This window comes from Streptomyces sp. NRRL F-2580 (genome assembly GCF_000720115.1).
Lineage (GTDB): Bacteria > Actinomycetota > Actinomycetes > Streptomycetales > Streptomycetaceae > Streptomyces.
In genome coordinates this window covers 1-57,671 of sequence record NZ_JOIR01000042.1, presented here as the reverse complement: position 1 = coordinate 57,671, position 57,671 = coordinate 1, and the positions used below count along the sequence as shown (strand labels likewise).

General features: G+C 67.9%; 40 protein-coding genes and 7 pseudogenes (1 of these 47 running past the window's edge). 23 read left to right on the top strand and 24 right to left on the bottom strand.

The features are described 5' to 3' along the window. Nucleotides 1-2,522, top strand: the 3' portion of a protein-coding gene (locus IF88_RS45905) for a TIR-like protein FxsC (protein WP_324617224.1). Its footprint begins 310 nt before the window's first position; only the last 2,522 of its 2,832 coding nucleotides appear in the window; its start codon lies beyond the left edge, outside the window; its stop codon occupies nucleotides 2,520-2,522. A 377-nt stretch (nucleotides 2,523-2,899) separates the two neighbouring features. Here IF88_RS45905 and IF88_RS0133435 read toward each other — a convergent pair whose 3' ends face one another. The 4 genes and pseudogenes from IF88_RS0133435 to IF88_RS0133425 form a co-directional block, all read right to left on the bottom strand. After that, nucleotides 2,900-4,183, bottom strand: a complete 1,284-nt coding sequence (locus IF88_RS0133435) for a UvrD-helicase domain-containing protein (RefSeq protein ID WP_030721180.1) — start codon at nucleotides 4,181-4,183, stop codon at nucleotides 2,900-2,902. 164 nt (nucleotides 4,184-4,347) lie between these two features. Continuing rightward, nucleotides 4,348-4,641, bottom strand: a complete 294-nt coding sequence (locus IF88_RS48575) for a hypothetical protein (RefSeq protein ID WP_234323790.1) — start codon at nucleotides 4,639-4,641, stop codon at nucleotides 4,348-4,350. A gap of 180 nt (nucleotides 4,642-4,821) precedes the next feature. Next, a pseudogene (locus IF88_RS49190) lies at nucleotides 4,822-5,208 on the bottom strand (DUF6083 domain-containing protein); the annotation flags it as partial. Between the two features lie 156 nt (nucleotides 5,209-5,364). Next, on the bottom strand, nucleotides 5,365-5,628 hold the full coding sequence (locus tag IF88_RS0133425; protein ID WP_030721173.1) for a helix-turn-helix transcriptional regulator: 264 nt from the start codon (nucleotides 5,626-5,628) through the stop codon (nucleotides 5,365-5,367). 178 nt (nucleotides 5,629-5,806) lie between these two features. Here IF88_RS0133425 and IF88_RS44530 point away from each other — a divergent pair, with 178 nt between their 5' ends. Then, nucleotides 5,807-6,883, top strand: a complete 1,077-nt coding sequence (locus tag IF88_RS44530) for a hypothetical protein (protein ID WP_199808173.1) — start codon at nucleotides 5,807-5,809, stop codon at nucleotides 6,881-6,883. Nucleotides 6,884-7,013: 130 nt separating this feature from the next. Here IF88_RS44530 and IF88_RS0133415 read toward each other — a convergent pair whose 3' ends face one another. The 5 genes from IF88_RS0133415 to tpg all read right to left on the bottom strand — a co-directional run bounded on the left by IF88_RS0133415 (nucleotide 7,014) and on the right by tpg (nucleotide 10,845). Further along, the gene (locus tag IF88_RS0133415) at nucleotides 7,014-7,352 is read right to left on the bottom strand and encodes a hypothetical protein (protein ID WP_030721168.1); all 339 of its coding nucleotides are present in this window, start codon (nucleotides 7,350-7,352) and stop codon (nucleotides 7,014-7,016) included. Continuing rightward, nucleotides 7,349-8,686 carry a hypothetical protein gene (locus IF88_RS0133410; RefSeq protein ID WP_030721165.1) on the bottom strand — a complete coding sequence of 446 codons (1,338 nt, stop codon included), beginning with the start codon at nucleotides 8,684-8,686 and terminating at the stop codon, nucleotides 7,349-7,351. The genes IF88_RS0133415 and IF88_RS0133410 overlap by 4 nt, the downstream gene beginning before the upstream one ends. A 6-nt stretch (nucleotides 8,687-8,692) precedes the next feature. Continuing rightward, complete coding sequence (locus tag IF88_RS48565) at nucleotides 8,693-9,148, bottom strand: hypothetical protein (protein WP_234323785.1); 456 nt, start codon at nucleotides 9,146-9,148, stop codon at nucleotides 8,693-8,695. A 118-nt stretch (nucleotides 9,149-9,266) separates the two neighbouring features. Continuing rightward, nucleotides 9,267-10,253 (bottom strand): hypothetical protein, encoded by a 987-nt coding sequence (locus IF88_RS0133400; RefSeq protein ID WP_030721162.1) that lies wholly within the window; start codon nucleotides 10,251-10,253, stop codon nucleotides 9,267-9,269. A 34-nt stretch (nucleotides 10,254-10,287) separates the two neighbouring features. Then, nucleotides 10,288-10,845: a telomere-protecting terminal protein Tpg gene (tpg, locus tag IF88_RS42535; RefSeq protein WP_051837996.1), complete on the bottom strand. Its 558-nt coding sequence runs from the start codon at nucleotides 10,843-10,845 to the stop codon at nucleotides 10,288-10,290. A 115-nt stretch (nucleotides 10,846-10,960) separates the two neighbouring features. On the opposite strand from tpg, the gene IF88_RS0133390 reads away from it, so the two are divergent. Beyond that, nucleotides 10,961-12,010, top strand: a complete 1,050-nt coding sequence (locus tag IF88_RS0133390) for a TniQ family protein (RefSeq protein WP_051837995.1) — start codon at nucleotides 10,961-10,963, stop codon at nucleotides 12,008-12,010. Here IF88_RS0133390 and tap read toward each other — a convergent pair. Further along, a complete protein-coding gene (gene tap / locus IF88_RS0133385; protein ID WP_420711023.1) occupies nucleotides 12,007-14,235 on the bottom strand; it encodes a telomere-associated protein Tap in 2,229 nt (742 codons plus the stop codon). The two genes, IF88_RS0133390 and tap, sit on opposite strands and share 4 nt — an antisense overlap. 134 nt (nucleotides 14,236-14,369) lie before the next feature. Next, entirely contained in the window at nucleotides 14,370-15,008 is a 639-nt protein-coding gene (locus IF88_RS0133380) for a hypothetical protein (protein ID WP_030721152.1), read from the bottom strand. Between the two features lie 573 nt (nucleotides 15,009-15,581). On the opposite strand from IF88_RS0133380, the gene IF88_RS0133375 reads away from it, so the two are divergent. The 9 genes from IF88_RS0133375 (at nucleotide 15,582) to IF88_RS0133330 (ending at nucleotide 32,939) form a co-directional block, all read left to right on the top strand. Beyond that, on the top strand, nucleotides 15,582-16,301 hold the full coding sequence (locus IF88_RS0133375) for a TnsA-like heteromeric transposase endonuclease subunit (RefSeq protein ID WP_158754730.1): 720 nt from the start codon (nucleotides 15,582-15,584) through the stop codon (nucleotides 16,299-16,301). A gap of 38 nt (nucleotides 16,302-16,339) precedes the next feature. After that, nucleotides 16,340-18,481 carry a Mu transposase C-terminal domain-containing protein gene (locus IF88_RS0133370; RefSeq protein WP_158754728.1) on the top strand — a complete coding sequence of 714 codons (2,142 nt, stop codon included), beginning with the start codon at nucleotides 16,340-16,342 and terminating at the stop codon, nucleotides 18,479-18,481. Between the two features lie 73 nt (nucleotides 18,482-18,554). Next, nucleotides 18,555-19,583, top strand: coding sequence for a TniB family NTP-binding protein (locus tag IF88_RS49185; RefSeq protein WP_078893300.1), 1,029 nt, complete (start codon nucleotides 18,555-18,557; stop codon nucleotides 19,581-19,583). A 295-nt stretch (nucleotides 19,584-19,878) separates the two neighbouring features. After that, nucleotides 19,879-21,465: a hypothetical protein gene (locus tag IF88_RS41250; protein ID WP_037807987.1), complete on the top strand. Its 1,587-nt coding sequence runs from the start codon at nucleotides 19,879-19,881 to the stop codon at nucleotides 21,463-21,465. Next, nucleotides 21,462-22,238: a hypothetical protein gene (locus tag IF88_RS0133355; protein WP_030721143.1), complete on the top strand. Its 777-nt coding sequence runs from the start codon at nucleotides 21,462-21,464 to the stop codon at nucleotides 22,236-22,238. Before IF88_RS41250 ends, IF88_RS0133355 begins: the two co-directional genes overlap by 4 nt. A 1-nt stretch (nucleotide 22,239) precedes the next feature. Continuing rightward, entirely contained in the window at nucleotides 22,240-26,877 is a 4,638-nt protein-coding gene (locus tag IF88_RS0133350; RefSeq protein WP_030721141.1) for a hypothetical protein, read from the top strand. Further along, nucleotides 26,874-27,956: a hypothetical protein gene (locus tag IF88_RS0133345; protein ID WP_030721137.1), complete on the top strand. Its 1,083-nt coding sequence runs from the start codon at nucleotides 26,874-26,876 to the stop codon at nucleotides 27,954-27,956. Before IF88_RS0133350 ends, IF88_RS0133345 begins: the two co-directional genes overlap by 4 nt. Nucleotides 27,957-28,635: 679 nt before the next feature. Further along, entirely contained in the window at nucleotides 28,636-29,664 is a 1,029-nt protein-coding gene (locus IF88_RS42530; RefSeq protein ID WP_158754724.1) for a hypothetical protein, read from the top strand. A gap of 107 nt (nucleotides 29,665-29,771) precedes the next feature. Further along, complete coding sequence (locus tag IF88_RS0133330) at nucleotides 29,772-32,939, top strand: DEAD/DEAH box helicase (RefSeq protein WP_234323784.1); 3,168 nt, start codon at nucleotides 29,772-29,774, stop codon at nucleotides 32,937-32,939. A gap of 78 nt (nucleotides 32,940-33,017) precedes the next feature. On the opposite strand, the gene IF88_RS0133325 is transcribed toward IF88_RS0133330, so the two are convergent. Next, on the bottom strand, nucleotides 33,018-34,172 hold the full coding sequence (locus IF88_RS0133325) for a hypothetical protein (protein WP_030721128.1): 1,155 nt from the start codon (nucleotides 34,170-34,172) through the stop codon (nucleotides 33,018-33,020). Nucleotides 34,173-34,305: 133 nt separating this feature from the next. Then, nucleotides 34,306-35,559: a hypothetical protein gene (locus IF88_RS0133320; RefSeq protein WP_158754722.1), complete on the bottom strand. Its 1,254-nt coding sequence runs from the start codon at nucleotides 35,557-35,559 to the stop codon at nucleotides 34,306-34,308. 425 nt (nucleotides 35,560-35,984) lie between these two features. On the opposite strand from IF88_RS0133320, the pseudogene IF88_RS48555 reads away from it, so the two are divergent. From IF88_RS48555 to IF88_RS0133305, 4 genes and pseudogenes are all read left to right on the top strand, one after another. After that, a pseudogene (locus tag IF88_RS48555) lies at nucleotides 35,985-36,416 on the top strand (helicase associated domain-containing protein); the annotation flags it as partial. Between the two features lie 9 nt (nucleotides 36,417-36,425). Next, a complete protein-coding gene (locus IF88_RS48550) occupies nucleotides 36,426-36,803 on the top strand; it encodes a helicase associated domain-containing protein (RefSeq protein WP_234323783.1) in 378 nt (125 codons plus the stop codon). 311 nt (nucleotides 36,804-37,114) lie between these two features. Further along, a complete protein-coding gene (locus IF88_RS0133310) occupies nucleotides 37,115-37,567 on the top strand; it encodes a hypothetical protein (RefSeq protein ID WP_030721118.1) in 453 nt (150 codons plus the stop codon). Between the two features lie 471 nt (nucleotides 37,568-38,038). Beyond that, nucleotides 38,039-38,494, top strand: coding sequence for a hypothetical protein (locus tag IF88_RS0133305; protein ID WP_030721115.1), 456 nt, complete (start codon nucleotides 38,039-38,041; stop codon nucleotides 38,492-38,494). 297 nt (nucleotides 38,495-38,791) lie between these two features. Here the strand turns inward: IF88_RS0133305 and IF88_RS0133300 are convergent, their stop codons facing one another. Further along, complete coding sequence (locus tag IF88_RS0133300) at nucleotides 38,792-39,394, bottom strand: Imm21 family immunity protein (protein WP_234323782.1); 603 nt, start codon at nucleotides 39,392-39,394, stop codon at nucleotides 38,792-38,794. Between the two features lie 1,011 nt (nucleotides 39,395-40,405). On the opposite strand from IF88_RS0133300, the gene IF88_RS0133295 reads away from it, so the two are divergent. Next, on the top strand, nucleotides 40,406-41,233 hold the full coding sequence (locus IF88_RS0133295) for a hypothetical protein (RefSeq protein WP_324617223.1): 828 nt from the start codon (nucleotides 40,406-40,408) through the stop codon (nucleotides 41,231-41,233). Between the two features lie 210 nt (nucleotides 41,234-41,443). On the opposite strand, the gene IF88_RS0133290 is transcribed toward IF88_RS0133295, so the two are convergent. Together IF88_RS0133290 and IF88_RS48545 are read right to left on the bottom strand one after the other, a co-directional pair. Next, nucleotides 41,444-41,710, bottom strand: coding sequence for a hypothetical protein (locus IF88_RS0133290; RefSeq protein ID WP_030721105.1), 267 nt, complete (start codon nucleotides 41,708-41,710; stop codon nucleotides 41,444-41,446). A 32-nt stretch (nucleotides 41,711-41,742) separates the two neighbouring features. Then, nucleotides 41,743-41,995, bottom strand: a pseudogene (locus IF88_RS48545) (transposase); the annotation flags it as partial. 1 nt (nucleotide 41,996) lies between these two features. Here IF88_RS48545 and IF88_RS0133285 point away from each other — a divergent pair. Further along, nucleotides 41,997-42,623 (top strand): annotated as a pseudogene (locus tag IF88_RS0133285) (site-specific integrase); the annotation flags it as partial. A 144-nt stretch (nucleotides 42,624-42,767) separates the two neighbouring features. Here IF88_RS0133285 and IF88_RS46900 read toward each other — a convergent pair. The 5 genes from IF88_RS46900 to IF88_RS0133270 form a co-directional block, all read right to left on the bottom strand. Then, a complete protein-coding gene (locus IF88_RS46900; RefSeq protein WP_158754720.1) occupies nucleotides 42,768-43,457 on the bottom strand; it encodes a hypothetical protein in 690 nt (229 codons plus the stop codon). Further along, complete coding sequence (locus tag IF88_RS41245; protein WP_158754718.1) at nucleotides 43,454-48,511, bottom strand: ricin-type beta-trefoil lectin domain protein; 5,058 nt, start codon at nucleotides 48,509-48,511, stop codon at nucleotides 43,454-43,456. The genes IF88_RS46900 and IF88_RS41245 overlap by 4 nt, the downstream gene beginning before the upstream one ends. Nucleotides 48,512-48,842: 331 nt before the next feature. Continuing rightward, nucleotides 48,843-49,715, bottom strand: a complete 873-nt coding sequence (locus IF88_RS42525) for a hypothetical protein (protein ID WP_051837983.1) — start codon at nucleotides 49,713-49,715, stop codon at nucleotides 48,843-48,845. A 113-nt stretch (nucleotides 49,716-49,828) separates the two neighbouring features. Next, nucleotides 49,829-50,971 (bottom strand): SMI1/KNR4 family protein, encoded by a 1,143-nt coding sequence (locus tag IF88_RS0133275; protein WP_234323781.1) that lies wholly within the window; start codon nucleotides 50,969-50,971, stop codon nucleotides 49,829-49,831. A gap of 335 nt (nucleotides 50,972-51,306) precedes the next feature. Further along, a complete protein-coding gene (locus IF88_RS0133270) occupies nucleotides 51,307-52,719 on the bottom strand; it encodes a PLP-dependent aminotransferase family protein (protein WP_037807983.1) in 1,413 nt (470 codons plus the stop codon). 93 nt (nucleotides 52,720-52,812) lie between these two features. Here IF88_RS0133270 and IF88_RS0133265 point away from each other — a divergent pair, with 93 nt between their 5' ends. Continuing rightward, nucleotides 52,813-53,139 (top strand): putative quinol monooxygenase, encoded by a 327-nt coding sequence (locus IF88_RS0133265; protein WP_030721095.1) that lies wholly within the window; start codon nucleotides 52,813-52,815, stop codon nucleotides 53,137-53,139. Nucleotides 53,140-53,412: 273 nt separating this feature from the next. Here the strand turns inward: IF88_RS0133265 and IF88_RS0133260 are convergent, their stop codons facing one another. Next, nucleotides 53,413-54,150 carry a hypothetical protein gene (locus IF88_RS0133260; RefSeq protein WP_234323780.1) on the bottom strand — a complete coding sequence of 246 codons (738 nt, stop codon included), beginning with the start codon at nucleotides 54,148-54,150 and terminating at the stop codon, nucleotides 53,413-53,415. Here IF88_RS0133260 and IF88_RS41240 point away from each other — a divergent pair. Together IF88_RS41240 and IF88_RS48535 are read left to right on the top strand one after the other, a co-directional pair. Beyond that, nucleotides 54,131-54,485 (top strand): annotated as a pseudogene (locus tag IF88_RS41240) (PRC-barrel domain containing protein). The gene IF88_RS0133260 and the pseudogene IF88_RS41240 sit on opposite strands and share 20 nt — an antisense overlap. Nucleotides 54,486-54,770: 285 nt before the next feature. Beyond that, nucleotides 54,771-54,866 (top strand): annotated as a pseudogene (locus IF88_RS48535) (XRE family transcriptional regulator); the annotation flags it as partial. A 542-nt stretch (nucleotides 54,867-55,408) separates the two neighbouring features. Here the strand turns inward: IF88_RS48535 and IF88_RS44520 are convergent. Both IF88_RS44520 and IF88_RS45885 read right to left on the bottom strand, forming a co-directional pair. Continuing rightward, nucleotides 55,409-55,585: a DUF3117 domain-containing protein gene (locus tag IF88_RS44520; RefSeq protein WP_078893303.1), complete on the bottom strand. Its 177-nt coding sequence runs from the start codon at nucleotides 55,583-55,585 to the stop codon at nucleotides 55,409-55,411. A gap of 45 nt (nucleotides 55,586-55,630) precedes the next feature. Next, a pseudogene (locus IF88_RS45885) lies at nucleotides 55,631-55,780 on the bottom strand (DUF3117 domain-containing protein); the annotation flags it as partial. Between the two features lie 879 nt (nucleotides 55,781-56,659). On the opposite strand from IF88_RS45885, the gene IF88_RS0133240 reads away from it, so the two are divergent. Together IF88_RS0133240 and IF88_RS45880 are read left to right on the top strand one after the other, a co-directional pair. Continuing rightward, complete coding sequence (locus IF88_RS0133240) at nucleotides 56,660-57,280, top strand: hypothetical protein (protein ID WP_030721092.1); 621 nt, start codon at nucleotides 56,660-56,662, stop codon at nucleotides 57,278-57,280. A 280-nt stretch (nucleotides 57,281-57,560) separates the two neighbouring features. Further along, nucleotides 57,561-57,671: transposase (locus IF88_RS45880; protein ID WP_037807981.1), on the top strand; the 111-nt coding region annotated here is incomplete at its 3' end.

Here is a 57,671-nt window from a genome sequence, read left to right as displayed (position 1 = left end):
TGCCCCGAGCCCGGGAGATCGCCCGCGCCCTGCGTCCGCTGCGACGGCCGTGGGCGTCGGGGCGCAGGCAGCAGCTGGACATCGGGGAGACGGTGTCCGGTTATGCACGTAGCGGAGAGCTCCTCCCCGCGTTCCGCCCGGCACCGGAGCGCTGGTTCGACCTGACCGTCGTCCTCGATCGGTCCCCGACCATGGCCGTGTGGGGGGATACCGTCGAGGAGTTGCTGAAGATCCTCGCCACGACGGGCGCCTTCCGGACGCTCCGGGTCCGGGAGGTGAACGCCTGGGAGGCGGAGCCCCGCGCTGGGAACATGGGGTCCAGGACTGCGCAGCAGCGGCGGCTGGTGCTCGTCTTCTCAGATTACGTATCGGGGGCCGGAGGCGAGGACGGGCTGTGGGATCGGATTCACGGCTGGGCCGGCTCCACCCCCACCGTGCTCGTGAACCCGCTGCCGCCGAAGATCTGGCGGCACACGGGACTCGATCTGCCGGCGGTCAAGGTCACGACCCCCGGGGCGCCCGGTGTACCCAACGCTCGCCTGCACTTCCTGGCGCCGCCGCTGATGGAGGAGGTGTTCGACCTCCCGGGCGACCGCCGGACCATCTGGATGCCGCTGCCGGTCGTCGGACTGACACCGCGCTCCTTCGCGCGCTGGGCCCGCACACTCATGCGCGGAGACCCCGAGGGATGCGAAGCGGTCCTGGTCCCGGCGCCGGGCGATGTGAACCGGACGCCGGCACCTCCGAACATGCCTTTGGATGCTGTCCAGCTGGTTGACGCCTTCCTGCACCGGGCGTCGGCGCCCGCAGTCCGGCTGGCCGTGCTCTGCTCCACGTACCCGCGGATGAGTGCGGGGGTGCTGCATCTGGTGCGACAGGAACTGGTCCCGGAGGCGAGCCCGGCCGACATGGCCGAAGTGGTCGTCGGCGGCCTGGTGTCGGTCGACGAAGGCGGGCTGGCGGCCAGCGGCCCGATCCTGACCTTCCGGGACGGTGTCCGCGAACGGCTGGCTCCCCGCCTAGGCGCACGCGACGCAATGCGCACGAGGGACACCGTGAGCCGGTTCATCGCAGAGCACGCCGACGCCGCGTCGCGCCTTCCGGCACTTGTCCCCGATGCGGACGGGGATGCGGAGGTCCCGTCCGGCGGCGCACCGTTCGCGGAGGTGTCCCCGCGGACCCTGCAGTCGCTGGGTCCGGCGGCCAACCCGGTGGCGGATCACGGTGACGAGCGACCGTACTTCTTCCTCAGCTACGCGCACACGCCGCGCTTCAGCGAAACCAGAGCAGACCCGGATATGTGGGTCCAGCGGCTCTTCCGTGACCTGTCCTCCCATGTCATGGCTCTGACCGACCTGCCGTCCGGATACCCGGTGGGGTTCATGGACCGGCAACTCCGCTCCGGGGAGGGCTGGTCGGACCGCCTTGGAGAGGTGCTGGCGACCTGCCGGACGTTCGTACCCCTCTATTCCCCGCGCTACTTCGCCAGTGAGACCTGCGGCAAGGAGTGGTTCGCCTTCGCCCAGCGGACTGCCTACCACCAGGCACGGAGCGCCTCGACGGTGAAGGCGATCGTTCCCGCCTCATGGGTTCCCGTGCCACCGCACCACCTCCCGTATGTTGCAAGGAGGTTGGACTTCGACCACAGCGTGTTCGGCGAGCGATACGCGACCGACGGACTCTACGGTCTGATCAAACTGCGCGGATACGCAGAGCAGTACGAGCGTGCGGTGTACGAACTGGCCAAGCAGATCGTCCGCGTAGCGGACACCGCGAACATCTCCGTCGGCCGCCGCGTCGACTACCGGGCGGCTCCGAGTGCCTTCGAAACTCTGACATTGTCCCCGGATCAGAGCAATCTGCGGATCGCCGTGGTAGCCCCCACCGTGCGCGACCTTCCTGAGGGTCGTGACGCCCGCTACTACGGCGACAACCCCGACGACTGGAATCCGTACTACTCCGATTCCAGGAGGCCACTGGCACACATGGCCACCGAGCTGGCGTTCCACCTGAATAACCAGGTGAACATGTCCACATTCGACGAGGAGCTCTCCAGGGCCGACAACCGTATGCCTCCGCGCGGGCCGTTGATCCTGCTCGTGGACCGGTGGGCACTAAAGGTGCCGGCCTTGCGGGACGGACTGGCGGCACTGGAGGCGGTGAACCCCGCGGGAATGAGCCTGGTCATCGCCTGGAGCCGCTACGACCGGCAGAGTCACGCCTCGGATGTCGAGCTGGCCTCCAGCATGAACCGCACGCTTCCGAATCTGATGAGTCGGACCTTGGGGAACTCCTCGGCCGCAGCACGGGGCGTGCTCGGCATGGAGGACTTTGGCGCGGTGATGCCGCAAGTCGTGGCCGCAACCTACCAGGACTACCTCAGGCACGCCGAGGCCTACCCGCCTACCAAGGCCTACCCGTCCGAAGACCCCAAGGAGCCCAGGCCCCGGCTGCGCGGGCCCATGCGAGCCATGCCGCCTTCACCCGAACCCCTTTTCCCGGACGAGCCCGAAGAACACTGACCCACGGCAGTCTGACGTCCGGGCGCGGACCGAGCCCGCCGACGGCAGGATTCCGTAGCATCTTCCGTCTGGCACGTACGGTGGGCGGGGTGGAGCACTGCGCGGGAGAGATCGAGGAGGCCGACGTCGTCGAGCCTCCGGCCAGCGCGGGTCGCTGGTCCAGGACCGGTTCCCCGATCCCGTCACCGCGGCGGAGCAGCTGCCTGACGGCCTGGCCCTCGATGGCGAACTCGTGGTGTGGGATCCGGAAGCGAGCCCTGCTGTCGTTCGAGACGCTGCAGTGCCGGTCCGCCACCCGTCTTCCGGACGATCCGCGCTGAGCGCGCTGTCGGGACAGACAGGAGGCTCGGTTGGCTGGCGGGGCGTTGAGGAGGATGTCACTCAGGGTTTCCGCCGGGATGGTCCCTGACCCATGCCAGGCCACCGAGGTCCAGACATGCTCTGGCGCGGGTCACCGCAACGTAGGCCAGGCGCGCCTCTGCATCGTCGATGGGGCCGTCGATCAGGTCGACGAAGGGCTGGAGGTCGGCGCCGGCCGGGTCGTAGGCGGCGTAGTCCTGGAGTTCGCCCCAGGAGGAGAAGAGGAGGAGTTCGGGATGACTCGTGAGACGGCCGTTCTTGAGGTCTCGGGCGGCGAGCGCGAGGCTGCGCAGGCTTTCCCCTCCGCCGGTGAGGGCGACGCGGCGGCCGGCCTGGAGGTGGGTGAGGACCTGGGTCATGGCGCCGATGTTGGTACGGCACAGGATGGCGTCGGGGGTCTCGACGGTGTCGAGCCGTGTGGGGATGGTTTCCGTGCCCTGGAGGCGGATGGGTGCGCCGGCGAGGGCGAGCCATCGGTTGGCTTCGCGGGCGAGGTGGGGGCCGAAGCGGAAGGACTGCGTCAGGGCCAGGGGGACACCGTCGAAGCGGGTCATGACGTCGGTGGCGCCGCGCCAGCCGTAGATGGCTTGGGCGGAGTCTCCGACCATGACGAGCTGGGCGTGTCCGCGCTGGGCGGTGAAGACCTGCTCGACGACAGGGTTGGTGTCCTGCGCCTCGTCCAGGAGGAGGAAGTCAGCGTCGATCTTTGGCTCGGACAGGGCCCACATCTTCAGGTAGTGGTCGTGTTCGAAGCGGACGACGCCCTGTTCGGGGCGCTGGAGGTCTTTCCAGGCTTTGCGGGCGAACGGGAGTACTGCGGCGGCGAGTTGTTTGTGGTGGTCGGCGTTGTCCAGGCCGCGCAGGTGCGGGATGTGCCGGCTGGTGATGGCCGGGTCTGCTGAGTAGCAGAAACGGGTGAGGGTCTTCAGAACGGTGTGGGAGAGGACTTTGACCGAGAGGTCATTGTCTCCGACACGGACAGGTTTGGTGATGCCGAGGGCTTGTCCGGTCTTCCAGCTGGGCTGGCGTGCGCTGCCCAGGCGGGACCGGTAGCGGTGGCCGACCGCGGCGTAGGCAAGGGAGTGTGCGGTCTTACACGTGACGTGGGCGGGGAACCGGCTGGCGGCGTCCAGGGCGATGGCCTTGTTGAAGGCGAGGTAGCGGCCGCGGCGTCTGGTTCCTGTGGCGAGCAGGGCCAGGGTGGTGGTCTTGCCGGTGCCCGCCCCTGCTTGGAGAGCGATGTGGTCGCCGGCGAGGAAGCGGTCGGCGGCGTGGGCCTGTTCGTCCGTGGGGTTGAGCACGTAGTCGCTCCATCGCGTGGGCAGGGGGCGGTTGGATGGGCTGTCGCAGCGTGGTGAGCCGCCGGATCAGTGCGGCGTCGAGAGCGCGGCACCGGCTGACCGGGATCCTCACCGCACGTCGTGGTCTTCTCCGCTGGCTGTGATGCACGGTCTTGGGGTGGCCTTCACGCTCGTCCTCGATGCCGGGCCTGGCCCACAGGCAGCCGGGTGGCGATGTACTGGCGGTGGAGCAGGGGATCGAAGATCTCCCACTCCCCCGGCGCCATGTCTGCGACTTCGGGAATCAGGGCGTGGGTGGGGCAGCGCTGGACGCGCCAGCGCTGCTGCTCGGCGTGGGCCAGATGCCCGAGGTCATAGACAGCGATCTCGACTGCGGGCAGCACCGGCGGGCGGCCCAGCAGGAGGGTGGTGAGCCTCCAGGTGCCGTGCGGCTTCCGCGGTGCGAGGACACGGTTCACGCAGCGGGTGCCTCTATGGGTCCGGGCCACGCACCGGATGTCCTCAATGGGCTGTGCAGCGAGGTAGCGGCTGCCGAGAAGGTCTACGACGGGCCTGGCGGGCCGGCACGGCGGCCTGGGCCGAGACCCGGCAGGGGCGTGTTCGTCAGGCGGCGTGAATCCGCCGTCGTCGAGAAGGCGCCGGGTCTGCAGGGCGAGGCGCTGGCGCAGCCTGACGAGGTGCCCTGTCAGTGGCCCGGGGGTATCGCGCGCTGGGCAGAGGGTGCGGTGGGCGATGCGGCACCAGGGGCTTCCGTCGCCCGCCGGGTAGGCGATCCCGCCGCCGATATGCCAGCGGTGGACTTCGGGGACGGCTGCGGTGGGCAGTTCGTGTGGGTGGAGGCAGACGGGCTGGTGTTCGATGCCTTGGTACCAGTGGACCTGATTGCCGCAGTCGGCACACGAGCCGCCCTGAGCCATTCGGAGCAGGCAGCTGGAGCTGTACGGGGCGCCACGCAGAGCACGGTGGCGGGGCTGGGGTGAGCTGCTGTTCTGGAGGCGGCCCGAGCGGGTGTGTGGGGAGCGCATGGCCGCGAAGATTCCAGCCGACACGCTGCGATCGTGGGGCCGCACCGCTGCTGTCGCCCGGTCGGCTCAACCATGGTGGACGCACATTCGGGCATCGCTTGTTCGTTCCCGCTGCGTCACCGGTTCGGGTGGTCTGCGGGTAGGAGCAGTTGGTGCCTAGCGGCTCTCGCCGCCGGGCGGTTCGTGGCCGTCGCAAAGTGCCGCGAAGAGGCCGCCGAGGGGGACGTCGAAGGCGTGGCCGAGGGCATGCCAGGTGGGCAGGGAGCCAGTGGTGCGACCCTGCTCGATTTCGATGAGGGTGCGCCTGGACAAGCCAGTCCGGCTGGCCAGTTCGTCGTAGCTCCAGCCGCGCTCGCCCCTCAGGCGCGCGAGTTCCTGGCGTAGCGCGTCGAGGTTCGGTTCGGGCGGCAAGATCGTCACTCCACCATCGGACGGTGCAGACACCTGCCCTGTCAGTGCAGACCTCTGCCCTATTTCCGCAGGTGACGCCGACCTCGCGCAGGGCAGGGGTCTGCACTACGGTGCGGCCGTCGCCCCCACTCCCCGGTGGCGGCCCGTCTACGGCTCAGGCCTGGCGGTCGATAAGGAAGGCCGGCCGATGAGGCTCTGGACGCCCCACCTGGCAGTGCGGCGCACGTGGACCGTGGAACTGCGACCGCAGCCCCGCGGCCCTCAACTCGCCTGCCCCCAGTGCGGTCCGGCTGCCGTACGCGTGCGTGGTGCGACAGCCCGCTCGGCCGCGCTGGCTCACCTGGCCGGGCACGCCAGACTCGACGCTCTGCCACGGCATCTGCGGACCTGCCAGTGCCACGAACGAGGCTGCCGCTGGCACCCCCGCCACCGCGGCTGCGGCGGCCCGGTCGTCCTGGTCCTGGCCCGCGAACGCGGCGGCCGCCTGTGGCGGCTGGCCGACGTCTGCACCAACTGCGCCGCTGCCACCCACGACGCCGCAGTCGTCCCCGAGACGCCGGCCGGCACCCCGCCCGTACGGAGCAGGCGGCGCCGCTCCCCCGCGCCCCCGGGTCTGGGCCCCCACGAGCGGATCCGCGACATGCTCTCGTACCTCGCGGCCGCCCTACCCCCGGCCACCGACCCGCAAGCCCGCCTGCTCGCCCTGCAATGCGCACTGCGCGCGGATCGACACGGGCACGTACGCATGCCCGACGGCCTCCTGCGCGGCATGCTCCTGGCCGGCCAAGCGACCGGGGCGTGGCAGGAACTGGTGGAGGCTCGCTGGCTACATCACACACGGGGCCCTTCGGGAGGCCACCAGGCACAGCTGCTGGACGCGACGGTCCTCACCCAGGCGCCAGGGCGGGCTCTGCGCGCACAGGCAGCCGGTCTGGCCCTGCGCACGGCCCACTCCCCCGCGACCCGCACGCAGTCGGCCAAAGTGAGGCTGACGGCGGTCGCACTGAACGCGTTTCTGCCTCCCGGCGCCGTCTGCGGAAGCGTCGACGTCGCGGACTTCGCCCGTATCTGCGCCCTGCCCGAGGACCGCCTCCGGGAGACCGTAGACATGCTCCGCGCCACCGGTCCGCTGTCTCGCTGGTCGCTGTATTTCTCGGCAGCAGAACTGCACTGGCGGCCGGCGCAGGCACCCCCGGGCTTCCGCCCGGGGGAATGGTCCAGCCATGAGAGGCAGGGATCGATGGCATCGAGCGCCCCTCACTGAGGACGAGGGGACCGGGGTCGTGGACACAGAGCGATCGCCCACACCCGAACGAACCTCGTGCCGGACCGCCTCCCCCTCTGCTCAGCCTCCGAGATCTTCGGCACACGACCAGGATCAACTTGTCCGGGCGTCAGAGCTCAGGCACGAGGAGGGTCAGGCGCAGGACCGCGGCAAGGGCCAGCAGTGCAGGCAAGGTGAACCACCACCTGCGCAGCCACTCGGCCTTCACGAACACCCAGGTGAGGAGTGCGATCACGACAGCAAGGGCCAGGGCCAGCCCTGCTGCGAAATTGGAGTGGGCGACGCTTTCGCTGTCCCAGGGGCCGGCGGGTTCCGCGGCATAGGCGAGGAGGAGGAGGTATCCGGTCGCCACGCTGCCCACGGTCAGGACGACGGCGCACACGGCAGCGCCTATCGGATGCGGGGCGCTTCTGGGGCGCTGCTGGGTCATGGTCCTCGTCTCGTTCACCGCAACGCTCTCCCCGCGTCGTCCAGATTGCCGTCGAACAGACGGCCGTATGCCTGCGCGCCGCTGCTTTCGTAGTAGGGGCCGCCGTTGTAACGGGCCGCGAGCTCCCACATCTGTTCGCGTGTCATGTCCTCCGGCCGCACGTCGGCGAAGCCGCTCTCGGCCTTGAGCTGGGCAAGGTACTCGGAGGCGATGAAGATGTTCTTCGCGGGGTCTCTCACGGCGGCCACCACAACCTCGCGTTGTGTCTCCGTGAGGTGCTGCGGGTCGTATCCCAGGACTTCGGCGGCGCGGCGGACCTGGATGGACAAGGGGCCCATCGAGGTTCGGTCGGGGTCTTCGCTGCCGGGGATGATGCTGCGTCCCGCACGGGCCAAGTCGTCCAGGACTCCCGGATCTCCTTCGACTTCCTGCCAGGCGATTCCAGCGACCATTTCGGGCGGAAGCCCGGACTCGGTCGCTGCAGCCTTGATGAGTTCGCTGTTGTGGGAGATGTAATCGCGTCGGCCCTCGTCGGACTTGGAGGGAAGCCAGTAGTTGTTTCCCTGCGCGTTTGGTAGCCCGTCGACGAGGTTCGAGATACGCATGAGGGTTTCGGAGACGACTACGTCGCTCCCCGTGCTGGGGATCGCATCGACTTTCGCCCCAGCCCCGGGCAGCCGCGCATAGGGGTTGTCGCTCGCCTGTCGCGCCTCGGTCCGCAACGGCCTGAGGCCTTTCAGGAACGCTCCAGGATCCGGGAGGGTTCCTTGGAACTCGGGTATGGATTTATACGCGGCCTTGATGTCCGCGATGCACTTCTCCCTCGCTTCGGACTCCACTCGGAGGGCATCGCCGTAGTGGTTCCTGGTCTGGTTGTAGAAGCTGTCGGCCTCCTCGCGGATCGCGTCGACGTCGACCGCCAGCTCGGCGAAGAAGTCGAGCACCCCGGTGGTGGCCCGCATGTCCTCCCACTGCCGCAGGGGCTCCGCAGAGCGCCACGTCGGGGTGGTCACGTCGCTCTCCCGTGCCATGACCTCGGAGAGCTTCTTCTCCGTGTATTTCCCGCTCCTGTAGTGCCACTTGGCGGTGGTGACGGCCTCGGCGTACAGGGTGAGGGCCGACCCGGCGGTACGGAATGCTCCCGCCAGGGCGTCTGCGATGGTCTTGGTTTCGCCGAGCCGCGCTACGTAGCGGTCGCGGGCATCGCTCTCCCACTCGACCTTGGCTGCCTTGCGGAAGGCGTCGTCGGCCGATTCGATGAGCGTGTGAAGGCGCCGGAACTCGGCCGCGTTACGGCCGATGAGCGCCGGGTTGACCTCTTCGAGGAACGCGACCTCTTTGCGGTATGCCACGACCGGTCACCGGCTCTCGGGCGAGAGATAGCGTCCGCAGTCGAGCATCCCGTTCATCTGCGCCTGCACACCCTGGTCGACGACGGTGTAGGCGTTGCCGGAGGAGTTGAGTTTTGTGGACAGCGCAGCGAGGAGCACGACCATGTCGTTGTACTGGTCCTGGGCGAAGCGGGCGAAGACCTCGACGTTCGATGCAACATCTGCGTGTGCGCGCGGCGGGCGGCAGACCGTCGCGTTCTCGCCGTCCATCCGTCCTTCATAGAGAAGGCCTGCAATCTCCATGAGCAGATGCGAACTTCCGTCGATGGATCCAGCATTGACCTGAAATCCATCGCCTTGAGCGGTCGGCACGCCAGGGTGGTCGCCACCGGATTCGGCAGTGTTCAACCGCATCTGCGGTAACTCCTGCCGGCGGGCGACGACGATGGCTTTCTGTTCGGCCCATTCCTCTGCAAACGACACAGCTTCCGCCCCCCTGCGGTCGCGGCGATGAGTGCGACATGCGCTTCGCGATCTCCATCCTGCCCGATGCGGCAACCGCTGCTCCACTCCGTTCGAACTCAAGGCCGGAACCAGCCCGTCAGACGCCGAACCCCCCTGCTTCGTCGGCGGCTGGACCTTCGGCGTTGATCTTCAGCAGACGGGAAGCGATCGCCCCCAGGTCCCGGCCGAACTCCCGGGCCAGGTCTTCAAGGGAGGCGCCTTGGGCGCACCGTTCGCTGAGGTGCTGTTCGTCGTCGGGGGTCCACGGCTTGTAGGCGTTGGGGTGGATTTGGCGCTTCTCTTCCACGGTGTAGGTCTTGGGGGGTTTGGGTTGCGGTGCGGTGCGCTGTTCGGGCACGAGGTCGGCGGGATAGGGGGCCAGCTTGAGGCTGTAGAGCTTCCAGCGGATGGACTTCTCGCTGCGTCCGAGGTCTTGGGCCAGCTCTCGGGGTGTCTTGCCTGCCTGGTATTGATGTTTCAGGTAGTCGTGTGTTTCAGACGTCCATGCCTCTCCGTGGCGGGTGGCTTTGACGGTCGAAGCGGGGACGTCTGGTGCAGCGCTTCGGCCTGGCGCGGTAGCGGGTACGGAGGCGATGAGGCGACCGATCTCGCCCAGGTCGCAGGAATCCAGCTCTCCGGTGAGTTCGCCTTGGACGATGCCGTCGAGGGTGCAGACGATGGCGGTGAGCTCCATGCGGCCCTCTCCGAGGAAGTCGGCGGAGAGGCTGTACCTGCGGGCTTCGCTGCGGAGTTCCAGTTTCACACTGGACTTCATCGTGAGCGCAGATGAGGCGCGGGTAGGTTCGACGCGGGGAGGAAGGTAGGCCGGGGAGAGAAGTTCGTGGACGTGCCAGGTGGCCAGAAAGCTACCGCCGCCATCGAGTCGGTAGCTGTCTTGGCTGGCTTCCAGGTCGCAGGCTGCGTACAGAACGTCGAGGCGTTGGCCGTCGAAGAGACCGGGAGCTTCTCCCGGTGGGGTGGGAGGGAGGGTGAGGGTGCCTCGGCCGGGCTGGGTCTCGTAGATCTCGGCGTGCCGGTCTCCGTGCCAGGTTCCGTGGGCGTCGCGGAAGGCGTAGATCAGCATGATTGAGGATGGTCCCTTCAGCGGGGCTGGCGTGTCAGTAGCGGAATTCGACGAAGTCGAGGTCGGTGATGGCCGCGGCGGCCTGGGTCTGGCGAGGTCCGAGGCGGCGGAAGAAGTAGGCGGCGCCGATGGCGTCGCCGAGGATGCGGCGCAGTTCGGTTTCCCCGGCGTCGCGGTGGCGGGCGGCGAAGAGGTCTGCAGCATGCTGCGGGAGCAGTTGGGGGGCGAGGAAGCGCAGCCGGCGGTCGTTCGAGGAGCCCCGTGCGGCACTGAACCCGAAACGGGCCCGGAAGCGCACGATGATCTGCGCGTTGTTGCGGACTAGAGTGTCGTGGAGGGCTTGGCGTTCCGTGAACTGCCAGATGCGGCGTACTTCCCTGTCGATCACCCGGCATGTCTCGTCGGTGAGGCTGGATGGTCCGGCGCCGGCAAAGGGCTCTTGGAGTTGTAGGCGGGCCGCGACCTGGTGCGTGCCGAGTTGGGCGGTGAGGTAGTCCAGGCGGTCGGTGTGGGACCGGGGCGGGTTCTTGGTCCAGTGCCGTTGGTCGGCGATGTCGAGGGCTTCGCCGATGGATTGCGTGAGGACGCTCATGCCGCCTCCTTGGCGGGCTCGTTGGAGTGGTCACTTCGACGTTCGATATCTCTTTGTGTCCGGTATGGAGTAGGAGGGTTCCGTGATGCGGTAGGAGTGCGGCACGGAGGTTGAAGTGGGCTCGTTGGGGGCGTTACCGCTGTCGGTGAGGCTGGTTGCGGGTGAGTCTGTGGCTTCGTTCGTTGGACGGCTTGCGGCGGCCAACGGGCTTCAGGCTGCGGACGTCGTGGGATATGTGGGCGGTGCTCGGCGGGAGATCGATCCGCGGGCGGTGGAGGTCCGGCTCGGCGAGGCAGCAATCGAGGATCTGTCCGTCTTGGCGGGGCGAACGGTGGATCAGTTGCGTCGGGCGCTGCCGACGGTGCGGCGGGCTGTGCGCGGCAGCGCGGTGCGCGTGGCGGTGTGGCCGCAAGGGCAAGGGGTGCTGCAGCAGTGCGAAATCTGCTGCCGGGCCGCGGGCGGCGGACCGCCGGCGTGGCTGGTGGCGGTCCAGGCGTTCGATGTGTGCCGCCGCCACGCCCGCTGGCTGGGCTGCGCGGGAAGCCGCTCGCAGGTGAGTTTGGCGGGGCTGCCCGAGGTGGTCCTGGCCCATGAGCGGCGTCGCCGCTTCGAGCGGCGGGTGGGTCCCTACGGGCAGGCTCTTTTGGCCGACGCATTTCAGGTGGCGGTGTACTGGTGGAGCTGTTTCCAGATGGCCTCCACGGACGGTTGGGCGCGGCGTGAAGCGGTGCTCGGTCTGACCCGGCGTCGTCTGTGGGCGGTACCAATCGTGGTGTACCCGGAGGTGGTGACGCTGGCGGAAGCAATGGCGGTACGCGAGAGGCAGCGATGCTACGGGAGAGGCTTTGACGGGCAGACGACCCGTTGGCACACGGGCCGGTGGAGCCGGTGGGTGGGTGAGCGACTGGGACTGTCGGAGGAATTGGCGGCCGGGGGCGAGCGCGCGCTGCATCTGTGGCTGATGGCGCATCGCAACAGCGTGCCGGTGGTGGCGCGCCTGACCGGTTCGCTTCCTCCGCCCGGTTACCGGGCACAGCAGATGCGGTCGTTGGTGCCGCACCGGCGCCTGGTGGAGGGCCCGTGGGAGCAGGTGTCGTGTCTGCCGTGGCGGCTGGGTGAGCCGATGACGAGTGTGACGTGGGAGGGGGAGGGTTTCCCTGCCTAGAACAGCCGCCAGGAGGTGTCGGGGTCGGGCTGGGTGGTGAGGTTCGCATCGCATGGCTGTGGGTCTTCTTCTGTGGGTTCCTCGAAGGCGGCGGCGGGGTCTTTGATCCAGCTGGCTGGGTTGAGTCCGGCCTGTGTCGCTCGGGCTGCCCATGCCATGGAGGCGGTGCCCTCGAGCTTCACGTGGCCGAAGCGGGCGCCGAAGGTGAAACTACGCAGCGTGCTCTCACTCGCCGGGTCTCCAGGGGGCAGAGGGTCGAAAGGGGTGGGCCGGGCGGCGGGGTAGACGACACAGTCGGTCAGGACGGCCAGTGGGTAGCGGCCAGTGGTGGCGGCCATGAGCTGCATTTTGCGGTGCAGTTCGGTCCGGGCTGCGGCGATGATCGCGGCGCGGATGTCGGGGCGCCAGGTCACTCTGCGCAGCGCCGGCCAGGGCTCGTAAGGGTCCCGTTCGAGGTCCGTGGGGCCTTCGGCGAGTTTCCCGATGCCTCCGTTGGCGGTGGCTTTGATCAGGCGCAGTAGATCCCAGTCCAGCGGGTTGCCCAGTACCAGAGCCTGGTCGCGGGCGTGGAAAAAGGCTTGGCCGGTGGCTGCGGGGTCAATGCCGAGACGGTGCAGCACCGTGCTGTAGGCCTGGCGCAGGCGGGCATTCCAGTCCTCCAGGTAGGGGCCGCTGGAGCCGCGTCTCAAGTAAGCCTTGATCGGTTTGATGGTGGCTCTGAGCTGTCGTTGGGCGTAGGCGAGGGTGGGCGTGGCATACCAGGCGGGGCCGGTGGGCGGGGCACCGGTGGGAGTGAAGGGGGAGGGCAGCCGGGGATCGGTCGCGATGTGGGAGAGGTCGGCGTACCAGCAGCCGGGGATGGAGGCGTCGAAGTCGGGCAGGTTTTCTGGTGTGGGGCTGACGGGGCCGTAGCCGACTCTGACGCGGCCTGCCGCATTGGTGAAGGCGAAGTTGGTGTCCAGTCCGACGACGTAGTCGAAGTCGTCGAGTTCTTGCGCAGTGGGGTCGCGGAACCAGTCGAAGGGCTCCTCGCACTGCACGTCGACCGGGTCCCATCCCCGGGCCACGGGATGGGCGGGCGGTGCTTCGGGGGGTGCCGGGGCGTGTGCTTCGGTCAGCGCTCCGCGCACGGGGGGAGCGAGGATGCGCTTGCTGGTGGCGACGTCGCCGGTCCATTGCTTGGGCGGACGCAGTGCTGTCATGAGCCGGCTTCCGCAGGTGGCTGTGGAACCCTGCGGGACGATGACTGTGTCCGCGTACCGGGCTAGAAGCCGGGTGAGGTGCTCAGGGGTGAGTGCGTCCAGTTCCCAGCCGGCGTCGGCGAGGGCTCCCCAGGGCTGCACGGCCAGGTGCACGGTGACGCGGCCGCGGGGGGCGGTGCGGGCCTGGAGGCGGCTCCAGGGGCCCATGCCGCGTCCGACGGGGTGCCATCCCGCGGTGTTAAGGGCGTGAAGGGCCGGATGGCTGGCTGGCAGCAGGCGGCCGATCGGGTCGTTGAGCGTCAGCGGAAGACCGACAACTGGGGTGGCCGCGCCGGTGAGGACGAGCAGAGGGTACTGGTGGTGTCCTCTGTTGTGCAGCCGTACGGCGCCCAGGCCCTCGGTGTGGGTCCAGACCAACAGTTCGGCCAGGGTTTGGGGGCAGTCGCTGGTGCGGTCCTTGCTGAGGTGGGCAAATAGCGCGCCGTCGCGGTAGTCGATCACGGCCACGGGACCTGCCGGGAAGTCCAGTCGTCGGGGCGGCAGTTGCAGGGGCGGGCACATCAAGGGGTCGGACTGGCCTGGGGTGAGGGGGCCGCTGGGGGTGCAGGTCGTGCCGCGGTGCAGCCACCGGCCGCCGGGTCTGCTGGTGGTGGGCAGTCCGCAGCGCTCGCACGCGCCGATTTCCTGTCCGCAGCCGTCGCACAGCACGTCCGGCTTTGCACTCGGTGTGTCGTGCACGGTGCGGCGCAGGGCCGCCCAGTCCGGCTCGTAGGTGGCGGGCAGGTGTTCACGGATGCGCTGGAGCAGGCGGGCGTAGGCGATGTCGTCGGCTGGGTCGGTTGCGGCCTGACCGGCTTCCCATGCCTCCATGTCCGGCACGTCCCTGTCGAGGGCGCTGGCGAACTCTTCCAGCGTGGCTCCCCATACTTCTCGCAGACGGCGTCGTTCATCCGGGGTAGGAAGGCCAGGCGGTCGGGGGCCACGGTTGATGAGAGCTTCGGCGGCTTGCAGGGCATCGCTCATGGGTGTGGGGCTTTCAGCACAGCGGGGGTGGCGGCGTACGCGCCGGCTGAGTCGCGGACTGCTGGCGCTGGCGAGTATCTCGGTGGTGCGGGTTTCGGTGGTCGATGCTGGTCTTCACCTTGGGGGGATGCTCGTCATGCCGCCACCTGCTGTGTCAGGTCGCAGGCCTGCTCGATAAGACCGATGCGGGCCTGTTCTTCCGCGTCGTTGTATCCCCTGATGCGGCTGGCTCGGACGAGGATGTTCACCACGGCACGGGCGAGACGGGCACCGGTCAAGGCCGGCGCGTCCTCCCACCTGCCTTCCTCGATCGGGTCCTGTTCGGCAAGCACGATGGAGGTGCAGTGGGAGCCGAGGCCGTCCAGGATCATCCCGGCTTCCCGGACCAACCGATCAGGTTGTTGACCTTGGGCGGCGGTTCGCAGCACCGCGACTGCGCCGTTGACGAGCAGAGTGTCGGGGTTGGGAAGCAACCGGTGCTCGTGGAGCCAGTCAACGCCGGCCCGTGCCTCTTGCGTGCGGTGCCTCGCCTCACACCACTGCCTGCGGGTCATGCCTTGCGGCGGGTTCAGGCGCAGCTTCTGGAAGTGAGCCAGCCTGGCGTAAGCCATCTCCAACACGGGCAGTGTTGCCGCCGCTTCCTCCAGCTCCGTTGCCTCAGAGGGCCGGTTGATACTGCGCATCAGGCCGGCGAGCCGGTACAGGTGCTCGGCCAGGTGCGGTGGCTCGGCGGGGTCATGCTCTGGGCTTGCGGCAAAGGGCAGGGTGGTCACGTCTGCTCTCCTCATGATGGCTGGGGAGGGGCCGGCAGCTGAGATGCAGCCGGTCTCTTGATGGTCGACGGACTGCGCATCCTCTGGCCAGGCAGGCTGGCCCGTACTGAGGCGTGTCTGGCACCAGGCATCAGGACCGGGAAGGCGCCGAAGCAGACACCCGGCGGCTTCGCTCGGACTGCCGCGCTGGTGCGCGGCCTTCATCACCCGGCAGGTGTCGCCAGTGCCGACTGGCACCACGTGCGGTGGCCGACTGTGGTGCTGGCCGTGCGGAATGCATGGTTGTCCCCCTCCCAGGAACGCAGACCGGGCATCCGCCTGGTCCGCGACTTCGCAGCGCAGGCTGCCCACCTCGAACAAGCCCTCGCACCTGCAGGTGAACGGTTCTGCGCCAGTGACCTGCATGAACACAGTGACGAATACACCCGTTCGAGGAACGCGGGCTGTTGATCGCATCGCTCGTTCTAGCGCGTTCGATCGAATTTGCTTCTCTGGTCGCGTGCCGCCCGTCAAGGTGTCCCCATTGCCCCGGCGATCCGGGGCGATGGTCCCCGTGTTCTCGTGGAGTGTGGTGTGGGTGATGTCGTGTGGGCGCAAGTGCGCTCCGGTGCCGGTCGACTGGTGGAGCGGCCGGTGGGTGAGCTGCGCCAGGTACGGCTGGAGCAGCATGATCCGGTGTGGCAGCCCGAGCGGTATCGGGGCAGGCGGGCGATCGCGACCTGGTGGCGGCTTGCCGATCAGGCTCGGCACGTCGGCTGCGGCACGCTCCGGGCCCGGGAGGCGGCGCTGTCACTGGAGTTCGATCCGCAGGTGGTGACGTTCGCGTCCTGGCCGGTGCGACTGACCTGGGCCGGCAGAGACCCGGGGTATGTACCGGACTTCTTTGTTCGGCTGGCTGACGGGCAGGCCATGCTGCTGGTGTGCCGGCCTGGTGACGGCACGGGTTCCCGCTGGGCACAGAGGCTGGAGTTGCTGGAAGCCGCGGGGCGTCAGGCCGACTGGCGGGTTCGTGTCTTCGGCGGTGCGGAGGATGCGGTGGTGGCCCGCAACCGGCAGCGGCTGTCACAGTGGCGGCATGCGCGTCTGCGGGATGCGGACACCGCGCGGATTCTGCACCAGGTCTTTGCCCGGCCGCAGCCCGTCACCGAGGGGGTCCGCGCCAGCTACCTGCCCGAACTGCCCACTGTGGCCCGTGCACTTCACCTGATCTGGTCCCGGGAACTACTCATCGACTGGACCAGGCCCTTCGTTCCCGCCCGTTCCCTGGTGTGGTCTCCGATGGGGGCGCCCTGATGGCGGTGCGTGCGCCGGCGCGGCCGGACAAGGTGGCCGTGGGCCAGGTCCTCTCCTGGCAGGGCAAGCCCTATCTGGTGGCAGCTCTGCAGGGCACCAGTGCTCACCTGATCAGTCAGGACGCCGACGGCGAGGACGCTGTCGTTTTGGTGGAGGCACTCCAGAACTCAGCCGGCTTCCGTGTGCTGTCACCGGGTACGGTCCCCGACTGCACCGTCACGGCCGGACAGGCGTCGGCTGTGGGCCGCGGCCTGGGCGGGGCGGGGCTGGTGGACGGGCTGTCGGACAAGGCCCGTGAGGATGTCGAGTTCTGGCTGGACCATGTGCTGGAGGTCCACACGGGGCTGCCCGGGTTCGCCGCTCCCGGCACCACGCCGCGCAGCTGCTACGACCCGCAGCACACCACTCTGCGGGAGCGGTACATGGTCAAGGCCGCTGAGCTGCGTGCGGCTCATCACCGGGTGTCGGCGGCGACGGTGGAGCGCAAGCGGCTGGCCTGGTTGGAGCAGGGCGTGTGGGGGCTGGTCGACAAGCGCCGGGTGCGTGGCCCGAGCCGGCAGGGCCGGGTCGACGAACGGGTGGTGCGGCTGCTGTGGCGGGTGCACGAGCGGCACAAGGACCGGTCCGTCGGCACGAGGTCGCGGCTGTTCGAGCTGCTGAGGAGAGCTTGCGTGCGAAAGTTCAAGGGGAAGGCGGAAAAGCTGATGCCGTCCAGGGCGACGTTCTACCGAATGCTGGATCGGCTCGGCATCCTCTGCGGCAGGGAGACCGGCCGCCGAGGGGGCGATGAGCTTCGTGCCGAGCCTCCGTTCACGCTGTCCATGCCCACAACGCTGGGCGAGCAGGTGCAGATCGACACCACCTCACTGGACCTGTTGGGTGTGGATGAGACCGGTCGGGCTGTCCCCCTGGAGCTGACTGCGGCGATCGAGGTGGCCAGCCGGAGCGTTCTTGCCGCAGTCATCCGGCCCAAGTCCAGTGGTGTCAAGACTGGCCGCTCCTCACGCCGTCACGGCGGCCGAGCCACCAAGGCGGTGGACGCCCTGCTGTTGCTGGCCGAGATGTGCACCCCGCAGCCGATGCGCCCGCACTGGTCTCTCAAGGCCCGAGCGGAGAATTCCGGCCTGCCCTATGCGACGTTGGTCGAGGCCGATCAGCGGATGCAGGGCGCGGCCGCCAGGCCGGTGATCATCCCGGAAATGATCGTCATGGACAACGGCAAAGTGTTCGCCGGGCAGGCGTTCACGGACGCCTGCGCCCAGCTGGGCATCTCGGTCCGTCCCGCCTGCTATAACTCCCCCACCCACAAAGCGATCATCGAACGGACCTTCGGGTCGATCAAATCGCTCTTCAGTCAGTTCCTGCCCGGCTACACCGGCAAAGACCTCCACCACCGCGGTAAGAAGGTCGCTGCTGAGCGGCTGTGGCGGATCGACCAGATCAACGACTTCCTGCAGCAGTGGATCGCCATCGGCTGGCAGCAGCGGCCGCACGACGAGCTCCGCAATCCGTTCCTGCCGTCGATGCCGCCCCGCACGCCGAACCAGATGTTCGCCGCTCATGTCGCCTCAAGCGGCTACGTTCCCGTCTGTCTCAGCGACGAGGACCGGCTGCGGCTGCTTCCCACCGTTTGGGTGAGGGTCACGGAGAAGGGCGTGCGGCTGAACAACCGCACCTACGACAGCCGAGCCCTGGGCCCCTACCGGCACGCCCGTTCCGGATGGCCTGGCAAGGGACAGCGCTGGCCCGTGCGCTTCCACCCGCACCAGCCGGAGAAGGTGTGGCTGGAAGACTTCCGCAACGGCACGTGGGCGGAGGCTGGCTTTGTCTACCAGCGGCTCATCGGCGACCCGTGGAGCGAGCACGTATGGGACCAGGCCACGGCCACCCACATCGGGCAAGGGGGCACCAGCCGAGACCAGAAGTCGATCGCCCGCGTCGTGCGCTCCCTGCTCGAACGCGCCGGTCGCGGCCCGGCCCGCGCCACCACCGCCCCGCCGACCGGGACCGACCGCGGGATGCCCGTAGGTCCCACTGCCGCCCAGGATCCCTACGCAGGTATCCCGGCTCCGGACTACGACAGCATCGCCAGCCTGCCCACCGGACCCGAGCGGCTCTCCCTGCCCCTGTCCTGGCCCCCGCGGCCCGTAGCCGGCCAGGGCCCGCCCACACCTCAGTGACGCCTCGTGCCTTTGCCAGCGGAGCTTGCTTTCGCGGCCCGCCGGCCCTACCTCGCTTCGTTCGGGACTGTCGATGGAACCTCGCCCACCTGATGCCGTGCCTGGCGCCTTCCTGCCGCCCACCACCCGGGACGGCTGGCGTGCCCGGATGCTCCACGAAGTGGAGCCACTCGATCTCGCCGACTACCCGCCAGCGACGGCTCCTCCTGCAGAAGATGACCCACGGCTGCGGTACCACGCCACGATGCGTACCGTTCCGACTCCCGCCATGAAGAAAGCCGCCGCTGTTGCGCGCCGGCTGTTGCTGGCCAGCAGCCCGCACAGTGAGGGCCCCCTCCATCTGGCGATCGACGGTCCGGGCGAGACGGGAATGACCACCGTCCTGCGCCAGATCGGCCGCAGCTACGAGGCCATCTTGAGCAGGCAGCTGGCGCCCAGCCCCCGGCGCGTCCCCGTCATCCACATCAACACACCGCTCGCGCCCGGCAGTAAACTCGACATGTCCATTCCCTTCGCCGAGTTCCTCGGCCACAGGCACACCAAGGAGCCCGAGACCAACCCGCGCAGCACCGACATGACCGGCCCCGTCTGCCATGTCATGAAGACGCTCGGAACACGCCTGGTCCTGGTCGACGGAATCGACCGCCTGGACAACACCGAAGTGAAGACGGCCTTCGACTACTTTGGCTACCTCTCCGACGAGTGCAACGTCTCCTTCGTCTACTGCGGCCCCGGCTCCCGCGACATCGCCAACGAAGCCCGCCGCGGCAAACGCCCCGGCCCATCCGACGGCGGCTCCGGCGGTATCCCCACCCTGGCCGTCCTTCCCCTCCCCTACAGCCCCGACGACTACGAGGTGTTCCACGAAGTCGTCAAAGCCTTCGACCAGAACCTCCGCCTCCACCAGCACGCGCCCGGAGACCTCCTCAACCTCGCCACACCACTGCACAAACGCACCGGTGGCTACATGAAGCCCCTCTCTCACCTTGTCTGCATGGCCGCGCAGGAAGCCATCGAGACGGGCGCCGAAGCCATCACCGAAGACCTCCTCGATAACCAGCTCGTCGGGCGCTTCACGGACGATCCGATCGCCTGGTCCTGACCCGCCCCCGCGCTGAACGCAGAGCCCGGAAGCGCCCTTGCATAAAGCCCTGAAGGCCATCGCCGTCTCAGGAATGCCAGCGGCCGGGGCTCGCGGCTGGCGTCTTGAGCGGCGCCTGACTGCCGCACGCATCATGCCTGCTCAGGAGGCAGGTGACGGCCGGAAGATCACCTGTGTGGGTGTCGGCCACCGTGATGAGAGCGTTACACCTTTTTCGCCCTGATTGTCATAGTCGGATGCTGCACTCTTCGCCACGACCGAAAAGCGTGCATGTAGCCGAGTAAGGGCGGTTCTTGTGTTGAATGACGATCTTGGTAGTGCGAATCGGCTCCTGGACAGTGAGGAGCGGCAGCTGCTGGCTGCTACTCCCGGGCACAGCGACACGGGCGGCTGGAAGGCGCTGGTGTCCGACGTCGGCTTCGTGAGGCGCAGTACGGTCCTGGCCCGATCGAGCCCTCTGCATCGTCTGGACCTGAGACAGGCGTGGCAACAGTTCCCTGCCGGTGTGTACGACCCGCGGACTCTTGCGCTGGCGGCGCTGGAGGCTGTGATGCACCAGCAGGGCCTGGAGCAGGAGGCGACCACGGAGGCCGTGGTGGAGTTCCTGATGGAGCTGGCCTGTGAAGCAGCACCCGGCCGGGACCGTTGCGAGCACGAGGCGGTGGCCCGTTTTGTGCTGCGGGAGCTGCTCAACGATCAGCACGGCGGGATGGATTTCGCCGTCGCCTACAGCGACTACCGGCAGGGGCACTGCCGGCAGGAGCTGGCGGTGCGACTGCTGAGCGAGGAGATCGGTCGGGACGGGCGGGCGGTGCTGCGGGCGAGTGTGTCGGCGATCAACCTCCTGCTGGCCGGGATGGACGTCGATGTGGAGGACCACCAGGCGGCGAAGGACGAAATCCTGCGCCGCCAGGTGCGCACAGGGAGGTGGGGACGGGCGGAGGAGAGCGCCGGGGAGAGCCTGAAGCTGTCACTGGCGTACGCGGAGCGGATCCGGGTGGTGCTGCGGGAGACCGAGCGTGATGTGCGGGCCGTGGACTGGGGGCGTCATGTGCCGGAGCTGCTGGATTCCTCGCGCGGCCACCTGCTGGAGCGGCAGCGTGCTGAGCAGGGGCTGATCGAGCTGTTGCGCACGGCACGCGACGGGATCAAGGAGAGCGATGTGCTGCTGACCTGCATGCGCATCCTGCAGCTGCTCCAACGAGCACATCACCGGCATTCGCAGCTGCTCAAGGAGGTGCTGGGGGCGCGGTCGACGTTCCTGCAGTCCCAGGCTCAGCAGCGATTCCGGCCGATCCCCCAGCTGTCGAGGGTCGCTCTGCAGGGCGATGTGCTGCTCCCGTTGCTGGAGCTGGACGCGGATGAGGCCGCTGAGGTGACGGAGGTGTTCACCGATGCGCTGAGCGGGCCGGTCGTGGCACGCCTGCCGCGACTGCGGGACTGGTGGAGCCTGCTGCTGGCGCCGGTACGGGAGAGCGGCGGGACGTTCGAGGACGGCGAGCTCGTGGAGCTGACGGACGACGATCTGATGGCTGACGCGGCGGGTCACAGTGATCTTGACTATGCCCTGGCACGCAGGGTGCTGGTACAGGCGTTGGCCGGGCCGGTGCGGTTGTCACAGCTGCTGACCGATGCTCTGCAGTTCGGCCCTGCGGTGGCCGACGTTCTCGCGCTCGCGGTGCTGGAGGCGTTCGCTCCGGATCCCGAGGGCGACGACGAGGGGACCGGCGTGCACGACCTGTCGGACCTGCTGGGCGAGCAGCTGGTGGTCCTGGACGACGGAGCGTGCTTCGACGACGGCCTCTACGGCGGCAGCGACCTTCTCGTCGTCCCGGCTCATGCCCTGATCGATGAGGGTCTGCTCGAGGAGGCTGCGGCATGAGCACGGTTACAGCTCTGGAGGATCTTCAGGACGCGGCGGAACTGGTGCGGTACGGGTGCCGGCCCAAGCTGCGTCCGCTGGCCGACGCACGCTACCGGGATCTGCTGCAGCGCTACCGGATGGACAGGGCCTTCCGGGACCGGGTCGAGGCGATCAGCCAGGGGCTGGGTGTGCAGGTGATCGCCGCCCACCCTCAGGAAGGTCTGGTCCTGCATACCCAGGACGGCGGACTGTTCACCTACCGGCTCAAGGACGATCTGAAGCGGTCGGCGGAGCAGCGCCTGGTTCTCGGGCTGGTGCACGTCGCGATCGCGGCTCGTGTGTATCCGACCGAGCACGACCTGGAGGATGAGACGGTCAAGCGCATCAGTGTCGGCGAGGTGGACGCCTTCCTGAGGCACCTGGTGGAGCAGCTGAGGGAGGCGTCGAAAGGGGAGGACGGGCTGCCGGTGCCTGAGCCAGCTGTCGATGCCGTGTGGCGGATGTATGACAGGCGGCCGCTGGCCAGACCGACCGCGGGAGGACGCGGGGTCACCCAGACGAGCACGCAGAGCGTGATCCGCGAAGCGCTGGACTGGCTGGTGCACCAGGGCATGGCGATGCCGGCGCCGGAGTTCGGCGCCGGGCACTACCGGCTGCTGCACAGGTTCCGGCTGCAGGTCGGTGAAGCGGCGGCGATGCCGGCGTTCGAGACCCTGCGCGACATCCGGCGCGCCCAGGACGCAGCCGCCGCTCCCAACACCGACACCGACACCGACACCGAGGAGATTTGACATGCACCGTCTGCGACGTCTGCGGCTGGTGAACGTCGGGCATGCGGCTGCGGGGTTCAAGTCGCTGGTCCTGGATCTGACGGGCGGTATGAGCCATGTGGATGGCAGGGTGATGCCGGCCGTCGACGTGATCTTGTGGTTGCGCAACGGTGGCGGCAAGTCGAGCCTGCTGTCGTTGATCTTCAGCCTCTTTCTGCCAGCGAAGGGCGACTTCATCGGTCATAAGAAGGGCAAGTCCCTGGCCGACTACGTGCCCGACCAGAAGGTTTCCCATGTGATCGCCGAGTGGGAGGACACCTCCCTGCCCCGCGGGGGCCCTGCTCTGGTCACCGGAGGGGTGTACCAGTGGCAGGACGGGCACCGGCCGGCTGACGTGGAGACCAGCTGGGAGCTGCTGGTGCGCCGCTGGTATGCCTTCCGGCCGCTGCCCGGGGTCTTCGACCTGGACTGCCTCCCGGTGCGCGCCGAGGGTGGGCAGCTGACGCAGAGCGTGTTCCTCAAGAAGCTGGCCGATGCGGGCAAGGCGCAGCGCGGGCTGCATCTGCGTATCGCCAAGGACCAGACCGAGTGGCGCGCGCTGCTGTCCGATCTCAGGCTCGACCCGGCTGTCCTGCGCATCCAGCGGGACATGAACCGGGAGGAGGGCGGGATCACGGAGCTGTTCCAGTTCTCCACCTGTGAGGACTTCGTCGACTTCCTCATCGACCTGGTCTGCGACCCGCGAGATCCCGCTGTGGTGCGCGCATCTTTGGAAGAGACGGCGGCCAAGCTGGCACGGCGTCCTGGCCGGGAGAGGGAGCAGAGTTTCCTTGCCGCGGCCCTACTGGCGCTGAAGCCTGTCACCGAGCACAGCGCCCTGATGGCCGTGCAGCAGGAGATGCTCACCCAGCAGGTGTCGGTGGCCCTGCGCGCGGCGGAACGCTTGTCAGGCCGGGCGCAGGCTCTGGGAAGCACGGCGACGGCGGCCGCTGCGCAGGCCGCCACGGAGCAGGCGGCGGAAGACGAGGCCAGGAAGCGTGCCGCGCAGGAGGAACGGCGCCTGACGGTGCTGACTGAGCTTGCCGCGCAGTGGGCCGCCGACGAAGCCGGCACTGAACTGGAACGGAGCGAGGAGAGGGCGGCCGACGCCCAGCTGGACCATCAGGCGTGGGCGCTGGTGGACACGGTGCTCGAACTCGATGCCCAGCGGCAGGAGCTCCAGCATCTCAGCAGGACCCTGGAGGTCCAGGACGTACGGCAGGCTCCGTTGCGCGCGTCGATGGAGGCCGCAGGAGCGGCGCTGCGGGACCGGCTGTCGGGTGCGGTCGGGGAGCTGACCGCTGAGGTGATCCAGGCTCGGCGGATGAGCGAGGAAGCAGTTGCCGAACGTCAGGCTGCGGAGGACGGCCATGCGCAGGCGGCGAAGGATCAGTGGCAGGCGAAGGATCAGTTGCGGCGTGCCTCTGAACGTCTGGCAGCAGCGGAAGAGGCTGCCGGGACCGCCCGCCACGACGGGCTCATCGGGTCCCAGGAGAATCCGGGCGATGCACTGACCCGCTACACGAACGAGCATGCTGCCATTGGCCAACGGCTGCAGGACTACCGCGCACGGCAAGCCGATTCGATGTCGCTCATCTCTGATCTGGCAGAACAGCAGGCGGCGTGCGCCGTGCAGCTCACGGCGGCCCAGGAGCGTCACAGCACGCAGTGGGACCGGTTGAGTTCTCTGCAGGCCGACAGGCGGGACCTCGCGTCCGACCGGCGCCTGCTGGAGCTGGCCTGCGCCGAGGCCAGGACGGTGCTGGAGCTGGACCAGGTGGCTGGGGACCTTCTGAATCTGCTGGCAGCGTCCGGGCAGCAGAGCGATGCCTTGATGCTGCAGGAGCAGGTGGATGCCGTCGACGACCGGCGTGCGGTGAAAGCCCTTCAGGATGTTGGCTTCCTGCCTGCTCCGGCAGAGGTCGAGCGGGCGGTGGAGCGTCTGCGGGCGCTGGGCGCTCCTGCCGTCTCGGGGCTGCAGTTCCTGCGGGAGGCGTTCCGTGCCGACGAGCACACAGCAGTGGTGGCCGCCGCGCCTCATCTGATCGGCGGTGTGGTGGTGTGCGGGCCGCTTCCTGACGGAGAGGACGTGGCCTCGCTCGCACAGCGCGCTGGTGTCGCCACGTCTGTGATCGCGGTGGGTGAGGACCACCAAGCCCGGCAGGCGATCGCGGCTGGCACCGCGGGCACGGTGGTGCTGCCCGTTCATCCAGGGCTGCTGAAGCCGGACGCCGCTGAGCGGGAGCAGATGCGGCTGGAACACCGGCTGGAGGGGCTGGAGGGACGTGTGCGGGAACTGGTCCGTCGGCGAGAGACGGACGCTGCGCTCGCACGCCGGCTCCAGGCTCACATGGACGATTTCGGCGCCGGTCCGCGGGAGGCTCTCGAGGCGGCCGTTGCCCGTCTGGAACACGAGGCTGACACGCTTTATGAGCAGCACCGCCGGCTGAAGGACCAGGCTCGATGTGCGCGTGAGGAAGCGGACACGCTCGGGCCGGAGATTGAAGCGCTCACCGCGCGGCTGGTGACGCTGACGGACCTTCTTCCCCGGGTGCGGGAGCTGGCAAAGGCGCATGAGCATGTGATGCCTGCCTGCCGGGCGGAGATGGAACAGGCGGGTCGGGCGCTGCCCGTACACGAAGGGGATATGCGCCGGTACGCGGAGGCCCGCGAGGAGGCCGAAGCCCGGCAGGGCATGGCTCGTGACCTGCTGCGGCGGCTTGAAGAGCGTCAGCGGCGCCACACCTCAGAGATCAAGCGGCTCGATGCCGACCTGCCCGCCGGCTGTGGTCATGCGCTGAGTGCGGACGAGTTGGCCGCGGCCGCGCTGGAGACGCTGCGCAGCCGTTTCGAGCAGGCGCGGCGGGACTGGGAAGGTGAGATCGGGGACGCCACGCTGCGGGCGCGGGCCGAGGGCTGCGCCAAGCGGATCGCAGAACTCACCCGCACTCTGGGCGGCAAGTCCGGGGAAATCTGCGCCAAGGCTGAGCAGCTCGCGCGTTCCACCCACGCGGGCGATGTGGAAGAACGCTCAAGGAAGCAGATCGAAGCCGAGACGGCCAAGGAGGCAGCGATCGAGCATCGGGGCGTTGCCAGAGAGGAGAAGCGCAAGGCCGACGCGGCCCGGCATGCGGCATCGGCCGTGGTGGAGGCACTCGACCCGCCCTTCGACCCGTGTTCCGACCAGGCGGGCCCGTTCCAGGAGGCTGCCAGCGCCTTCAAGGCCCAGGCGGAGGTCCAGAGGTCTGTCGACAGAGCGCACGCGGCGGCGCAGGAACACCAGCTGAAGGTGCGAGACCTGCATATCGCCGCCGAGAAGGCGAAGAGCGCAGCTCACCGGGTGGCCCGGTGTGCGCAAGGGGTGAAGGACGCGGCCGGACGTCACCGTGGCACGGTGCAGGATGCGGCGCCGGACAATGCTGGTGCTGCGCGGCTCGACGCCCTGCTGTTCGGTCTGGTGCAGGAGTTGCAGATCGGTGCGCCGATGCTTTCGCCCGAACAGGCCGAGACGCTGGAGGAGGCGGTTATCGGTGCGGTCGACGCGGCGGCGGAAGCCTACGACGGCGCGCGCAGGAAGCTGGAGAAGTCGGTGCGCAGGGTGCAGAGTCTGGTGCAGGACCAGAGGTACCGGGATGTGGTCGAAGGCCAGCTGCTGGAGCGGCTGCTGAGCGATCTGAGCCATCCCGCGCGGCTGGCGGAGCTGATCGAGGAGATCGATCTGCGGGAGAAGGTCGTTCTCGGTGAGCTGGCCGAGCTCGCTGACGACCAGCTGATGGTCGTGCGGACCTGTCTGGCGCTGGTGAAAACGGTGCTGGACGACGTGCAGCAGGTGGCCCGCCATTCCAGACTGCCGCAGGGGCTGGGAAGCTGGTCGGGACAGCAGTTCCTCAGCCTGGAGATCCGCCACCTGCCCGACGACGAGGTCCTTTCCCGCAGACTGTCGACTGAGATCGACCGCATGACCGCTGCCGTCACCACAAGCACTGCGGCCAAGGCCACAGCCTTGCCGGACGCCATGACGCTGACCAAGGAACTGGTCCTGGCCGCTCTCGGCGGACGCGGCAACGTCGTCGCGAAGATCATCAAGCCGACGCAGTCCCTCGACGTCGTGCAGCGTAACTCGGTCACGCAGATCCAGAAGTTCAGCGGCGGCGAACTGCTCACGGTGTCGGTCCTGCTGTACTGCACCCTGGCCCGGCTGCGCGCGGCCAAGCAGGGCCGCAAGGCGTCGGGGGGCGTGGGCACCCTAGTGCTGGACAACCCGTTCGGGAAGGCGAACTACGCGCCGTTCATCGGTCTGCAGCGCAAGGTCGCCGCAGCTCATGGCATTCAGCTCGTCTACACCACGGGGTCCAACGACCTGCCCGCCCTGGAACGGTTCCCTCTCATCATCCGTCTGCGCAACGGCATCGATGCCCGTACCCGCTCGCAGTACGTGCAGATCGCCGACCGCTACGGGGACGCCGTCAGCCGCGGCATGCAGCAGGCCTACCACGACGGCATCACCTCCGCGCGCCTGCACCGCCACAGCGCCCAGGACACCGAACAGGAAGACACCGGCCCGGTCATCCCGCACCAGAGCGGTGAGACCGAAACCGGCGACACGGAGGGCGACCAGTGACACCGGCCGAGCACATGACCGCCTTCCTCGCCCACCAGGCAGTGAAGCGGGTCGGGTTCGATCTGCTGGCCCAGGCCGCCGACGCAGGCGACTCCAGCCTGCCCACCTCTCCGCTACGGCGCCGGATCCTCGCCGGCGCCGCAGCGCAGCTCGCCGGCTTGGGCACCGTCCGGCTGCCCGCCGCCGGCGGGCGGGGCTGGGACCACAGCGCCGAGCCCCCACTCCCCTTGTGGGTAGACCGGCTCACCCCACTCCGGGCCCGTACCCAACGGCCGGGCCCCCGGGCCTGGGTCGAGCCCCTCTCCTTCGCCACACATCTCCCACTGAGCCAGGCAGACCTCGAACTCCTCTCCCCCATCAACGACCACCTCCGCGACCACCCCGACGCCAAACCCGTCCCGATCCCCGAGCGCTCCTACGAGCTGTACGGCGACGAGAAACGACTCGCCCGCATCACCTCCCACCGCCTCGTCACCGCAGGCCTACTGAGCATCAGCGGCCACCTGCGGGCATTCCCCTCCCCCGCACCGCTGGCGACGTACGAACTCGGACCCGCGCCCTGGATGCTGATCGTCGAAAACAGCGCGGCCTTCACCAGCCTGCGCCGCGTCCTCAACCGCTGGCCCAGACGCGACGAGGTGGGCTGGCTCGCCTACGGCGGAGGCGATCACCTCGTCGCCTCCCTCACCACCTGCCTGGATGCCTTCGAAGAACGCGACCACTACATCGAGGATCTGCTGCTGTACACCGACCTCGACCTCGATGGCCTCGAATGCGCACAGCTGACGGCCGAGCGCGCCCGCGAGGTAGGCCTGCCACCGCTCGTGCCCGCCGTCGGCCTCTACGACAGGCTTCTGACACGACGACCGCGTGCTGTTCCCTGCACCTGCGCAGCACGCGTCTGGGCCGCAGCCTCCTGGCTTCCTGAGCCTCTCGCCGCTCAGGCCGCCCACCTCCTGCTGCGTGACGAGGTCCTGCGGCAAGAGGCCTTGCCGGGGCCCGAGCTAGGTGTCCTGCTGCACAGCCATCAGTCGCTGTTGCCACAACTGCTGGGGCGCGCTCGCGACGAAGCAGGCTGAGGTTCTGAGCCTGTGTCCGCTAGCTGCGTCGGCCAGTGCGCGGGTTCCGCTCCCCCTGTACGGGTGCTGGGGCTACACGGGCGAAACCAGCATTGTTGGTGAACAGGTGATGCGAAGGACACAAGTCAGCTAGCGTTGCTTTTGGATCCGGGTTGTCGATCGCATCGACGACACCAGCCACTTGGCCTTCTTTCGCGCTGTCCGGGGATGCGGCTGCACCGCGCCTACCAGCAGCCTTCCTTCGTCTGCGGTCGGCCCGTGGTCGGCTGCGCACCCCCGGAGAACTCCGATGACGGCTTCATCTGTGGACTCCATCCCCCGCGACTTCTTCTGCGAGCACACCCTCAACAAGAGTCGAGTACTTGTTCTACTCGCGCATCAGGACGGGCCCCCGTCTCTGCAGGCTGTACTGACGTGCCGCGACGCAGGGCTGGCGCAGCAGGCAGCGCGACTTCTGACCGCCGCTGCCGCCAACGGGGCACTCACTGCCCGCGAATCGGCCACGGCGCACCGGGTCGGCGAAGAGCTTCCTCATGCCCCGGCCGCCTCATTCCAGCAGGCCCTCGAGCGATCCCATTCAGGAGCATGGCCGAGCAGTTCTCACGCCCTTTCCACGTGGTCCGCAAGTGGCATCTCAGTCGACCGCGGCTCGGAAGGCGCGCCCGAGGCAGCGCTCCCTGTGTCCGCGATCCGCTCGCCGAAGGATGCCCGCCTCGCGGACCTACCCGGTCCGGTCGTGCGGGTCGTCCAGCTGCGAGAGTTCCACATCTACGACCAGGACCGAATGCTGGCAGCAGCACAAGCCGGCGGCTGGGAGCCCATGGCGGACGATGAGCTGGAGGTCGACGACCCCAAAGATCTCGTGGGTGCGGCGATGTTCGCCGCGGAGACGACGGGCGCGCTGCCCGGCATGGACTGGCTCACCGACGCCCAGGAAGGCAAGCTGCTGCTGCCCTCACGAGGTGACGAGGTCGCTGACTGGTCCACCGAGTCCATCCGCGTCAATTTCGGCACCGGCTGGCGTCTCAGTCAAACCGCGAGCACGTACAGCGCTCCGCCTCAGCCCGAGCCGCCGCATCCGGACTTCGCAGCGCTCTTCCCTCTTCCCGCTGCCTGCGAATGCGAGGAAGAGGACTGCACGAAGTGCGACTGGTGCCTCACGCCACGCACTGCCGACCTGCTGTGCAGCGCGCTGATGTGGATGGCGGAATCAGCCTATGACGATGCCGCCGAGCTGAAGGACCGCCCCGTGACACAGGATGATGACGGCACTTGGGGCGTCTTCTCCCGCCTGCCGCAGGTGACATGGAACCAAGACATGCAGTGGCGTCGCGCCCTGGCCCGTGCGTGTGACGACCTGGCCGGCGACCTCAAGCGTGGCAAGTGGCCTCAGCCCACCTGCGCAGCCGAAGAGATGATCCTCCACCTCGCCATCGACGATGCGCCCGATCTCCTGGGGACAAGCGACGAAGACCCGACGCACGTGGCATTGCCGACACACCGCGACGACCACGACTTCAGCGCCTGCTCGGAGTTCTTCTTCCAAGACCACGATGTCCTGTGGCTGTACAACAGCCGCTACAACGAAAGCCACGACGGGGCGAACGGCGGCGAGTCACTTGTTCCCGGCGCCTTGCAGCCTGGCACCTGGTTCGAGGACTTCCTCAACGTACCTCCGCGTGCCGCCGATCGCGGATACCGCCGCTGACCCTGCCCCGCCGCTCCCTGGTATCCCGGTGAGCGGCGGGCAGCGGCTCCCGTGCCCAGGCTGGTCGGTCAGCCGGGGACCTTCGTTCCTGTAGCAGAAGGCTGCCCATGAACATGAAAACTCCCCCTGTGTGGGCCCGTGATCGCAGATTCGAGTCGAACAAGGTCCGTCAACTACTGGTTCCTGCTGGTGATCTTGAGGCTCTCGAGCAGGACGGAACGCTGCAGGTGTCGAGCGTTTTTGGCTCCTGGCCAGCCTGTCATGTCGGGCAGGAGACGGACACGCTGACAGCGGTATTGCCAGCGGGAGATGGTGACGTTGTCTGGCGCGGGAGCCTGCAGGCGCATGCCCCGGGGACGGTCGTCGAGTCCTACAGGGGTGCCATCGGTTTCCGCCACCAAGACGAGCCGTACAGTTTGCGTCGCCCGCAGGTCGGTGCGCTGCATGCGGTCATGGGGCACTGGGCGTCGGGGCTGGGGGAACCGGGCATCGTGGTGATGCCTACCGGAACAGGCAAGACGGAGACGATGCTCGCTCTGCTTGTCGCCGCCCGGCCTGAACGGCTGCTGGTGCTGGTGCCTAGTGCGGCCCTGAGGGATCAGATCGCGGGGAAGTTCGAGACGCTCGGGATCCTGCAGCAGGAGCGGATCGTGGCCGCCAGCGCGCTGCGGCCGAGCGTGGGCCGGCTCGAGCGTGGTTTCAAGGACCCGGCCGAGGCGGAGCGGTTCGCTCGGGCATGCAATGTCGTCGTGACCACCCCCAACATCCTGAACCGGTCCACGCCGCAGGTGAGGGCCGCGCTGCTGGGTTCGTTCTCGCATCTGATCGTGGACGAGGCCCATCACGCTCCTGCTGTCACCTGGGCAAGCGTCATCGACGAGTTCTCCGACCGGCAGGTGCTGCTGTTCACTGCCACGCCCTTCCGGGAAGACGGGCGCAGGCTTCCCGGACGGATCATCTTCCGGTTCCCGTTGCGCGAGGCCCAGCGGGACGGCTACTTCCGGCGGATCACCTACCGGGCCGTTCTCGGACTGCAGGATGTCGACGAAGAGCTGGCCGCACACGCAGTCGAGCAGCTGCGGGGCGACCGGGACGCGGGTTTCGATCATCTGCTTATGGCCCGCGCTGGGAACATTCCCTCTGCCGAGGAGATCGTGAAGATCTACCGGCGGCTCGCCCCCGAGTTCGCTCCCACTGTGGTGCACCAGGACATTGGTGTGGCCCGTCGCAAGGCGGCCGTGGCTGCGCTCAAGGACCGCACCTGCCGCATCATCGTCTGCGTCGACATGCTCGGCGAGGGCTTCGACGAGCCCGCGCTGAAGATCGCAGCCATGCACACGGCACGCAAGAGCCTCGGTCCGATGATTCAGTTCATCGGCCGGTTCACCCGCACCGCAGACGGGCTGGGCGAGGCCACCGTGTTCGTCGCCCAGGAGCCCCACAACGGCACATCGCCACTGCGCCAGCTGCTTCGGGAGGACGCCGACTGGAACCTGCTGCTACGCGATTTGACCGACCACGCGACCGTCACCGCTGAGGAGAACGAAGCCTTCGACGCCACGTTCGACGGCGCTCCGGAAGAGGTCGCCGTCAGCGTGCTGGAACCGAAGATGAGTGCCATCGCATACCGTGCGGCCACCTCTGAGTGGACTCCAGAGGCAGCACTCACCCTGTTCCGTGGCAGCGAACGTGTCCTTGACGACGCCATCGCCCTGGGCGGCGAGAACCTCCCCGTCGCATGGTTTGTCGTTGAGCGTCGTACGCCGGTGCGCTGGGGTGCCCCTCAGGAACTGGAGCAGGTCGTCTACGAGTTGGTCGTGCTGTACTTCGATACCACGCGACGGGTGCTGTATATCCACGGCTCGGAGAAGTCGAGCGTGTACAAGGATCTCGCTGAGGCGGTCCTCGGCGAGGGCTATGAACTCATCAACGGAGCCCGTACGTACCGGGTTCTCGCCGGCGTGGACCGTCTTGTCCCCACGAACGTCGGGCTGAAGGACTCCCGGACCTATTTCACTCGTTTCTCGATGCACGTGGGAAGCGACGTTTCGAAAGGGTTCGACACTGCCCAGGAGCACAAGAGCCAGACCCATATCGCCGCGTCCGGCTTCGACAACGGTGAGAGTGTTTCGATCAGTGCTGCGGCCTCGGGTCGGTTCTGGTCCCCCACCACCGCGCCGAGCCTGAAGGCGTGGACGGACTGGTGCAACCGACAGGGCACGAAGCTCCTCGACAGCACGATCAATCTGGAGAGGGTCTTCGACGGGTTCATCATCCCCCAGGACCTGACCGAGCGGCCGCCCCATGTCCTGCTGGGGGTGCAGTGGCCTTGGCAGGTCTACACGGGTGCACGGGACAGGCTTATGGTCACCTACGACCAGCGAAGCTACCCGATCACGGACATCGACTTCGAGGTGGACGACTACGCCCCTGCGGGCCCGTTCCTCTTCTCTTTGACGACTAAGGACTGGCGTGTGCCCTACCAGGCCTCCTACGAGGACAAGGGGCTCGTCTACCGTCCGCGCGAGCAGGACGCCGTTGTCGCCTCGAGAGGCCCGAACGCGAAGCCGAAGCCGCTGGAGGAATGGCTGAACGCAAACAAGCCCGACCTGTTTCTCGAGGGTGACCGTCTCATCGACGACAACGGCAAGCTCATCAACCCCAGCTACGAGCGCCGCCCTTTCGACCCAAATCTGCTGACAGCACTGGACTGGGCCGGAGTGGACTTCACCAAAGAGTCCCAGCGCGCTGAGCGACTCGTCGACTCAATCCAGTACTATGTTTCGGCCCACCTGCAGGCCACCGATACGTTCGACGTTCTCATAGACGACGACGGCTCGGGAGAGGCAGCGGATCTCGTCGGTCTCACGGTCGACGGAACGTACCTAGACGTGACGCTCGTACACTGCAAGTACTCGAAACAGAACGCAGGCAAGCGGGTGAAAGACCTGTACGAGGTATGCGGCCAGGCCATGCGGGGCGCCAAGTGGCGGCGAGGAGCAGTGCAGCAGCTCTTGGCGCATCTGCACGACCGCGCCGGGAAGTACACCCGGCGCAACAACGGAGTCTCCCCATACGACGTGGGAGATGCCACGAAGCTGTTCGCGATCCGCGAGCAGGCCCACATGCTGAACCCCCGCTTCCACACGGTCATCGCCCAACCCGGCCTCCAAGCGGGCCGGGCCACCGATGACCAGCTGCTCCTCCTTGCCGGTGTGGACAAGTACGTTCGGGACACCACCGCCGGCGACTTCACTGTCTACTGCAGCCAGTAGCGCAGACAGCGCGGCCGCAGGACGCCCCGGGCTGCTGCGCGGCTCGGACCGGCTGCAGTCGGGTGACCGCTGGCCGCCTCAGCCGACGTCCCGTGCCTCGGGATAGGCGACCCGGCCCGGATCGTCGTGTGACAGCAGCCCCGCCGGGTCGATCAGGGGCACCACTGCCTCGAAGAGGTCGTCGCCGGCCGGGTTCGCCTGGCCATCGTGGCGCTCGGCCACGGCGTATCCGGCTCCTGAGACCAGGTCCGCAAGCTGAAGCGAGGGGTGCTCCTTGGAGCTCCCCCGCAAAAGTTCACCCAGATGGATTCCATGAGAGAGGTAGCGGAACTCGGGATGCGAGCGGCCGCGTGCTTCGTCCTCGATGAGGTCCAGGTTGGTGTCGGTCATGGAGCGTTGGTCGTCGAGGAGGAAGTTGACCCGCCCCAGCTTCCTGGACCAGTTTCCGATGATCGCAGCGGTCGCAGGGATCAGCGGTTCGAGCGCTAGTCCAAGGACCGCGTCAGGTCCGTGGGCGTCGTGCAGGTACTCCTCTGCCTCTTTCTTCGTCGTTCGCAGGGCGGCCAGGGCGTTGGTGACCTTGCGCCGGGTGGAGCGCGTCCACGCTTCCTCGACGACGTTGTGGAAGTCGTCGACCGTGACGTTCCGGTCGTGGTTCTTCGCCGCCGCGAAGGCGACGGTGGTGGACAGTAGGCGCCCGAACAATTCCGGTCCCAGAGCGCGAGGGCCTTCCGCAAAGAGGCCGCGTGCCATCTGACGGGCCCGGTCGGTGTTGCGGATGTCGCGCCCCTGCTTGGTTTCCTTTTCTTCGACGAAGAGGTCGATCAGCTTGCCCACGATGAAGTAGTGCTTGTCGATCAGGTACACCGATGACCGGTCGTTCAGCACGCCGCCGGGTGCGAGCATCTCAGCCAGCACGGATCGGCGCGGGCCGTTGCGTGGCCCTGTGAATGCCTTGGAGAACTTCACCTCGGCTGCCTGCAGGCGCGTCGCCGTGCGTATCTCCTCGACGATCGGTGCCGCCTCGTCGTCGCTGATGGCGACCGTTCCGATGGACAGGTACCGGCTGCGGGGCCGGCCGTAGAGCTGGTCACCGTCCCAGCCTGATTCGTCCAAGGCCACCCACCGTCCGGGGTCCTCGGTCTTGGTGGTCGGATCCGCTCGGTTGCGGCGAGCGAAGTTCGGTCCTAGCAGACCGGTGCCGTGGTTCGGCTGGCGGGAGGAATCGTTCACTGCGAAATCGTCTGACAGGTCGTCCGGCGTTGGCAACGGAGTTCGGTCGTCTCTGATCGGCGGACCCTGCTCCAGTCGCCATGGTGCCGCGCTGCGGTCGCAAGCGCGGTCCCCGGCCCCGTGCGGGTTGGTTTCAAGCCTGCTCGGCTGAGAGCCAGAAGGGATCCCACTGGCGGTGCAGTGGTCTGGTGAAGGTGGTGAATCGTAGCCCGCGGGGGCCGTCGATGCCGGCTTGGGGGAGGTCGATGATCCAGTCCAGGGCGTCGTCTGTCAGGAAGTCCGGGTCATCGAGGTCAGCGAGGAAAGGCTCGACGCCGCGCTGATCGTAGGGAGCGGGGAGGGGAAGACCGGCGGCAACGGCATCGACGACGATGTGGCGGCAGATGCTGTGCCAGCGTCCCTGGCCCCACCAGGAGTCTGTGTAGCTGGTGGAGCCTGCGATCGTCATCAGGATGAGGGTGGTGTAGGGGCCCAGGAGTTCGTGATCCGTGTCCCGCCAGCGGTGGAGTTCAGCTGTGACGGTGTCTGCGATCTCTGCCCAGCCGCTACCGAAAAGGGAGCGGATGGTGGTGCCGTCCGGCAGGGCCCATTGCGGGTTCATGAGGGCACCCTCGACACCGTCCCAGTCGATGCCCTCTTCGGGGTCCACATGCTGCCGGACGATGCGGGTGACGGCGATGTTGGTACGCGCCATCAGCACGTCTGTGTCCAGGTGGTGGTCCTCTACGGCGGTGTTGTTGCGCCAGCACCAGGCGGCGATACCCAGCGCGGCGGCGTCCGGGACGACGTCGGGTGCGACATCCCGGCCGACCATGCCCACCACCATCTCCAGGAAGGTGCTCAGCCAGCGGTTCTCGCTGACTTCCCGCAAGACGTCGGGCAGCGGAATTTGGCGGTACTCGGATGCCGGCGTGAAGATGCGCTGAATCCGCCGCAGCGCGAAGTCCTCCTGGGCATGCTGCGGGGTGGAGTCAGCGACGCGGACGTGGGTGGCGTCGAGCAGACCCGCCTGACCGGCGGCTTGCTTCACGGCTCTCACCGCCGCAGGGTCTGAGGCCGCGACATCGATCTCCAACTGGTCTTCCAGCAAAGAGTAGGAGTCGGGGTAATCCCCTGTGACGTCGTCGAACGGCCGCAAGGCCAGCACTCCCTCGTGCGGCCGGTACTCGGCCGAAACGCATCCGTCACCGCGCCAGAGATCGGCGTACAGCAGCGCGCCCACCTCGAGGTCGAACTCGTTGTCCCACGCTTCTGGAAGCTCGAAGCCCGCCCATTCCAGGGGTCGCAGCAGTTCGTGAAGCCGATCCACGATGTCGGTCCATTCCCGCTCGGACGGGACGCTCTTCGGTGGATTCGTTACGGCGTGAGCAGCCGTTGGTGACGTCATGGGCTCAGCGTAGGCCCGGTGACTGACAGCGCTGGGCGTCTCGGGCGTTCAGCCCACTGCGGAGGGCCTGCTCAGAAGGAGGACACCCCGCTCGACAGGATCGCCGGGTGCGGCACTCTCCACTCCTCGATCTCGGCGAACGCAATTACGGCGTCGCTGGCGTGCCAGCGAGCGACCCTGAAGGGCAGGACACCGCGTCAGTTCTCGCCGTGTCCGCGCACGGACGTTAGCTCTTCACCCCAAGTCCGGCTTGCACACTCCGGGGACTCTCATGACATCTGCGGCATTCTCAACCAACATGCAAGATGGCAGGCCAGATAGGTTCCTCGCAGAGGAAGACATCTGCCACACCGCTCAGTGCATCTGCAGCGCCCCAGGCCAGAGACACAAGACCGCCTCACCATCAGTGAGAACTCACAGCCGAGCTGGAGAAGCTCGGGATCGTCTGGGACACCGCCGACGCCAGCTTCGAGACCAACCTCGGCGCAGCGCGGGCCTACTACGCCCTCCATGGAACCCTCGCGGCTCCACGGGGCGCCACCATCCTCGACATCGCGATCGGGCAGTGGCTCACGAACATCCGCCGCCCCGCCGGACTCGGCAAAGACCCCGACCGGGCCCGCCGGCGGGCCGCCGCGCTCGCCGCCATCGACCCCAACTGGAACCCGGGGACACTGGGATGGACAGTCGACTGGCAACGCCACTACGCCTACCTCACCCAGCTCCTGGAGAGCGGTGCGCGGCTGACCGCGGTCGTGCCGGGAGTGACCCGGCACGGCGACGACATCGGACGCTGGCTCGCTTCGCAACGCCGGAACTGGGACCAGCTCAACGAAGAACAGCAACGCCGACTCGCCACACTCGGCGTGAAGAAGGCCCCACGCGCCCGCAGAGCGGCGGCGAAGACGGCCACGGCCACCGGGCCGCGCGCAGGCGGCGAAGCCTTCCAGAAGGGCCTCCAAGCCCTCGCGCAGTACATCGCGCGGGAAGGCGCCCTGCCGGGCCGCGCCGTCGTCGAGCGGCTGCCCGACGGCACCGAACACCGCACCGGGATCTGGATCGGCAATCAGAAAGCCCGCCGCGACAGGCTCGACGCCACCCAGCTCGCAGCACTCGCCGAGCTGGGCGTCGACTGGGCGAGGAGGGTTGGGAGCGGCCCGGTGGTACTGCTGCCCCCAGAGCGCTCTGGGCACCGGGCCTCACCCACGCACGCCCTATCGGCGCGGGCTGGGCCCCGGCCCTAGCCCCGTGTCCGGGGTTGAGGGCCGTCCGGGTGCGCTGTGACGAGACGGACACGTCGCCGGGGGTTCATCTGCGGGCCCGGTGTCGGGCGGACTACTCCGGCTGCCGGTCCCGGCCTCGGCCTTCCGCAGCCCGTGCGCGCGAACCTCGCGCGAGTCCGTCTGGCCGCGGCTAACCCCGCCCTCCAGCTAACGCGCACCGGGCCAGCATCCGGTAGGCTGCATCCTGAACACGTTCAAGAAATAGCGGCCGGGGGCACGTGAGTACTTCGGAGAAGCGGCCGTTGATGCCTTTGCGCATCCGAGCCTTCAGGGTGGCGGAGAACGCAATCCTGGCCTTCGCGGGAGGACTCGTCCTGTGGGTCGCGTGGCTGGCCCTGTCCATCGTCTGGACCGTCGGAGGGGTCCTCCTGGCGGTGTTCCAGGATGACTACGGAGTGCCCTGCAAGGACGCCTTCGCCTACCTGCCGGCCCTAATCCCCGATGGAGCGACGAACCTGCGGTGCCGGTCGCACGGAGTGGACGAAACGTTCCAGGTCACCTTCCGCATGCCACAGGCCGACCTCGACGCCTGGGTGGCCGAGTCCTTCCCCGACCGCAAGCCGCCGGACGAGAATCCATTCCTCCTCGGCCCCTGCAAAGCCGACCTCTGCGTGGGCGTGATGCGAGACCGTCTGGACCGCTCCAACGAGGGCGCCACGGACATCGCGCTGACGGCACGCCACGCCGATGACGGCACCACCCTGGTCTCCTTCGACGCCAGCTAGGCCATGAAGTGGGCAACGTGGCCTCTCACCGTGCCGACTCCCCTGAACCTTCTGCAATCCCTCGACGATCAGCCCGCCGAAGAGCCGATCTACGCAGCCTAGCCCTCACGGCCGGCTCCGAGATCACCCACCCGGGCGTCCCCACAATCACGCAGAAGCAAGGCCAGGCAGACCCAAACGCCCCCGGGCTGTGGCAGCCCTCGCGGCGTTGGGCGTCGACTGGGCGCAGTAGGAGGTCGGGGGCGGCCCGGTGGTACTGCTGCCCCCAGAGCGCTCTGGGCACCGGGCCTCACCCACGCACGCCCTATCGGCGCGGGCTGGCCCCGACCCTGGCCCGGTGTCCGGGGCCAGAAAGATCATCAGACAAGCAACCTTGGCGGGCGGAACCTCCTCTCCCTGTGCAGCACCCCGGACTTCAACAGCTTTGCGGGGGCACAGTCCCGCGGTGGCTGTTACGAGAAGGAGCACCTAGTGCGTACCGACCGGCGGCGGATCCTCTGTTGGTTCATGGGCGTGACAACGCTGTTCCTGGCGTTGATGGTCGCCCTCCTCATCTATCTGGGCAACGACCGGGAGGACCGGCTCGCGATCGCTGATGTGGCGGGGGTCTGGCAAGGCTCGGACGGCGGGCGCTTGACGGTTCGGGCGGACGGTTCTGCGGACCTGGAACGGATCACGCGGCCCGGACCGGACTGCGGGCAATCCACCGACGCGGCAGGTCGTTCCTACACTGGGCCGGCGACATGGGTCTTCGATACCTACCCCGACGAGAGGCCGGGGATCAGGTTCGACTATCAGGGGCCCGCTACCGCCAAGCCGTGCAAGCTCTACCTCGTGGTCTTCTCGCTGGAGGACGGCGCAAAAGGGTTCCTCCCCCAAGACCCATCCGACGTGAGTTACGTACGCTCGCCCGGCCAGCAGAACTGAACCAAGCCATCACTTTGCATCAGAAGGCCCGCCGCGGCCGACTCGACCAGGCGCAGCTCGACCTCCTCGCGGGTCTCGGGGCGGAGTGGTTGTAGCCGGTCGTGCCAGTCCACTCACGGGGTAACTCGTGAGTACCTGATCCATATCCCCCGTGGCGCTCCTCTGCCGACGTGGTCCGGGTCCACGTAGCGTTAGGCCAGGGGATCAAATGAACTTCGACGAGAACGAACCGCAGTCTCGGTCAGGGGCCGGTGCTGGCAGCGCGATGTTCGACTCCTCGTGTTCTGACGGTGGGAGTCAAGGAGTAGTTGTCGGCTGAGCATCGGCCGGGAGGAGTTGGACTATGCCAACCCAAGGGAAATCACCGGTCTTGTGGAACGCACGGACTTCGAATCGCCCTGCGGGCACCGGAACTGGGGCTTCGGCCGGTTTGCCTCTGCCGTCGGGGTAGGGCACGCCGAGATCCTCGCCTGCCTCGGCCGAGTCCATGAGAACAGCTGGGCCGTCGGTATCCCAGACTCCGCACTTCTCCCACGGCGTCGCCGGGTCGCTCAGGACGGCCTCGGCGGCGGCGAGCAACTCCGCGTCGGAGTCGGCGGCGAGCCACCGCAGGAAGATCCTCTGCTCGGGCAGGTAGCAGGTGGTGGCGGGCTCGTCGCCCAGCACCAGCACGGACGCAGTGCGGGTGTCGCCCAGGCCGATCACTTCGGCGTACTCCTCAACCGCGCAGGCCCGGTCGTAGTCGTCCGGCTGGTCGGTGCCGCCGACGATCACACCGCCCTCGGTGCAGCCGCCCCACTGGTGCAGGGCAGACACCGGGACGACGATCAGCGGCCCACCCATGGACGGCACCCAGGCCAGACCAAGCCTGTGGCGGATAGCGTTGTCGCTGTTACTCATGCGCGTAGTCTGCCGCTGCCCAGTGACAGGCCAAGCTACTGGACGGCTGCGAAGGTGCCACGGGTGTGACCGCGGTCAGTCGCGTGTGTGTTCGCGGGAGGGCGGCTGGCTGGCCCGGCGGGACTGTCGGCGGGTGATTCTGGTGGTCGGCATGAGAATGACACGGCGTTTCGTCATCCACGTCAGCAACAGGTGAGCAGTCACTGTCAGTGGCAACCCCCAGGTCGTTGAGCCTGCGCCACTGACACTCAGATGACGATGGTCAACTGACACTTCCCCGCAGACCATCACCACCGAAACGGATGAGCACCGGCCTCCCAAGCGACCCATCCCAGTCTCCACGAACTGCCCGGCTGCGAGCCCCCAGATGGCACGCCCAGCCATGTACGTGCTCTGAGAGGAGTCCAGCGATGAAGCGACCGGACACTGTGTTCCGGGCAGGCGTGTGACGCATCGGAATCGAGGGCCTCGGGGTCGCTGGAAATGGGTCCGTCGCGGTCTCCGCAGGCCCCCGGCTGCCCCCTACAGCGGCGCGCGATCCCCTGGGCCGACGTCCTCCAAGCAGGCGCCCACCCGCCCGTCCACGCCCTCGACGAATACGGCCTGACCTGGCATTTTCCCTAGATCCGCCTAGGCTGGAGGCTCTGCTGGAGACACCATTGGGGGGACTGAATGAGTGACGCCGACAACCCGTACGACGCCAGCCACATCCAGGTACTGGAGGGGTTGGAAGCCGTTCGGAAGCGGCCCGGGATGTACGTTGGCTCGACCAGCCAGCGCGGCTTGCACCAGATGGTGTTCGATGTCGTCGGCCGGGCGGTGAACGAAGTCCTGGCCGGCCGTGCCAGCGCTGTCGACGTCACCCTCACGTCCGACGGTGGCGTACGTGTCGCCGACGACGGGCCGGGTGTCCCCGTTGAGGCCGCAGGAGACGCAGGCGGTCCCGGCCTTGAAGCCCTACTGACCCAAATGCACCCGGGGGCGGAGCCAGGCGGTCGCCAGGCTGTGGCCATGAGCCTCTTCGGCGTCGGGCCCTGCGTCACCAACGCCCTGTCGAGCCGCCTGACAGCCGAGGTGCGGCGCAAGGGGGTCCACTGGGTCCAGGAGTACGCGCGCGGCGTCGCGCTCACCCCACCCACAAGTGCAGGACCGACGACCAGAGGCGGGACCACCATCGCCTTCTGGCCCGACACCGACATCTTCGAGACGGCGGAGTGCTCGTTCGCCGTGCTGGCGGAGCACTTCAGGGAACTGGCCTTCCTCAACCGGGGCCTGGACATCTCGCTGACCGACGAACGCCCCCCGGGCGGGTCCCGATCAGTGCGGTGCCGGTTCCCGGGCGGGGCTCGGGACTTCGTCGTCTTCCTCGACGCGCAGGCGGGAGCATCGGTTCACCCGGACGTCATCGGCTTCGAGCGGGAGCACCCGCGGATTGCCGGGACGGTCGAGGTGGCCCTGAGGTGGCGTGTCTCCCACGGGGAGCGGCTCCAGAGCTACGCCAACAGCGAGCTCACACCCTACGGCGGCACGCACATGGCAGGGTTCCGCGACGGGGTGGCGGCCGCGGTCAACGCGCACGTGAGGGAGCGGCGGCTCCTGGCGGAGGCAGCCCCCGATCTCAGCGTCGACCAGATCGGCGACGGTCTGACGGCGGTCGTGTCGGTGAAGCTGGACCGGCCCGAGTTCTCGGGCTCCACGCGCGGCGTGCTGGGCGGATCCGCAGTGCGCAACAGCGTCGCCGAGGCCGTACGGGAACACCTTGGCACATGGCTGGAAAGGCACCCAGAGCAGGCCGCAGCCATCGTCGGCCGGATCATCCAGGGCGCCGGCCAGGACTAGGCAGCCGCGAACCGCCCCTGCCGGTTCCTGGGAAGGGAGTCGGCAGGGGCGGTCGGGGTGGAGTGCATCCGACGGCCAGCTATCGCGTCGCCCGTCCGGTCGACGCGCCAACTACCCTGCGGGCCACCAACAGCCACACCAAGGCCAACTACAGCGCTCCTTACACCAGGCGCGCGGTCGAGGTTCAGGAACAGGTACTCACCTTGCCGTTTAACCTCGGCACGAGATGAGTCGGGCGAGCGCCTCTGTGGGCCGGCAGAGCCATCCAAGAAGTGGGCTCATGACCACGAACCAGTGGACGCTGATTCGGCCCTGCTCCTTGTCCAGGATCGCTGGGGCCTCATCCCGGTAGACGTAGCGGAGGTATCGGCGGCGGATGGGTGCTCCGGCTATCAGCAGCACTGGTGAGGTGAGAAGGATGGCTGCCGGGACCAGGGCTCTCGCCGCGGTGAGCTTCGCCTTCTCCTCGTATCGCATGCGCTCAGTGTGCTGATCCTCAATGCCGCTTGTCAGCCTGTTCTGCGGGGTTTGGTGCCGACGCTGTGGTGGGCGGGCCGGGCATACGCCTCGCCGGTGGCGAGGACGCGTCCGACGTCGTAGCGGGTAGCGGGCCGCCAATTCTTTGAGCCGGGCGGCCTGCCGGGGCCGGGGCGGGTGGGTTTTGGTGCACCGGCTGGCGTGCCGGTCTTCGCGCGCAGGTTCCTGAACCCGCGGCGGACCCGGGCAGGGGTGAGTGTTCGGTTCCGCTGGCCTCTCCCACGGGCTGCAAGCGGCCCACGCCGACCGGCTCCACGCGCTGTACGAACTCGCCCTGCGCACCGGCCTCCGCAAAGGCGAACTCCTCGGCCTCCACTGGGAAGACCTCGACCTTGGCTCAGGCACCGCCAGTATCCGCCGCTCGCTCCAGCGCACCCGAACCGGCGGCCTGACCGTCCTTCCCACCAAGACCCGAGCATCCGAACGCCGCATCGCCCTGCCGACCGAGTGCGTCCACTCACTGCGTAGCCACCAGGCTCGACAGGACGAAGAGCGCAACACGGCCGGGGTGTCTTGGAGGGGCAGCGGTCTGGTATTCACCACTCCGGAAGGTGGCCCCTTGGACCCGGCCAACATGACCCGCCGCTTCGCGGCATTCCTCAGCCGTGCAGGGCTGCGCCGCATCCGCTTCCACGATCTACGGCACTCGACGGCGACCTTGCTGCTGGAGCAGGGCGTCGACCTCGTCGTTATCAAAGAACTCCTCGGCCACGCCCACATCGGCGTCACCGCCGGCGTCTACGCCCACGTAAGGCTCCGCCTCCAACGTCAGGCCATCGACACCCTCAACGACGCCCTCGGTCGGCCCGACGACCACCCTGACGACCCACCGGCCACAGCAGCCGTCCGCTGACGTTGCCGTCACCGTTGCCGTCAAAACCGAAGATGCCCCCTCTTCGAATGGGCTGAAGAGGGGGCATCTTCGGTTTCAAACTTTGCCCAGAATCGCAAAGCTGCAATATTCAGACTTCACGAATCGCCGATCAGGCGAATTTATTCAGGGCGCACCTTCGTTACCGACTGCTGCTTCTCGAATCTTGCTCAGTTTGTGTTTGATGACCTGACGATTGACGATCGCAGATAGCGAGCCGCTATCACGCACCTTGGAAGCGAGACCATCAAGCCACGCCTCCGAGCTCACCCAGTCGAGCGGCAGTCTCGCCTTCGGCCAGACATTCGCGAGCTCGCTGGCTAGGTTCAGCCCTTCTGCAACCAGATCAGATCTCTCAGCCGCGGCAGAAATAAGGACGCTGTCCTCTATTTCCATGACGGCTGGTGGGAGTCCCGATTCTTGCCGAGCGATAGAGGCGGAATGGTATTCCTTGACGATCTGTTCCAGCGACGGAGGGCTCCCGACAGGGAGCCTGCTCTGCTCAGCCAATGTGCGCGCCGCATCCTGGAACTCGACCCCATGCCGCGAGAAGAGAATGCGTTCCGGCTGACCTGAGGTTCGCTCAAGGCGCTGCCCCAACATCAGAGAGATCACCGGAAACTCCCTGGTCAGCGCATGAACGTGCACAGTTGGGGTGTATCCGTCCCCAGACGTTGACCGGTCGAGGCAGATTCCCTGGACAACCGGACCGATTCGGCGCAGGAGATGCATCGGACGCCAGGCATCGAAGCCCGGGAACTCTGCAACCCAGTCCGATGTCACACGGCGCGGCGTAGCCACGTCTGACTTGGTCACGGATTCACCTCGATTGTGAGCCACGCCCCTGGAACTTGATTGGCGTTTAGATTTGCCTGCCGCTGACCGATACCTCTACCAGGATGCACAAGGAACTTGTAGTCGTAGATGATGCCAGCTGCTGGATCATATACGTCTGGGCGGGCACTTCCCGCAGTCCCATGTGGCACTACAACCCCATTCAGGTAGCTCTGCTCTGCAACCAGTCCACGAGAGCCGTAGATTCCCTGGTAGCGATTCAGCAACGTCTCGGCATATTTATGCTTCTTGGTGCCCGCGACTGCGCCACTGCCACCAACCTTGGCCTCAGCTCGCGTTGCGATGGACTGAATGAGGTCCAGGTTGGACGGATTGGTAGAACCGTTGCATGCGCAAGGCGTGCCGTTGGGTGCTACCCCGCCACCGCAATTGTGAACCAGGACCGGAGTGGCCCCCGCCAGCACATAGTACGTGTGAAGGTCGGCGATGGTGAGGTTGTGGACGGTCGAGCGTGGGGTCGTCCAACGCTTGACAGCCTTGACCTGAACGTGCGCTCCGGTGCTGGTGCGGAGCCACTCGCCAGGCTGGAGGTCGGTGGCGTCTTTCCACTTGGCGGCGCCGATAACCCAGAACGGGTGCTTGTCGGTGGCAGTTATGTTCTCGGCGGGTGTTTCGGGGTTCCCGTCAGAGTCAACGCTGACCTCGACGAGGTTCTTGGCTCCCTCCCCGAGGATGATGGCCGTCGCTTCCTTGGCTGCGGTTTCCCCGGTCTCGGGATTGGTTGCCAGGACCATGTCCCCGGGTTGCAGGTCCTCGATCGCCTTGGTTGTACCGTCGGCCATCAGGACGAGTGTTCCGGTAGCGAAGCTGTTGACGAGGCACTTGATGCGGGAGGCAAGGGCTTTCGCGGCGGGTATTGCGCCCTCTTCTGCAACCCTTGCCGCCGCGTGTGCCGCTAGGCCACCGACTGCACCACCAACCACGGCTCCCGCAGCACCCCAGATCGCCCCTTCGGTCATGTCTGTGAGGACGCCCATAGTGCTGTGGTCCGCGTCTTCGTTCATCCAGTTTGCTGCTGCGGCGCCTGCGGCTCCGGCGAGTGCTCCGCAGCCGACGGCCAGGGCGAATCCTGCTCCGCCGGTTGCGACGCCTGTCGCGGTTGCTGTGGCTATGCAGGCGGTTCCGACGACGACTTCGGTGGTGAACGAGACGATAAATACCTTGTTTTCGTTCCAGAACTTCTTAGTGCTCTTTACCGTCTTGTTCCAGTTGCACTTCGAGAAGATGCCGCAGTCTTTGCCTTTGTTCTTGGGGCCTCCCCCGTTGCCCTTGGGCCTGCCGTCGCCGTATCCGCGGACGTACCTTTCGGCGGCTTCAACGACGTTCTCCGGGGCGGACTGGAAGCCGCCGTCGTTGTCTCCTGCGAAGTACTTGAGGCCGCTCGGGTCGGCGTTGGAGATGGGGTTGCCGTTGGAGTAGGTGTACCCGTTCATCTGGAGCGGGTCGGTGATGTCGATGACGGGGTCGACGGAGATGAAGCGGCCCGTGGTGGGCTCGTACTCGCGGGCGCCGATGTGGGTCAGGCCCGTGGTGTTGTCGTCGTTCCCGGTTCCGAGGAAGGTGCGGCTGCCGGGCCAGTTGCCGGGCTGGGTGCCGCGGGGGTTGCCGTAGGGGTCGGACTTGCGGCGGGTGACCGTCTGCCCGGTTGCCTGTTCGACGCTGGTGGTGGCGGTGTTGTGGTGGTCGCTGAGTTGGACGGAGAGGCTGTGGCCTGTCGTCTTGCCGTTGGTGCGGCGGACGGTGGTGGGGGCGCCGGGGTTGCTGTAGTAGCGGACGGCGTCCATGGCCTGGCCGGCTTTGTTGACGGTGATCTCGGCTTCGCCGAGGTGGAGGGTGCGGGAGCTGCCGGTTTCCTCGACGAGACGGTTGCCGGAGGCGTCGTAGAGGTACTGGGTGGCGTTGTTGCTGAAGGTCCACTGCTGGGCTGCGGCACCGGCGACGCAGGTGTAGATGTCGAGGTCGTTGCCCTCAGCGGGATTGTCGTTGGGGACAGTGACGCAGGCCTGGGCCTTTGTGCTGTAGAGGGTCTTGTCGGCGCGGTAGGTGAACTTCTGGGCTTCGTTGGTGCTGTCGCAGGGCTTCAGGACGGCTTCGCCGCCTTCGGCGGTGAGGCACTTTCCGAGGGCCTGGACGGTGCCGCCGGTCAGGCGCCACTGCTGGGCCTTGGACTCGTTGCAGGTCAGCAGCTGGACGGGAAGGGCGCCTCCAGCGTTGGGGGTGGCGCTGCTGTCGACGTCGAGGCACTTGCCGGCGAGGCCGGTGACGGCAACGGCGCCGATGCCCGGGCTGCTGGCTTGGGTGAGCTTGTTGCGGGGGTCCCAATTCAGGGTCTGGGTGTCGCCGTCGATACGGCGGGTCGTGGTGTTTCCGAGAGTGTCGTAGGCGTAGGTGGTGAGCGAGTTGACCGTCAGACCTGGCTTGGTGGTGGTCTTCGCGGCCTGGGCGAGCGCATGAGGCTGCTTCTTGTTGCCGCCCCCGATTTCAATGCCGTAGGCGTAGGTCGTCTTCTCGCGGGTGGAGCCGTTGGAGGGGTCCTTGTCGAGGAGCTGGGTTCGGTTGCCGATCGCGTCGAACTGGTATTCCTGCCAGTAGCCGTCTCCGTCCGGGCCTGCGGTCGCGTGCGTCGGATCCAGATCGGTGGGCTCCGTGCAGGTGTCCGTGTTGCCGGTCCAGGCCTTGACCAGCTGACCCAGAGCGTCGTAGGTGAAGCACTGGCGGTCGGCGTTTGGCGGCAGCTGGGCTGTCGCGCCAGGCCGGGTATCGGTGATGGACGTGGGGTTGCCGGCGGCGTCGTAGGTGTAGGCAGTGGCGGACAGGAGGTTCGGTGCGGTCTCGCGGTGGTTCTCGGTACTGCTGAGCCGGCCGGTGTTCGGGTTGAAGGAGTTGGTCGTCCACACACGGTTCGGGGCGCTGCCCGATGCCGTGCGCAGGACCTCGCCGAAGGGGCTGTAGACCGTCTCGGCGGTGTACCAGGTCAGGCCTGACATGGTCTGGGGCATGCCGTCAGCGTTGTACCGGGTGATCAGCTTCTCGGCGGCGAGCCCGCCGGGTGTTGCCGGAAGGGTCGTCGACTGGACCTTGCCCGTAGGGGTGTAGGTGGTGCTGTAGGCGTAGGTGCCGGCGAGTCCCTTGGTTGCGGGGAACTCAGGGGTGCCTGTGATCTCCGGAATCGTGATCTTCGAACCGGTGGGCCGGTACTCGCTGTCGTAGCCGGTGACCTCGCTCGTGAACGCGGTGTCGCCCGCCCAGCGGATGGATGCGACCGGCTGGCCCTTTGCGTTGGGCAGGGTGTCGTAAGTCCAGGTGGCGACCTTGGGTCCGGTGGGGGAATTGTCCCGTAGTTCGGTTTTGCGGCCAAGTACGTCGTAGGTCGTGAACTGTGCCTGGCCGGCGGAGTTCGTGACAGAGACCTGCTGGTCGAGGTTGTTGTAGGTGAAGGTCGACTTGCCCGTGTCCGGGTCGTCCGACGTGGTCATCCGGCCACGTGCGTCGTAGGCGTAGGACCAGGTGTTGGCCTTGGTGTCGGTCACCTTGGTCAGCTTGTTGCGCAGGTCGTAGGTGTAGCTGGTCTTGTTCGAGGCGGAGTTGGTCAGGTCGGACTTGGTGGTGGTGTAGTGCTCGACCTGCGAGGTACGGCCGAGAGCGTCAACCGTCGTATTGACCGCGCGGCTGCCCTTGAGCGGGGTCTTGCCATCGGCCGACATGCCGGTCCGGGACCTCGTCCAGTCGCCGCCGTACTCGACGGTGCTCGAGTCCTGCGGGGCCGTTCGGTGGAAGGTGGTGGTGTGCACCACCCGTCCGACACCGTCGTAGGCCACCCGAGTGGAATTGGGGACGACGCCATCGGACTCGGGGACGAAGATCTTCTTCTCGGGCTTGCCTTCGGCGAGGTAGTTGTTGTTGGTCCGGCGGACAGCGCCGTTGGCGTTGTACAGGGTGTCTGTGATCAGGCGGCCGCCGCCCAATGCGTCGGTCTGTCCCTGCCGCTGGCGCAGCAGGCCGTCGTAGATCGCGATCGACTGCTTGTAGGTGCCGTCGTCCTGCAGGGTGGCGCTGGTGACGGTCGGCGGTGTGTGTTCCTTGATCTCGTAGGCGAAGGTGTGGGCTGCCTTGTCGGTGCCGGGCTTCTGTGACGGTGTCCAGACGGCCGTGGCCCGGCCGAGGGCGTCGTAGGCGGTGGTGACCTTCCGCCCGTTGGCGTCGGCTTCCTCCACCGGCACGCCGCGGCCGGGGTCGTTCTTGGTGCTGGTTGTGTGCCCCAGCGCGTTGGTGCTGGTCACCGTGAACGCGGGACCAGTGGGCGGGCTGTATACCGTCGTGACGGGATTGCTCGCCGCGTCGAGGGCCTTGGTGGGCCGTCCGAGCGCGTCGTACTCGGTGCGCGCGGTGGTGATCCAGCCGGTGCCGGCCCCGTCGTTGGTGTCGGCCTGGTAGGCCAGTCCCTTGCTGGGGGCGGCTCCGAACGCGTTGAGCGCGTCGTAGGAGGTACGGGTCTCCGAGAGCAGTGCCCCGGTGGCCTTCTGGGAGCAGTCACCCGCGGTGGTGCGGATGCCGGCGGCCAGGCCGATCAGGTGTGCGGTGGTGTTGTGGACGTAGGTGGTGCTGGCGCAGGTCTGGTCGCTGAGCTGCTCGCCGCCCGTGCCGTTGGGTGTCACCACTTCGGACTGGATGGCCTGGATGAGCCCGTAGGACGCATCGAACTGTGGGTCGTACTTGTTGTCGAAGGTGTTGCGCTTGCGGACGGTGCGGGTGGAGCCGTTGCTGATCCACTGGATCTCGTCCGTGCGTGAGGTGCCGGAGCGGTAGGCGTACAGCGTGGTGTTCTCGGGCCTGGCCCGTTCACCGGTCTTCTCGTGCCACGGCCAGGTCAGGGTGCGCGAGAGTGGGGTGCCGCCCACCTTCGTGTACGTGGTGGTCTCTGTCGCGATGCCCTGGTACTGGGGGAGGTCCTCGGCGATGTCGGCGCCGTTGGAGTCCTTGACCGTGATCTTGACGCGGCCGGCGTCGCCCGACATGCCGCGGAAGTACCGGGTCCGGGTCTCCGACTGCTCGGTCGCGTCGTACTCGCCCGTGGTGGGGGTGGTGGTGCCTCGCGTGGTGACGACGGAGGCGTAGCCGCGCCATTGGCTGTAGGTGCGCATCTTGGGCTTGGAGAACTCGTCGGTGTCCTTGGCCCAGGCGGCGTCACCTTCGTAGCTGTACTTGGTGGTGACGTCGGGCTGGAGGGCGACGCGGTCCTTCTCCGTGACCTCGGTGACGACGTACTTGTTGAACCACGCCAGCGGCGGGTTCTCCAGGCTGCTGTCCGGTGACCAGTGGACGGGGTAGCAACGGCTGGTGTTCGCTTCAGGCTGCGGGCGTGGTGCATCGACCGCGCAGGGTTCGGAGTAGGTGACGTGGATGTCGCCGCCGGTTTCGGTGGCGATGTTCTCGATCCGCAGGCGGTCGAAGTCGGGCCTGGGGTCGTTCGCCGTCCTTGACTCGGTTCGGCATGTCCTTCCCGTTGGGGCGGAAGGTAACCAGGGGAAGCGACTCGCTTAGCTGCGCGTCGGCGCTGTCCTTCTGGGTGCTGTACCCCGTGCGCAGGATGGATTCCAGCCACAGCGGCGGGGAGGTGTCTGTGCGCTGCTCCGGGAAGTAGTGGGACAGGCTCCACCTGTCAACGAAGGAGAGGTCGGTGGAGCCCTCGGTGCGCTGGGCCTTGGTGGTGACGGCGGTCAGGCGCTTGCGGGTCCAGAACGTCGGCGAGCTGACATAGCAGTCGCTTCCGGCCTTGCAGTGGAGAGTGGACGGAGTGTCCCACCAGTACTGCTTCTCTCCGTAGTTCTTCGACTCGAACTTGTCCGGGGCGCAGAAGCCCTCCTTGAGGCACCGCTCGTCGACGCTGAACTCGATCTTTGCGGCGGGTGCGCCCGAGAGGTTGGTGTTGCGGAGGCCGTAGCCCGCCAAGCGGTCAGTGAGCCCGCAGGCCGTCAGGAAGGCGACGCACTGCTGACGGCTGGCCGGCAGCGCCTCCCGGGTGACGATCCTCGCGGCCTCGCTGACCGGCAGCAGATGGGCGGCGCCCATCTGCTTCTGGAGTCGTCGCAGCGGCAGAACTCCGGCCCGCTCATAGAAGTACTCCAGCGCCACGCTCAGGGCACCGAGCGTGGTGAAGAGCTCGGGCGCACCAGGGCGGCGCAGCTGCCTCAGACGGCCCCCGCTCGGCGATCCGGGCATGCTGCCACAGATGAGCGACGGCGCCGTCCGGGTCGTGCAACCCGGCGACCTTCGACGGAACGGTCGCAGAGTGCCCGGCCGGACGGGCAACCGGGCGATCGTCAGCCGAGAGCTCACCAGTAGGCGCTGTCGTCCCAGGGCTCGAAGTCCGCGAACTCAACAGGGTCGTCGTCCTCGTCCAGGGCGGCGAACCCATGCGTGATCAGCGTGCCGCGTTGCCAGCCGAGGAGGGTGTCGATCAGGCCGCGTTCGAGTGGCGGTCCCTGGTCGGCGTGGCGCGGCCAGACGATCAGCGGCCATGTGTCGGGATCCCCGCCCTCGGTGAGCCAGCCGAGGTAGTCGCCGTCGATGGAGTTGGCGAAGGGGAGGAAGCCGCCGGGCTCGGGCCAAACAGCCAGCGGGTACCAGCCCGGGTGGCCGTCCTTGAGCTGCCGGTAGGCGTCCGCGGTGTCCTCGAGGTGCGTAAGGAAGCGCCGCTCGCCGGTCCGGAGCGGGGTGTGGAACCGCAGCCACCCGCTCCAGGCGCCGGCGCCGTACCCGTCCATCAGCCGCACGTACTCCCCGGGCAGCCGTGTCCCCAGCTCGGCGAACAGCCCTTCCCAGGAGCCGTTGCCGAGGTACGGGCGCTCGGGTGGCGGCGACAGCAGCTGCAGCGCGTCCAGCCCGGTGCCGGTCTCCAGCGCGATTCGGCGCTCGGCCCCGGTGAGTCGGGGCGGGACCGGCGCGGGCGGGATCCACGCCTCGGCGTCGGGAAGGAAGGCGGTCCGCGCGACGGTACCCGGCAGCGGGCCCAGCAGCGGGCCGGGAGGAGAAGGGAGCTCCCAGGTGTCACGGACGGTGTGCCGCAGATAGTCAGTGAGCGTCAGGTCGTACCGGTGCCACCGCAGCAGGCCACTGCCCGGCACCGCCCCCGAGTGCCGCACCACCACGGTCCACTTGTCGGGGTCGACGGAGGCCGAGGTGTCCCAGAACAATACGTCGCTGCCCCGCGTGCAGCCCCAGGCCAACAGGCCCCCCGGCTCGGGGTGGAGCACAGGCCGCTCGGCCTCGGGCAGCCCCCGCGCCTCGATCCGCGCCTCCCGGTGCGTCGCGCACAGCCACTCGCCATAGTCGAAGCTGTCCCGCTGGACGCACGGCACGTGGATCCACACGTACTCACCGAAGTCCAGCGGCCCGTACCGGTCGGCAAGCCGCTTGTAGTCAGCTGGCAGCCGCAGTCCGAGCCAGTCCTCGACGGCCGCCCAGTCGATGGGCACAGAGGAGGGCGGGCGCCCGGTGGAAGGGTTGGCAAATGTGCTTATGTCCGATGTCAATTGACGTCCTTCCAGCGTGCGTCATGTACTCGCCAGATTCTTCCGTCCCCTCGGACCAGGCGGAAATCGGGCGGCGGCGGGTATGCCTCGCAGGTCGGACTGGCGCGCCTGGAGGACGAGATCGCCCGCAGGGTGGCGAACTGGACGCGGAGCGGCATCGACCGAGGTGGCCCGAGAAAGCACAGCACGCGCTGGTTAACCTGACCTTGGTTCGGCCGCGTGGCGGACGTCGCCGGCGACCGCGAGACGGTGCCGATCAGCATCGCCGAACTGCGCACTCACGCGCTCGGCCTCGGCTGCCAGCACTCACGAACGGCCTCGGCGATCCGGTCGGCCGCCCACACCGCCCGGGACGGGGCGAGCCGGCCGTACCCGACGACGAGGGCAGGCGCCTGACGGCTGATCGTGTACCGGGCGAGCGGCACCACCGCGACGCCCAGCTCGCTCAGCCGTGCGACGACGGCATGCTCGTCGGTGCCCTGCGGCAACGGCACCGTCAGATGCAGACCGGCGGCGATGCCGTTGGCACCTATCGCGACGTGCCTGGTCAGGGCGGCGACCAGAGCGTCCCGGCGGGCGCGGTACGCTTTACGGGCCCGCCGTAGATGCCTGTCGTAGCCGCCGGTCTCGACGAAATGCGCGAAGGTGAGTTGTTCGAGCGTGCTGGGGCCGGCGCCGGTCGCCTCCAGGGCCGAGAGCAGCGGCCTGCGCAGGCCGGCGGGCGGCACGAGCCAGCCGAGCCGCAGGCCGGGGTGCAACGTCTTGCTGACCGAACCCAGATAGGCGACATGTTCGCGCCCGAGACCGGCCAACGCGCCGACCGGCCTGCCGTCGTAACGGAACTCGGCGTCGTAGTCGTCCTCCACGATCAGACCAGAACTCTGCGCAGCCCAGGCCAGCAGGGCCCGACGACGGTCCGGCGAGAGCACCGCGCCGGTAGGGAACTGGTGGGCCGGTGCGCAGACCAGCGCGCCGACATCCGCCCGGCGCACCGCCTCGACGTCGACACCCGACGAGTCCACGGTGACCGGCTCGATGCGCAAGCCCGTGGCGGCGGCCACCTCCCGCAGGCGGAACCAGCCGGGATCCTCAACCGCCACCCCGGAATCCGCCCTGGTGCTCAGCACGCGCGCGACGGCGGCCATGCCGTGCGAGGTGCCGCAGGTGATCAATACCTCCTCGCTCTCCACCAGGATGCCCCGAGCCCGCCTCAGGTAGGCGGCGACCACCTCGCGGAGGAGGGGTACTCCCTCTGCGGGCGGGAAGACCGGCGGCGACCAGTCGGCGACGGTGAGCACGTGCTGAAGGGACCGCATCCAGGCAGCGGCGGGGAATCCGTTGATGTCCGGGGCGCCGGGCCGAAGATCTGCCACACACGGCGGCGCTTCCGGAGCCGCGCTCCGCTTCGGTGCCGGCTCGCTCCGGGCGGCGGCGACCCGGGTGCCCGAACCCCGCCGGGTCTGCAGGTGTCCCTCGGCCGTGAGTTGGACGTACGCCTCGTTGACGACCCACCGGGAACAACCGAGCTCCGCGGCGAGCGTACGACTGGACGGAAGCAGATGCCCGGGCCCGAGCCGGCCCTGCCCGATGGCGATCCTGATCGCGCCGGTGAGGCGCTCGTGCATCGGGCGACCGTCGTCGGGGAGCTCGACGAGCAGGCCGGTGGCGCGATTGGTCCGGTCAGCAGGCATGCGAGTGGACTGTACACCCGGACCGGTTCTTTCTAGCGTCAGTGTTCGCAAGCCCGGCGTTCATGCCAGGCCAGGAACCAGGAGCACCAACTGATGTCATCCGTGAATCACGAGAGCCTCACCGTCGTCGCCCGGCTGCGGGCGAGAGCCGGACGGGAAGAGGAACTTCGGGAAGCATTGACTGCGCTCGTGCCGTACACGTTGAGCCAACCCGGCTGCATCAGCTACGACCTGCACGTCGACGTGAACGACCCGGCCTCGTTCCACTTCCATGAGATGTGGCGCAGCCGGCAGGACCACGCAGCCAACCTGGACAAGCCGCACCTCCAGGAGTTCCTCGCCCGCTCGGACGACCTCCTCGACGGTGGCGTCCAGGCGGTTTTCATGCGACGTCTGGCACCCGTACCCACGGCTGCCTGATCATCGACAACGCGGTTCGGCGCGGCCCGGCTGCCGGCACGGCAAGGACGCCGACCCGCTGAGCGTCCTCGCCCGCGAGGCCCCCGTGCGGCTCGAGCTACCCGAGCGGCTGAAGGACCGGCGCGGTTCGGGCCGCGGGCGCGCGTCTGCCGTCCGGCCAAGGGCGGCTACCGCTTCGCGTATGGTAGACGGGGAGTTGCTGCGCGCCCCGAAAGCCCGTACACGCGTTGCGTGGGCCGCCCTGGCGGTGCCCGGCGCCGACACGCGCGGGGTCTACCCGCCGAAGACTGCGTTATATGCCTGCTGGCCTTGCTGGAGGGTCGTGGTCAGGGCGGCCGATGCGGCGCCGATCTGGGTCAGTCGGCCCATAACGGTGTCGTACGCCGCGCGGACACGTCCGGGCTGGGCGGTCTCGCTGCTGGCTTCCTCATCGAGGACTTCGGCGTCGCGGATGAGCTCAGCCTGCTGCACAGGATCGAGGCCGTAGGTCGGGGCGAGCTGCTGGACCAGGGCTGCGAACTCGCGCATGACTCCGGGGTCGAAGGCGTTGTTGTGGTTGTGCTGCTCGACCTTGCCCTGGGATCCGGCGACGACGTTGGTACCGGTGATGCTGTAGTAGTCGCCAGGGCGGGTTCGGTTGAGGTAGTCGCTCACAGTCGCTCCAGAAAGTACGCAGTCGATGCCGTCGAGGGTGATGGCGACGGTTCTGGGTTCGGTGCCGGCGTCTTCGACGAGTCCGGAGTTCGTCAGGCGCGCCAGGGCGTAGTCGAGTTCAGTTTCCGATAGGGCATCGCCTGCAAAGTGCGACTCGGCGGCGTCCAGGAAGGCGGTCGGGTCCGTAGGGCGCTGGTCGTGTCCGGTGGCGTAGAGCCAGAGCAGGAAGGTGTCGGTGGCGTAGCGGTGCCGGGCGGCGGGTGCGCTGCGCAGTCGGGAGAGCCGTCGCAGTTCTACTCGTCCGTCGGCGGTCACCCTGTGGGAGTCGGGCGTGAGGTTGATCCAGAGCGCGGACATCCGTGAGTGGCGCACCCACGACGTCGGCGATGCAGGCGGCCACACGATCGGCGGCGGGAAACCGTCTACGTCGACACCAGCACCGAAGAGCCGCCATGGCCACCGTCCAGGTCGGGCTGCCCACCCGCCGCCACCTGGTCTTCGTCCCGCTGAACGGCGCGATTGTCGGGCCCGGCTACGTCAAGGTCGACTATGACCGGCCGCTGGTGAAGAACTTCCCGCCGATCGGCACGGACGACGTCCTGCCCGCCGAGGACGAGGCTGCGGTCTTCGCGTACTACCGCCTGCTCTACCAGCCCGGCGCGAACGGTGAGCGCCAGCTGGCCCGCCGCTGACCGGCCCCTCAAGGAGGTGCCTTACGTCATGACGCTCTTCGTGATCCTGGTCAGCGTGGCGATCGGGCTCAGCGCGCCGCCTGGCTCCGGCTTGCTTGTCATGGGCAGGGAAGGGATGCCGCGCGAGGCGGCCGGCACCGTCGCGGCGGCCCGCACCGCCTGCGCGTCGATGATCCCCGCAGTGGGCTCGGCCTCACGGCCTTCGCGTTCACGGACCTTCCCGCGCAGCCGCGTGGAGTGGGCCGAGATCCGGCCCTGCCTTCATGCGCGTGAGCCTTCGCGGCCGTCGGCACCTCCTACGACGGCCGCGTCCGCCGCCTCACCGTCCACCTCCCCGCCACCTACGCCCAGCGCCTCTTCGACGCCCGCAACGGCTCAGCGCACAGGCGTTGGAGCCCTGCGGGGGTGATGGCGCTGCTGGTCGGTTCGGCTGGGGGTGAGGGTTGTCTGGGCCGGCCGGGAGGGTTTTGGAGATGAGCAGGGCGAGGAGGATGGGGACGGCTTGTGGGCGAGTTGTTGGGTGGCTGCTTTGAGGCGGTGGGCGCTGGCCAGGGGCAGGGAGAGTGCGAGGGTGCCGGTCGTGCGGGTGCTGGCGGCCACGGCGCCGCAGACCACTCGGTTTGGGTACTCGCGCCGGTCGTAGACGGGCTGGTTGGGGGTGATCCGTCCGAGGGTGTCGATCAGGTGGCGGGGGTTTGTGATGGTGCGTCGGTGAGGCGGGCGGCGCGGTGACGGGTGAGGTGGTGGGCGCGTAGCTCTGTGGGGACCGGCCTGCCACCAACCGGAGGAACACCTCCGCCCCGACGCCCGACTGCCTTCCAGAGTTTCCTGGACCAGCACGGCATCCACCGGCCGAAGTCCTGGAGAAGTTCCAGCGGTTGACACCACCAGCCCGGAGATCCCCGACAGAGTCAAGCTCAGTCTCACTGACCAACGACATCAGCCGACGAAACGTTCTTGAGTGCGTCGGCGAGGGCACCGGCCCCGTCCGGGGTCAGTTCCATTACGAGCCGACCGCCGCCTTCGAGCGGTATCCGCGTGACGATGCCCTGCCCCTCCTCGTTGACCTCGAGCGGGCCGTCGCCCGTCCGCGGCAGCATGATGGCCCTGACGTTCAGCGGCTGAGTGGATTCACCTTCGTTGGCGACGGTCTTGAGTGCGTCAGCGAGGGCATCGGCCTCGTCCGGGGTCAGTTCGACTACGAGCCGACCGCCGCCTTCGAGCGGTATGCGCGTGACGATGCTCTGCCCCTCCATGGTGGCCTCGAGCGGGCCGTCGCCCGTCCGCGGCCTGATCCTGCCGTAAGGGAATTCACCGTCGTTGAGGGACAGTGCCCGCGTCCCGTTGCTCTCGGTCTTGACTGTGGACGCCCCCAGAGCGGGTGTCGCGGTGGCGGCAGGCGTTAGGACGACCGTGGCCCCCAGAAGGAACGATGAGGCGACGAGCGAGATGACGGCATTGCGTCGGATGCGCCGGGTCATGATGGGTGTCCTCCCTCGCGATGAATGGAGGGCCGCGGAAACAGGGGGCAAGTCGCCGCGCCAGCGCTCCGGGAGTGGTCCCTCCAGCCACAGCGCGACAACGGATATAGGGCTGTGGCGCCGCTGTGGCGCCGGACTGATCGGAAAGGCGCCGCTCCATCCATCCTCCCCTTCCCCGAACCGGGTGTCGATCGGACGGCCATGTGAGCGGGCCTGGCGGACAGGCCCAGCAGCTCGCTACTGAGCGGCTTGACGGTTTGGCTTCGTGAGGTGTCTACCGCCTCGCCACCGCCCCGAGCCCGCGCTGAACAACATCTCGCCGCGAGCCGGCCAGGACGCATGCGGCCTTGTGAGCGGCGTCAGCGCTCACGGATCTTGACCACCACCAACCGCCCACCGTCAGTTTGTTCACCGGCCCAGGCGTCAGCGGCTGACCTCGACAGCTACAAGATCCCCGGCAGAGTCAAGCTCAGGCACGGGCACGGGTGAAGGGGGGCGTCCGCATACCTGACCGCCGCGTGGTGCCTTCGCCGCCGGTTTGCGCCTGCCGCCTGCCCGGCTGGCGAATGAGAGTTGAAGGAAGAAGTGCAACGCGTTCCCTGCACATCCACCCACATCCCTGTGCCATGCAAGGACCCATTTGAAGTCGGGTCCGATCACGCTTGACCGGGCCCGCGGAGAGGGAGAACCGGAATGGCCATCAACGAAACAGTGACGGGCGATGACAGCGTGGCGGTCACCGGGACCGCCACCCCGGGCGAGCGAACGGTCGGCGTCGGGGGGCGGGGGGACGCCGTAGGCGTCCAGGGCAAGGGTGCCCGCTGGCATGGCGTCGAGAGCCTGAGTAACAGCACGATCGGAGGGGCCGGAGTCTACGGAGCCAACTCCGCCGGCAGCGCCGGTGTGGTCGGCGAGACCTCGGGCCGCTTCAACCCCGCTGTGTTCGGCAAGCACAGCGATACAGAGGGCCAAGGCGTACTCGGCGACGCTGCAAACGGTGCCGGCGTGGCAGGCAAGTCCAAGAACTGGGTAGGGGTCCACGGGGAGTCAGAGAGCACCACCGGCGGCAGCGGCGTCTGGGGCGAGCACAAGGGCGCCGGTACCGGGACGATCGGCTTCAGCGCCCAAGGTGTCGGCGTGCACGCCCGGGGAGGCCGCCTCGCCGGGCTCTTTGAGGGAAGTGTCGAGGTCACTGGTGACCTCGTGCTGACAGGGGGGATGTGGCCGAGCAGTTCGACGTGGCTGTACGAGAGGACGATACTGATGAGATCGGTCCGGGCACAGTCGCCATCCTCGATGATTAGGGCGCGCTGACACCCTGCAAGCAGGCGTATGACACGTGTGTGGCAGGCGTGGTGTCAGGTGGGGTGACCGAGTGCCGGCACTCGTCCTGGACCGCCGGAAGCCCGGGTCGGGCCGAGAGGGAGAGGGCGCTTTCCGTCGAGCAGTTGCCGTCATCGGAAAAGTCTGGTGCCGCGCCGACGCGTCGTCGAAGCCCATTCACGTCGGCGACCTGCTGACGACCGGGCCTTGACCCCGGATTTTGGACACCGGAGACACTTGGATCTTGATGGTCCAGGAGAACGGAGTCCCTGTGGGGATGAAGCATTACCCCGCCGAGTTCAAGGCGGACGCGGTCGCGTTGTACCGGTCGAGGCCAGGAGCAACGATCAGGTCGGTCGCTGGTGATCTCGGGGTGAACACC

Coding starts and splice junctions, on each gene's coding strand:
- IF88_RS0133320 (WP_158754722.1), bottom strand. CDS start 35,559: ATGACGTCACCAACGGCTGCTCACGCCGTAACGAATCCACCGAAGAGC.
- IF88_RS0133355 (WP_030721143.1), top strand. CDS start 21,462: ATGAGCACGGTTACAGCTCTGGAGGATCTTCAGGACGCGGCGGAACTG.
- IF88_RS0133300 (WP_234323782.1), bottom strand. CDS start 39,394: ATGAGTAACAGCGACAACGCTATCCGCCACAGGCTTGGTCTGGCCTGG.
- IF88_RS0133295 (WP_324617223.1), top strand. CDS start 40,406: ATGAGCCTCTTCGGCGTCGGGCCCTGCGTCACCAACGCCCTGTCGAGC.
- IF88_RS0133350 (WP_030721141.1), top strand. CDS start 22,240: ATGCACCGTCTGCGACGTCTGCGGCTGGTGAACGTCGGGCATGCGGCT.
- IF88_RS0133270 (WP_037807983.1), bottom strand. CDS start 52,719: ATGCCTGCTGACCGGACCAATCGCGCCACCGGCCTGCTCGTCGAGCTC.
- IF88_RS44530 (WP_199808173.1), top strand. CDS start 5,807: ATGAGGCTCTGGACGCCCCACCTGGCAGTGCGGCGCACGTGGACCGTG.
- IF88_RS44520 (WP_078893303.1), bottom strand. CDS start 55,585: ATGCTGCCGCGGACGGGCGACGGCCCGCTCGAGGTCAACGAGGAGGGG.
- IF88_RS0133290 (WP_030721105.1), bottom strand. CDS start 41,710: ATGCGATACGAGGAGAAGGCGAAGCTCACCGCGGCGAGAGCCCTGGTC.
- IF88_RS0133240 (WP_030721092.1), top strand. CDS start 56,660: ATGGCCATCAACGAAACAGTGACGGGCGATGACAGCGTGGCGGTCACC.
- IF88_RS49185 (WP_078893300.1), top strand. CDS start 18,555: ATGGAACCTCGCCCACCTGATGCCGTGCCTGGCGCCTTCCTGCCGCCC.
- IF88_RS42525 (WP_051837983.1), bottom strand. CDS start 49,715: ATGCCCGGATCGCCGAGCGGGGGCCGTCTGAGGCAGCTGCGCCGCCCT.
- IF88_RS0133265 (WP_030721095.1), top strand. CDS start 52,813: ATGTCATCCGTGAATCACGAGAGCCTCACCGTCGTCGCCCGGCTGCGG.
- IF88_RS0133260 (WP_234323780.1), bottom strand. CDS start 54,150: ATGTCCGCGCTCTGGATCAACCTCACGCCCGACTCCCACAGGGTGACC.
- IF88_RS0133400 (WP_030721162.1), bottom strand. CDS start 10,253: ATGCTGATCTACGCCTTCCGCGACGCCCACGGAACCTGGCACGGAGAC.
- tap (WP_420711023.1), bottom strand. CDS start 14,235: ATGAGCGATGCCCTGCAAGCCGCCGAAGCTCTCATCAACCGTGGCCCC.
- tpg (WP_051837996.1), bottom strand. CDS start 10,845: ATGAGCGTCCTCACGCAATCCATCGGCGAAGCCCTCGACATCGCCGAC.
- IF88_RS0133330 (WP_234323784.1), top strand. CDS start 29,772: ATGAACATGAAAACTCCCCCTGTGTGGGCCCGTGATCGCAGATTCGAG.
- IF88_RS41245 (WP_158754718.1), bottom strand. CDS start 48,511: ATGTCGGGCGACGCCGGCCGCGTCAAGATCACGGTCAAGGACTCCAAC.